The organism is Burkholderia sp. BCC0506, from assembly GCF_902833145.1.
Taxonomy (GTDB): Bacteria; Pseudomonadota; Gammaproteobacteria; order Burkholderiales; family Burkholderiaceae; genus Burkholderia.
Window position 1 is genome coordinate 1 of the sequence record NZ_CADFEN010000015.1, and the last position, 56,682, is coordinate 56,682.

The following is a 56,682-nucleotide window of genomic DNA, read 5'->3' on the forward strand; positions in this document are numbered from 1 at the left end:
CATCGAGGCCTGGCGCACTGACTACAACTCGGTGCGCCCGCATAGCGCCTTGGGGCAGTTGGCGCCGGACCAATTCCGGCAATTGCATCAACCGAAAACCGGCGAGCCCACTAACTTACGAATGGTGTACTCGGCGGGGTAAGGTCAGAAGCACGATGGTGCGGTCAGCTTTCCGCCTGCCGCAACCGTCACCTACTGCACTCCATCTCCAGACGAATCATCCAAAATCGCTGCGAAATGAACGCTTTATTCAGCGCGTCCACGTAAAATTTGCGAACCCCCCATCTCTGCATTCAAAACGATGAACGCCGTCACCCAGGTAGCCCGGGCCGTTTGCCCACATGATTGTCCGGACACGTGCGCAATGCGTGTGACCGTCGAGGACGGCAAGGCGATCAAGGTCACGGGTGATCCTGACCATCCTCCGACGCAGGGCGTGTTGTGCACGAAAGTCAGCCGGTACGCGGATCGCGTTCACCATCCTGATCGCCTTACTGTCCCGCTCAAGCGAGTCGGCGCGAAGGGAGAAGGGCGCTTCGCGCCGATCAGCTGGAGCGAGGCATTCGACGAGATCGGACGCCGCCTTGGTGAAATCGCCGCGCGCGCGCCGGAAGCAATCGTGCCGTACAGCTATGCGGGAACGATGGGGCTCGTGCAGGGCGAGGGCATCGCCCAACGCTTCTTCCACAAGCTCGGCGCCTCGCGGCTGGAGCGCACGATATGCGCGGCAGCCGGCGCGGCGGGGCTGCGATACACGTACGGCGGTAGTGTCGGCATGCACCTCGAGTACTTCGAGGAAAGCGAGCTGATTCTGATATGGGGCGCGAATCCGATTGCATCGAGCCTGCATTTCTGGACCCGCGCGCAGGAAGCGAAGCGCCGTGGCGCGCGTCTTGTCGCGATCGACCCGTATCGTTCGCTGACCGCGGAGAAATGCCATCAGCACATCGCACTGAAACCCGGTACCGATGGTGCGTTCGCGCTCGGCATGATGCATGTGTTGATTACCGAAAACCTGCTCGATCACGATTACATCGCCGACCATACGCTCGGCTTTGACGCGCTCAAGGCGCGCGCGATGTCCTATCCGCCCGACCGCGTCGCGCAGATCTGCGGCATCGACGCGTCGGAGCTGGTCGATCTTGCACGTCGCTACGGCGCCACGCGCAAGGCGTCGATTCGCCTCAACTACGGGATGCAGCGCGTTCGCGGCGGCGGCAACGCCGTGCGTGCGATCGCCAGCCTGCCGGCGCTGACGGGGGCGTGGCGCGATCGGGCGGGCGGTCTGCTGCTCTCGTCGTCGGAATCTGCGCCGGTAGACCAGGCGGCGCTGCTGCGTCCGGATCTGATGCCGGGCTGGCCGCACAAGTTGCCGCGGATCATCAACATGAACGCGATCGGCGACGCGCTGCTGCATCCGGGCGACGCGACGTTCGGGCCGAAGATCGAAGCGGTGATCGTGTACAACTCGAATCCGGTGGCGGTCGCGCCCGATTCGTCGAAGGTGGCCGCGGGCTTCGCACGCGACGATTTGTTCACGGTCGTTCTCGAGCACTTCAAGACGGATACGGTCGATTTCGCCGACATCGTATTGCCGGCGACCACGCAGCTTGAACATCTGGACGTCCACAAGTCGTACGGCCATACCTACGTGATGGCGAACCTGCCGGCGATTCCGCCGGTGGGCGACGCGCGGCCGAACACGGAGATCTTTCGCGGGATCGCGCGCAGCATGGGGCTCGACGAACCCGCGCTCCATCACAGCGACGAAGAGGTCGCGCGCGCGGCGCTTCGCTGGGACGACCCGGCGCTCGACAGCGACTGGGACACGCTGAAGCGGGCCGGGTGGCTGAAGCTCAAGCTGCCGGAGGCGCCATTCGCGAATGGCGGTTTCCGCACGCCGTCCGGCAAGTGCGAGTTCTACAGCCCGCGGCTCGAGCAGATGGGCTTGGACCCGGTCCCCGACTACCTGCCGCCGTTCGAGTCGGCCGAAGCCGCGCCCGAGCTCGCCGCACGCTATCCGCTGGCGATGATTTCGCCGCCGGCCCGCCACTTCCTGAACAGCACGTTCGTGAACGTCGACAGCCTGCGTTCGACCGAAGGCGAGCCGCACCTCGACATGCACCCGTCCGATGCCGACGCGCGCGGCATCGCCGAGGGCGACGTCGTCCGCGTCTTCAACGACCGCGGCTCGATGCAGGCGCGCGCGCGAATCACCGATCGCGCGCGTGCCGGGCTCGTCGTCGGATTGTCGATCTGGTGGAAGAAGCTGTCGCCGGACGGCAGGAACGCGAACGAAGTGACGAGCCAGGCGCTGACCGATTTAGGGAATTCGGCGACGTTTTACGATTGTCTTGTGGAAGTTGAGCGGATTTGATCGAATATCGACGTATGATCAGACGAAATTGACATGGAAGTTCGAAGTGGACATCTAACCCTGTTGTCTCGGGGCGAGGGAGTCGTTACGATGCGTTTTAGCACGACCATTCGAAAATCTGTGAGGAGACGCGCGGTATGGACAAAATTTGGCTGAAATCGTACCCACCCGGCGTTCCAGCCGAAATTGACGCGTCTCCTTACCCGTCCGTCCCGGACCTGCTCGACGAGAGTTTTCGGCAGTATCGCGACCGTACCGCGTTCGTCTGCATGGGCAAGGGCATCACGTACGGCGAACTCGACAAGCTGTCGCGCCAGTTCGGCGCATGGCTGCAATCCCGTGGCCTGGCGCGCGGAGCGCGCGTCGCGATCATGATGCCGAACGTGCTGCAGTATCCGGTGACGATCGCCGCGGTCCTGCGCGCCGGCTACACCGTCGTCAACGTCAACCCGCTCTATACGCCCCGCGAGCTCGAGCATCAGCTGAAGGACAGCGGTGCGGAGGCGATCGTCATCCTGGAGAATTTCGCGTCGACGCTGCAGGCCGTCATCGGCAATACGGCCGTCAAGCACGTGGTCGTCGCATCGATGGGCGACCTGCTGGGCTTCAAAGGGTGGCTCGTCAATTACGTCGTGCGCAACGTGAAGAAGATGGTGCCTGCGTGGCAGTTGCCGTCGTTCACGCGCTTCAAGGCTGCGCTGTCGGACGGGGCGCGACAGGCGTTCAAGCCGCAGAAGATCGGCCCGGACGACGTTGCGTTCCTGCAGTACACGGGCGGCACGACCGGCGTCGCGAAGGGCGCGACGCTGCTGCACCGGAACATCGTGTCGAACGTGCTGCAGGCCGGCGCCTGGCACCAGCCCGCTCACGAGAAATACCCGGACGTGGAGCAGTTCGTGACGGTGGTCGCGCTGCCGCTGTATCACGTGTTCGCGCTGACCGTCTGCGGTTTCCTGACGATGCGCACGGGCGGCATGGGCATCCTGATTCCGAACCCGCGCGACATCGCCGGCATGATCAAGGAGCTGAAGGGCTACCAGATCTCGACGATTCCGGCCGTCAACACGCTGTACAACGCGTTGCTGAACCATCCCGAATTCGGTCAGCTCGACCTGTCGAAGCTCGTGATCGCCAACGGCGGCGGCATGGCGATCCAGGAAGGCGTCGCGAAGCGGTGGTATGAAAAGACCCATACCGCGATCATCGAAGGATACGGGCTGTCCGAAACGTCGCCGGTGGCGACCTGCAATCCCGTGACGGCCACCGAGTACAGCGGCACGATCGGCCTGCCGCTGCCGTCGACCGAAGTCGCGATCCGCGACGATGCCGGCAACGACGTCGCGCTCGGCGAGCCCGGCGAGATCTGCATCCGCGGGCCGCAGGTGATGGCCGGCTACTGGAACCGGCCCGACGAGACCGCGAAGGTCATGTTCGCGGACGGCTTCTTCAAGACGGGCGACGTCGGCGTGATGGATGCGCGCGGCTACGTGAAGATCGTCGATCGGAAGAAGGACATGATTCTCGTGTCCGGCTTCAACGTATATCCGAACGAAGTCGAGGACGTGGTGGCGTCGCACCCGGGCGTGTTCGAGGTGGCGGCGGTCGGTGTGCCGGACGAGCATTCCGGCGAAGCCGTGAAGCTGTTCATCGTGAAAAAGGATCCGGCGCTGACCGACAAGGACATCCTTGCCTACTGCAAGGAGCGGCTCACCGGATACAAGCGGCCGAAGCTGGTCGAATTCCGGACGGAGCTGCCGAAGACGAACGTCGGCAAGATCCTGCGGCGCGAACTGCGCGACGGACGCGCGTGACGTCACGATGCGCTTGAATGAAAAAAGCCCGGCCTGTGCCGGGTTTTTTATTTGCGGCTGCGGGTGGGCGATCGGAAGCGTGCGGGAAGCGGCGAGCTTGCGTCTCGACGTGGCGGCAGGGGACGGCGCCGCGCCCGCCGCCGCACCGGAAAAGAAAAAGGCGCCCGAAGGCGCCTTCAATATGCAGCGGCTTGTCAGGCAAGCTGATTAGAACTTGTGACGGATACCGACGCGTGCCGCAACCTGGTTGCTGGTGCTCGACCCGGCCAGACCGTTGATCGCCGCCGTAGCCTTCAGGATGTTGCCGTTCGAATCGAGCACGTTGCCCGATGCGTGCTGGTACACGCCGATCACGTAGACGTCGGTGCGCTTCGACAGGAAGTAGTCGACGCCCAGCGAGCCCTGGTGGTACTTGGCTGCCGAGTTGCCGTCGATCTTGCTGCCTTGCGTGTAGTCGTACGCCGCGCCGAGGATCAACGCCGGGGTCAACTGGTACTTGAAGTTGATTTCGCCGTTGTTGAACGTCGCGGTCTGGTTCACGAACGGGCCTGCGGAGAAGCCCTTGAACTTCGTGTTCGAGTACGTCGCGCCGATCGTCGCTGCGCCGAACGTGTACGCGCCGCCTGCACCGATGACCTGGTACGTGTTCGCGTTGTTCGCGTACGCGCCGTAGATCGGCGACGAGACCGACGACGACGCGGAGCCGTTGTTGAACATGCCGCCGAACTGGTTCGGCGTGCGCGCGTTCAAGTAACCGACGCCGAGGACCAGCGGGCCGTTGTTGTAGCCTGCGCCGAGCGACCAGACCTGGTTCTTCGAGAACTGGCCTGCCTGGCCGCCGAAGCTGTACAGGCCGCCGAACGTGAGGCCGCCGTAGCTCTGGCTCGTGAACTTGACCGCGTTGGTCACGCGATATGCGTTGTTGAAGTTGTCGAGGTCGCCCGGGTGAGCGGCGATGTAGCCGCCCCACTGGTCGCCTGCCTCGAGCGGGCCGACGAAGTCGACGACGGAGTCGTACTGACGACCCAGCGTGACCGTACCGTACGGGCTCGACAGGCCGACGTAAGCCTGACGGCCGAACATCAGGCCGCCCTGGCCGAGCCTGCCGCTGTTCACGTCGAAACCGTTTTCGAGGGTGAAGATCGCCTTCAGGCCGCCGCCGAGGTCTTCGGTGCCGCGCAGGCCGAAGCGGCTGCCTTGCATCACGCCGCTGGACAGACCGTACAGGTGCTTGCCGCCTGCGTTGTTGTTGAAGATGAAGCCTTCATCGATGATGCCGTAAAGCGTCACGCTGCTTTGCGCATGGGCAGCGCCAGCGAACGCGCCCAGCGCGACGAGCGCGAGAAGCGACTTTTTCATTAACGGATCTCCAAGAATCACTGAATTTTTTTGGCGGGGCGGATAGTTATGTTCTGTCGATGGGCCCCATCAACTTCGCAAGAAGTCGCACGTAATGTAGCAAAGCCGTTTTTTGCCACAAAGCGAAATGCTGCAGCTCAACGCCGCCATGTTTCCTTTATGCAACAATGGTTAAAATCACGGGTTAACCGCAATTTCCGCTGAATAATCAAGTCGGTTACGCAGCGGACTCGTGCCCTTGCCGCGTGCAGCGGCACCTGCAGCCAGGAGAACAGGATGGTGTTGGATGAACTGATCAGCGAATTCGATCGCGGCCTGCGGTCGCTGACCGGCATCAGCCGGATGAGCCGGCCCGTGCCCGCGCCGGCCGATGCGCCGGAGGTCGAGCTGACGCCCGCCGAGCGCACGCATGCGGCCGGCCTGATGCGTGTGAATCACGTCGGCGAGGTCTGTGCGCAGGCGCTCTACCAGGCGCAGAAGCTCACCGCGCGCTCGGCGTCGGCGAAGGCGATGTTCGAGGAGGCCGCGCGCGAGGAGGAGGATCACCTCGCGTGGACCGCGCATCGCCTGAAGGAACTCGACTCGCGCCCGAGCCTGCTGAATCCGCTGTGGTATGCGGGCGCGCTCGCGATCGGCGTGGCGGCCGGCACGCTCGGCGACAAGGTCAGCCTCGGCTTCATGGCCGAGACGGAACGGCAGGTCGAAAACCATCTCGAAGGCCATATGTCCGAACTGCCGGCGACCGACACCGCGTCGCGCGCGATCGTCGACCAGATGCGGATCGACGAGGTGAAGCACGGCAAGGCCGCGACCGACGCCGGCGGAATCGAGCTGCCGCTGCCCGCGCGGATGCTGATGCGCGCCGCATCGAAAGTCATGACGAGCACTGCGTACTATCTCTGAGATTTGCGCCGGAGCGGCGTGGGACGCACGCTCCGGTTCGCTGCCCCGATACCGCCGCTTACCCCTCGTTTTCCCGCCCCCGAAAGCCCCGTCCGCACGCCCGTCTGGCCCGTCTTTCTCACGTATCACCTTCACAAGTTGCACTAGCTCATTCATTTATAACGGTTTTTGGAATGAGGGGTCGCATGAGCATGTGCGCGTAAGTCCTTGTTCTAACTAACAAAATTCGTCAAAAAAGCGGGCCGCTCCCTTGACCGTGCCACACCCTTCCTCTAAAGTGGGAGACAGTGTGAGAAAGTGTATTTTTGTGTGATTTAGCAGGCCGTTCCGGCTAAATTCTCAGCATTGAGCGGGTGCTTCGGTGCCCTGAACGGGAGAGCGGAAAGTGTTCCAAGGGGCGTCGGCGCTGACGCTCGATGCGAAAGGGCGGATGTCGGTGCCGGCTCGCTATCGGGAAGCGCTGCAAGGACAGGCAGAAGGACGGGTGACTGTGACCAAGCACCCGGACGGCTGCCTGTTGCTGTTTCCGCGCCCCGAATGGGAAGTGTTCCGCGCCAAGATCGCCGCGCTGCCGATGGACGCGCACTGGTGGCGGCGGATTTTTCTCGGCAATGCGATGGACGTCGATCTCGACAGCGCGGGCCGGATTCTCGTATCGCCCGAGCTGCGCATGGCAGCCGGACTGGAAAAGGAAGTCATGTTGTTGGGAATGGGTAGTCACTTCGAGCTGTGGGATTCGCAGACCTACAACGCGAAGGAGCAGGCAGCGATGGCGCAGGGTATGCCCGACGCGCTGAAGAATTTCACGTTCTGATTGCGGTGACGGAGACGCCCGCGATGGGAAACGAACTGCGGCATCGGACGGTGCTGTTGGATGAGGCGGTCGAGTCGCTCGTGACGCGGCCGGACGGCGTGTACGTCGACGGCACGTTCGGGCGCGGCGGCCACAGCCGCGCGGTGCTCGCGCGGCTGGGGTCGGCCGGGCGGCTGATCGCGTTCGACAAGGATCCGAGGGCGATCGAGACGGCGCAGGGCATCGAGGATGCGCGCTTCTCGATCGTGCATGACAGCTTTGCATCGATGCGCGACGCGCTTGCGGCGCGCGGCGTCGAGAAGGTGTCGGGGGTGTTGCTGGACCTGGGCGTGTCCTCGCCGCAGGTGGACGATCCGGCGCGCGGCTTCAGCTTCCGCGCCGATGGTCCGCTGGACATGCGAATGGATCCGACGCGCGGCGAGTCGGCGGCCGAATGGCTCGCGCGGGCTTCGGTGCAGGAATTGACGGAGGTGATACGGGATTATGGGGAAGAACGGTTTGCTTTTCAGATTGCAAAGGCGCTTGTTGCTCGCCGGGCAGAGTCCGACCGTCTTGGGCCTCTCGACACCACGGGCGAGCTTGCCCAAATCGTGGGTCACGTCGTCAAAACCCGTGAGAAGGGCAAGGATCCGGCAACCCGCACCTTTCAGGCTATACGGATTCACGTCAATCAAGAGCTTGCGGACCTGCAAGTCGTACTAGACGCGGCATTGTCGTTGCTGGAGCAAGGGGGGCGGCTGGTGGTCATCAGCTTTCATTCACTCGAGGACCGGATCGTCAAGCGATTCATGCAGGCGCACGCGAGTGCGCCTGCGGTCGATCGTCGCCTGCCGATCCGCGCCGTCGACCTCCCGAGCCCGCCGCTCAAGATCGTCAGCCGCCAGTTTCCGAGCGAAGCGGAAGTCGCCGCGAATCCGCGCGCCCGCTCGGCCGTGATGCGCATTGCGGAGCGCGTCACGCCATGAGCCGTCTCAATATCTTCCTGCTGATCATCGTGATGGGTTGCGCGCTGTCGGTCGTCAACTCGACGAACCAGCAGCGCCAGATCTTCATCCAGCTGCAGCGCGCGCAGTCGCAGGAGCGTCAGCTCCAGCAGGACTACGCGCAGCTTCAATATCAGCAGAGCGCGCTGTCGAAGACGTCGCGCATCGAGCAGCTCGCGAACGATTCGCTGAAAATGCAGCCGATTTCGACCGGCCGCACGCAATACCTGACGCTGCCGCCGGGTGCCGCGAAGGCGGTCGACGCGCCGATTCCGGCGTCGGCCGACGCGGCCGGCAAGGGCAAGGGAGGCGCGCGATGAAGCCGTCCCCGAAGCGCCAGAACGTGAAGTTCTCGTCGAGCCCCGTGCTGGGCGTGCATCTGCCGATGTGGCGCTCGAAGCTCGTCGTGTTCCTGCTGTTCATGGCGTTCGTCGCGCTGGCCGCGCGGGCGTTCTGGATTCAGGGGCCCGGCAACGCGTTCTACCAGAAGCAGGGCGAAAGCCGCTACCAGCGCACGATCGAACTGCCCGCGACGCGCGGCAAGATCCTCGACCGTAACGGGCTCGTGCTCGCGACGAGCCTGCCCGTGCGCGCGATCTGGGCGATTCCCGACGCGGTGCCGGACGATCTCGACGCGGACAAGATCAACCAGCTCGGCAAGCTCCTCGGCATGACGTCGAAGGAACTGCGCGTGAAGCTGTCGGAAGACAAGGGCTTCGTCTACGTGAAGCGCCAGGTGCCGATCGACGTCGCGGACAAGGTCGCCGCGCTCGACATTCCCGGCATCTATCAGCGCAACGAATACAAGCGCTTCTACCCGGAAGGCGAGATCACCGCTCACCTGATCGGCTTCACGAACGTCGAGGACGAAGGGCAGGAAGGCGTCGAACTGGGCGACCAGAAGATGTTGTCCGGCACGTCGGGCATGCGTCGCGTGATCAAGGACCGGATGGGGCACATCGTCGAGGATGTCGCCGAGCAGATCCCGCCGCACAACGGCACCGACGTCGACCTGTCGATCGACAGCAAGATCCAGTACATCGCGTACGCGAACCTGAAGGCCGCCGTCGAGAAGTTCAAGGCGAAGGCCGGCGCGGCGATGGTCGTCGACGTGCGTACCGGCGAAGTGCTCGCCCTCGTCAACTACCCGACGTACAACCCGAACGACCGCTCGCGCATGACGGGCGAGCAATTGCGCAACCGGATCATGACCGACGTGTTCGAGCCGGGCTCGATCATGAAGCCGTTTACGGTCTCGCTCGCGCTCGACCTGCACCGCGTGACGCCGAACACGCTCGTCGAGACGGGCAACGGGCATTTCGTGCTCGACGGCGCGCCGATCACCGACGACGCAGGGTTCGGCACGCTGACGGTCGGCGGCGTGATCCAGAAGTCGAGCAACATCGGCGCGACGAAGATCGCGATGACGATGCGGCCCGAGGAAATGTGGAATATGTATACGAGCATCGGCCTCGGCCAGGCGCCGAAGGTCGGCTTCCCGGGCGCGGTGGCCGGCCGCCTGCGTCCGTGGAAGAGCTGGCGCCGCATCGAGCAGGCGACGATGTCGTACGGCTACGGCCTGTCGGTGTCGCTGTTCCAGCTCGCGCGGGCGTATACGGCCATCGCGCACGACGGCGAGCTGATGCCCGTGACCATTTTCAAGACCGACCCCAATCAGCCGATCGCCGGCACGCAGGTGTTCAACCCGACCACCGCGCGCGAAGTCCGCGCGATGCTCGAGACGGTGGTCGCGCCGGGCGGCACGTCGCCGGATGCGGCCGTGCCGGGCTATCGCGTCGGCGGCAAGAGCGGTACCGCGTACAAGCATGAAGGTCACGGCTACACGCGCAAGTACCGCGCATCGTTCGTCGGGATGGCGCCGATGCCGAATCCGCGCGTCGTGATCGCGGTGTCGGTCGACGAGCCGACGGCGGGCAGTCACTTCGGCGGCCAGGTGTCGGGCCCCGTATTCTCGGCGATCGCCGGCGACACGATGCGTGCGCTGAACGTCCCGCCGAACATGCCGATCAAGCAGCTCGTCGTGTCCGACGATTCGCCGGAATCGCCTGCCGCAAAGGGCCCGCAAAAGCTGGCTACGGGTAGCGGCGCGAAGCATATGATCGTATCCAGCACGACCCGTAATTCACCAGGAGTTGTTCGATGAGCGCCGCCCGCAGTTCCCATCCGGCGCATCAGCAGATCGCAGCCGCGCTTGCGTGGCTGCGTCAGCATGTGGCCCCCACGGCGCAACTGCATGCCGACACGCGCAGCCTCGAGGCTGGCGACGTGTTCGTCGCGTATGCGGTCGACGGGGCGGATAACCGCGCTTTCATGGCCGACGCCGTTGCACGTGGCGCGGCCGCCGTGCTGTATCAGCCGGAAGGGCTGGCCCACGCGCCGGTCGTACCTGTCGCGCTCGCGGTGCCGACGCTCGACCAGCTTGCCGGCGAGATCGCCAGCGGCTGGTACGGCGATCCGAGCGACGGCCTGCTCGCGATCGGTGTCACGGGCACGAACGGCAAGACGTCGTGCACGCAGTGGATCGCTGCCGCGCTGACGGCGCTGCACCAGCCGTGCGCGGTGATCGGCACGCTCGGCACCGGGATGCCGGGCCAGCTCGTGCCGACCGGCTTCACGACGCCCGACGCGCCGCAACTGCAGCGCAGCCTCGCGCAATTGCGCGACGCGGGCGCGCAGGCCGTGGCGATGGAAGTGTCGTCGCATGCGCTGCACCAGGGGCGCGTGAACGGGACGGCGTTCGACATCGCGGTGTTTACGAACCTCACGCAGGATCACCTCGACTATCACGGCACGTTCGACGCGTACGAGGCCGCGAAGGCGAAGCTGTTCGCGTGGCGCGGCCTGCGCGCGGCGGTGATCAACCGCGACGACGCGGCAGGCCGCCGCCTGCTCGAGAAACTGGCCGGCCGCGTACGCACGATCGCGTACGGGATCGGCGATGCGCCGGCGCCCGACGCCGATCGCGAGCTGGTCGCGCTCGACGTGCGCGCCACCGCGACGGGTACCGCATTCCACCTGCGTTCGTCGTGGGGCGACGCGGACGTCGAGGTCGGCACGCTCGGCACGTTCAACGTCAGCAATCTGCTCGCCGTGCTCGGCTCGCTGCTCGCGGCCGACGTGCCGTTCGACGCAGCCCTCGCCGAGATCGGGCGGCTCGAGTCGGTCAACGGCCGGATGCAGCGGCTCGGCGGCCGGCTGCAGAACGACGAACCGCTCGTCGTGATCGACTACGCGCATACGCCCGACGCGCTCGAGAAGACGCTCGACGCGCTGCGCCCGATCGCCGCGGCGCGCGGCGGCCGGCTGATCTGCATGTTCGGCTGCGGCGGCGATCGCGATGCGACGAAGCGCCCGCTGATGGGCGCGATCGCGGAGCGGCTCGCCGACGAAGTCGTCGTCACCAGCGACAACCCGCGCAGCGAGGATCCGCAGCACATCATCGACCAGGTCGTCGCGGGCATGACCGCCCCCGATCGCGCACGCCGTATCGAGGATCGCGCGAGCGCAATCCTGCAGGCCGTGCGCGGCGCCGCGCGCGAGGACGTCGTCGTGCTGGCCGGCAAGGGCCATGAGGCCACGCAGGAAATCATGGGCAAGAAACGCGCGTTCTCCGACCAGGATCACGCGCGGCTTGCGCTCGCCGCGCGCGCGACGCAGGGCAAGGGAGGTGCCGAATGACGATGCTCAGCCTCGGCGAAGCCGCCCGCCTGATTCCCGGCGCCACGGTCCACGGCGACGCGGGCGTCACGTTCGACCGCGTGTCGACCGACAGCCGCACGGTCGGCCGGGGCGACCTGTTCGTCGCGCTGAAGGGCGAGCGCTTCGACGCGCACGACTTCCTGGGCGACGTCGCCGCGCGCGGAGCGGCCGCCGCGCTCGTCGCGCACGCGCCGGCGGGCGTCGCGATGCCGATGATCGAAGGCGGCGAAACGCGTGCCGCGCTCGGCGCGCTCGCGCACGGCTGGCGGATGCGATTCCCGCTGCCGGTCGTCGCGGTGACGGGCAGCAACGGCAAGACGACCGTCAAGGAAATGATCGCGTCGATCTTCGCGGCGGCGGTCGGTGCCGACGCGCGGCTCGCGACGGCCGGCAACCTGAACAACGATGTCGGCCTGCCGCTGACGCTGCTGCGCCTGTCGGCCGCGCATCGTCTCGCGGTGATCGAGATCGGCATGAATCATCCGGGCGAGACCGAAGTCCTCGCGCGCCTCGCCGCGCCGACGGTCGCGCTCGTCAACAACGCGCAGCGCGAGCACCAGGAATTCATGGCGACGGTCGAAGCGGTCGCGCTCGAACACGCGGCCGTGATTCACGCGCTGCCGCCGGACGGCGTCGCGGTGTTCCCGGCCGACGACGCGTACGCAAGCATCTGGCGCGTCGCGGCGACCGGCAACCGGATCCTCGATTTCGCGCTGCACGACGCCGAACGGCAGAACGACGCGCAGGTCGTCGGTCACCTGCACGGCGGCGAGCTCGCGATCGACACGCCGGTCGGCGCCGTCACGGTGCGGCTGCGCGCGCTCGGCGAGCACAATGCGCGCAACGCGCTGGCCGCGACGGCCGCCGCGCTCGGCGCCGGCGTCGCGCTGTCGGCGATCCGGCAGGGTCTCGAATCGTTCGAGCCGGTCAAGGGCAGGCTGCAGGTGAAGCAGGCGAGCGTCGGCAGCCTCGCGGGCGCAACGGTCGTCGACGATACGTACAACGCGAACCCCGATTCGATGCGTGCCGCGATCGACGTGCTCGCCGCGCATCCGGCGCCGCGCGTGCTGGTGATCGGCGACATGGGCGAAGTCGGCGACGAAGGGCCGGCGTTCCACCGCGAGATCGGCGCGTATGCGCGCGAACGCGGAATCGACGCGCTGTTCGCGCTCGGCGATGCATCGCGCGACGCGTGCGCCGCATACGGCGATACGGCTCGCCATTTCGGCGACGTGGGCGCGCTCGTAGAGACGCTGCTCGCGGCCGGTTACGGCGCGCAGGCGACGGTGCTCGTGAAGGGCTCGCGGTACATGAAGATGGAGCGCGTGGTCGACGCGCTGACGAACCAACCCGCGGCGGGCACCGTGCCCGCCGCACACTGAGTAGAAGGAAGGAAGCATGCTGCTGGCGCTGGCGCAATGGCTGCAAGGAGACGCAAGCTTTTTGCGCTTGTTCACGTACCTCACGTTCCGTGCGGTGATGGCTACCATCACCGCGCTCGGGATCGGGCTCGTGTGCGGACCGTGGGTGATCCGCAAGCTGACGCAAATGAAGGTCGGGCAGGCCGTGCGCAAGGACGGCCCGCAGACCCACCTCGTCAAGTCCGGCACGCCGACGATGGGCGGCGTGCTGATCCTGATCGGCATCGCGGTCGCGACGCTGCTGTGGGGCGACCTGACGAACCGTTTCATCTGGATCGTGATGCTCGTCACGTTCGGTTTCGGCGTGATCGGCTGGGTCGACGACTACCGCAAGGTCGTCCACAAGGACCCGCGCGGGATGTCGTCGCGCGAGAAGTATTTCTGGCAATCGGTGATCGGGCTGTTCGCGGCCGTCTACCTCGCGTTCAGCGTGTCCGAGGCGAACAACGTGCGCGTGTTCGACCTGTTCATGGCATGGGTGCGGAGCGGCCTGTCGATGGGGCTGCCGGCGCGCGCCGACCTGATGCTGCCGTTCCTGAAGTCGATCAGCTATCCGCTCGGCGTGTGGGGCTTCATCGTGCTGACCTACTTCGTGATCGTCGGCGCGAGCAACGCGGTGAACCTGACCGACGGGCTCGACGGCCTCGTGATCATGCCGGTCGTGCTGGTCGGCGCGTCGCTCGGCGTGTTCGCGTACGTGATGGGCAGCGCGGTCTATTCGAAATACCTGCTGTTCCCGCACATCCCGGGCGCGGGCGAGCTGCTGATCTTCTGTTCCGCGATGGGCGGCGCCGGGCTCGCGTTCCTCTGGTACAACACGCACCCCGCGCAGGTGTTCATGGGCGACGTCGGCGCGCTGGCGCTGGGCGGCGCGCTCGGCACGGTCGCGGTGATCGTGCGCCAGGAAATCGTGCTGTTCATCATGGGCGGCATCTTCGTCGCGGAAACGCTGTCGGTGATGCTGCAGGTGTCGTGGTTCAAGTACACGAAGAAGCGTTACGGCGAAGGGCGGCGCCTGCTGAAGATGGCGCCGCTGCATCACCATTTCGAATTGTCCGGCTGGAAGGAAACGCAGGTGGTCGTGCGTTTCTGGATCATCACGCTGATGCTGTGCCTGTTCGGTCTGACCACCCTCAAGCTGCGGTAAAGGAAAGGTAACAAGGATGTCTGGCGAGATGTTTGGAGATCGGCAACGGCCGATGGTGCTCGTACTGGGGCTCGGGGAATCGGGTCTCGCGATCGCGCGATGGTGCGCGAGGCACGGGTGCCGGCTGCGCATTGCCGATACCCGCGAGGCGCCGCCGAACCTTGCCGCGCTGCAGGCCGAAGGCATCGATGCGGAATTCGTCGGCGGGGCGTTCACGCCCGCGCTGCTCGACGGCGGCGTCGAGATCGTCGGGCTGAGCCCCGGCCTGTCGCCGCTCGAACCGGCACTCGCCGCGCTGCTCGCGGCCGCGAACGAGCGCGGGGTCGCGGTGTGGGGCGAGCTGGAATTCTTCGCGCAGGCGCTGCGCGCGCTCGGCACGAGCGGCTACCAGCCGAAGGTGCTCGCGATTACCGGCACCAACGGCAAGACCACGACGACGAGCCTCACGGGCCTGCTGTGCCAGCGCGCGGGCAAGAAGGTCGCCGTCGCGGGCAACATCAGCCCGGCGATGCTCGACCGGCTCGCGAGCGCGATCGACGACACCGCGCTGCCCGACGTATGGGTGCTCGAACTGTCGAGCTTCCAGCTCGAGACCGCGCGCACGTTTGCACCCGATGCGGCCGCGATCCTCAACATCACGCAGGACCACCTCGACTGGCACGGCAGCTTCGACGCGTACGCGCAGGCAAAGGGCCGGATCTTCGGCGCGACGACGACGCGCGTGCTGAACCGCGACGACGCGGCCGTGATGAAGTTCGCGCCGGCAGCGGGCGCAGCCGACGCGCCGCGTACGGTCACGTTCGGCCTGAACGAACCGACGCAGGACGGCGACTACGGGCTGTCGCGCGACAACGGCATCGCGTGGCTGGTGGAAGCGGTCGATCGCGACGCGCCGGATGAAGGGGCGACGATGACGCGCCGGCGCAAGCGCGACGCCGCGCATACGCCCGACATCGCGCAGAAGCGCCTGATGCCGGCCGACGCGCTGCGCATCCGCGGGCTGCACAACGCGGCGAACGCGCTGGCCGCGTTCGCGCTCGCCCGCGCGATCGACTTGGCCGCCGCGCCGCTGCTGCACGCACTGCGCGAATATCGCGGCGAAGCGCACCGCGTCGAGGTGATCGCGACGATCGACGACGTCGACTATGTGGACGACAGCAAGGGCACGAACGTCGGCGCGACGGTGGCCGCGCTCGACGGGCTCGCGCAGAAGATCGTGCTGATCGCGGGCGGCGACGGCAAGGGGCAGGATTTCGCGCCGCTGGTCGCGCCGGTCGCGCGTTGGTGCCGCGCGGTGATGCTGATCGGCCGCGACGCGCCGGTGATCCGCGACACGCTCGCCGAAACGGGCGTGCCGCTCGCCGACCACACGACGCTCGAAGGCGCGGTGCGCGCGGCGGCCGAGCTGGCCGAGCCGGGTGACGCGGTGCTGCTGTCGCCCGCGTGCGCGAGCCTCGACATGTTCAGAAATTACGCCCATCGCGCGGAGGTGTTCCGCGCGGCGGTCGACGCAATCGCCCTCGGCAAAGGAGCGACGCCATGAGCTGGTCCGATCGCCTCGTCTCCCGTTTCAACGACCGGCGCGACACCGGCGGCAATGCCGCGGGCGGCCGCGTCGCGTCGGCCACGCGCGCCGCGACGGGCGGCCTCGCGAGCGTCGTCAACGGCGTGCGCCCGAGCCGTTCGCGGATGCTCGATTTCGACTATTCGCTGCTGTGGGTCGCGATCGCGCTGCTCGGGCTCGGCGTCGTGATGGTGTATTCGGCGTCGATCGCGATGCCCGATTCGCCGAAATACGCGTCGTATCACGACTACGCGTTCCTGATGCGCCACTGCGTGTCGCTCGCCGTCGCGTTCGTCGCGGCGGTGATCGCGTTCCGCGTGCCGGTGTCGACCTGGGACAAGTACGCGCCGCATCTTTTCCTGATCGCGCTCGTCGGCCTCGTGATCGTGCTGATCCCGCACGTCGGCAAGGGCGTGAACGGTGCGCGCCGCTGGATTCCGCTCGGCATCACCAACATGCAGCCGTCGGAAATCATGAAGCTCGCGGTGACGATCTACGCGGCGAACTACACGGTGCGCAAGCAGGAATACATGCAGAGCTTCGCGAAGGGCTTCCTGCCGATGGCGTTCGCGGTCGGCCTGGTCGGCGCGCTGCTGTTGCTCGAGCCCGACATGGGCGCGTTCATGGTGGTCGCCGCGATCGCGATGGGCGTGCTGTTCCTCGGCGGCGTGAACGGCAAGCTGTTCGGCGGCCTCGTCGCGACGGCGGTCGGCACCTTCACGATGCTCGTGTGGCTGTCGCCGTGGCGTCGCGAGCGGATCTTCGCGTATCTCGATCCGTGGGACGAGCGTTACGCGCAGGGCAAAGCCTACCAGCTCACGCACTCGCTGATCGCGTTCGGCCGCGGCGAGTGGTTCGGCGTCGGCCTCGGCGGCAGCGTCGAGAAGCTGAACTACCTGCCCGAAGCGCATACCGACTTCATCCTCGCGGTGATCGGCGAGGAGCTCGGCTTCGTTGGCGTGCTGGTCGTGATCCTGCTGTTCTACTGGATCGTGCGTCGTGCGTTCGAGATCGGCCGCCAGGCGCTCGCGCTCGATCGCACGTTCGCGGGCCTGATGGCGAAAGGCATCGGCATCTGGTTCGGGGCGCAGACGTTCATCAACATGGGCGTGAACCTCGGCCTCTTGCCGACCAAGGGCCTGACGCTGCCGCTCGTGAGCTACGGCGGGTCCGGCATCCTGCTGAACTGCGTCGCGCTCGCGGTGCTGCTGCGGGTCGACTACGAGAACCGGGTGCTGATGCGCGGGGGGAAGGTATGACCGCGTCGCAACGCACGCTGATGGTGATGGCAGGCGGCACCGGGGGCCACGTGTTCCCGGGGCTCGCGGTCGCGCACCGGATGGAAGCGGCGGGCTGGCGCGTCGTATGGCTCGGCAATCCGGCCGGGATGGAAGCGACGCTCGTGCCGAAGCACGGCATTCCGATGGAGTACGTGCGCTTCGGCGGGCTGCGCGGCAAGGGCCTGAAGGCCAAGCTGACCCTGCCGGTCAACCTGCTGCGCGCATGCTGGCAGAGCCTCGGCGCGCTGCGCCGCGTGCGGCCGGACGTCGTGCTCGGGATGGGCGGCTACATCACGTTCCCGGCGGGCGTGATGACCGCGCTGTCGGGGCGTCCGCTCGTGCTGCACGAGCAGAATTCGATCGCGGGCTTGACGAACAAGGTGCTCGCGAAACTCGCGAAGCGCGTGCTCGTCGCGTTCCCCGGCGCGCTGCCGCATGCGCAATGGACGGGTAATCCGATTCGCGCGGAACTCGCGCACACCGAACCGCCCCACGCACGCTACGCGTCGCGCAGCGGCCCGCTGAACGTGCTGGTCGTCGGCGGCAGCCTCGGGGCGGCCGCGCTGAACGAGGTCGTGCCGCGCGCGCTGGCGCTGCTGGCGCCGGGCGAGCGCCCGCGCGTCGTGCACCAGGCCGGCGTGAAGCACATCGATGCACTGAAGGCGAATTACGAAGCGGCCGGTTTCGCGGCCGGCGAAGACGTGCGGCTCGTGCCGTTCATCGACGACATGGCGGCCGCGTATGCGGCGGCCGATCTGGTGATCTGCCGGTCGGGCGCGATGACGGTGTCGGAGATCGCGGCGGTGGGCGTGGCGGCGCTGTTCGTGCCGTTCCCGTACGCGGTCGACGATCACCAGACGACCAACGCCGCGTTCCTCGCCGACGCGGGCGCGGCCGTGCTGGTGCAACAACGCGACCTGTCGGCGGAACTGCTCGCCGACTGGCTGCGCGGCCAGTCGCGGGCATCGCTCGCGGACATGGCGGAACGTTCGCGCGCGCTCGCGAAGCCCGAGGCCACCGACGAAGTCGCGCGCGTCTGCGCGAAGGCGGCCGGCGCGAACCTGGAAATACTGCAATGAAACACATCGTCAAACACATTCATTTCGTCGGGATCGGCGGCGCGGGCATGAGCGGCATCGCCGAAGTGCTCGTCAACCTCGGCTACGCGGTCAGCGGCTCGGACCTGTCGCGCAACGCGGTGACCGATCGCCTCGAGGCGCTGGGCGCGCGGGTCGCGATCGGCCACGACGCGGCGAACATCGAGGGCGCGAACGCGGTCGTCGTGTCGACGGCCGTGCGCTCGGACAACCCGGAAGTACTGGCCGCGCGCGCAAAGCGCGTGCCGATCGTGCAGCGCGCGGTGATGCTGGCCGAACTGATGCGCCTGAAGCAGGGCATCGCGATCGCCGGCACGCACGGCAAGACCACGACGACGAGCCTCGTCGCGAGCGTGCTCGCGGCGGGCGGGCTGGATCCGACCTTCGTGATCGGCGGCCGGCTGATCAGCGCCGGCGCGAACGCACGGCTCGGCACGGGCGACTTCATCGTCGCCGAGGCCGACGAGTCGGATGCGTCGTTCCTGAACCTGTATCCGGTGATCGAGGTCATCACGAACATCGACGCCGACCACATGGACACCTACGGCCACGATTTCGCGCGGCTCAAGCAGGCGTTCATCGAATTCACGCAGCGCCTGCCGTTCTACGGCAGCGCGGTCGTGTGCGTCGACGATCCGAACGTGCGGCAGATCATCCCGTTCATTTCGAAGCCGGTGGTGCGCTACGGCCTGTCGCCGGACGCGCAGGTGCGCGCGGAAGACATCGACGCGCGCGACGGCCGGATGCATTTCACGGTGATCCGCGAAGGTCGCGCGCCGCTCGCGGTGGTGCTGAACCTGCCGGGCCTGCACAACGTGCAGAACGCGCTCGCGGCGATCGCGATCGCGACCGATCTCGGCGTGTCGGACGACGCGATCCAGCAGGCGCTGGCGGAATTCAACGGCGTCGGCCGGCGTTTCCAGCGTTACGGCGAAGTGCCGAGCGCGGACGGCGGCCAGTACACGCTGATCGACGACTACGGTCATCACCCGGTCGAGATGGCGGCGACGATCGCGGCCGCGCGCGGCGCATTCCCGGGCCGCCGGCTCGTGCTGGCGTTCCAGCCGCACCGCTACACGCGCACGCGCGACTGCTTCGACGATTTCGTCAACGTGCTGTCGACGGTCGATGCGCTGGTGCTGACGGAAGTCTACGCGGCCGGCGAGGCCGCGATCCCGACGGCCAGCGGCGACGCGTTGTCGCGCGCGCTGCGCGCGGCGGGGAAGGTCGACCCGGTGTTCGTCGCGACGGTCGACGACGTGCCGGACGCATTGGCGAAGGTCGCGCAGAACGGCGACGTGGTGATCACGATGGGTGCGGGTTCGATCGGCGGCGTGCCGGCGAAGCTCGTGCAACACATTCAACAGAAGGCATGACATGAGCGGGATCGATCCGAAACGTTTCGGCAAGGTGGCAGTGTTGTTCGGCGGCGAATCGGCCGAGCGCGAGGTGTCGCTCACCTCGGGCCGCCTCGTGCTGCAGGGCCTGCGTGACGCAGGCGTCGACGCGCATCCGTTCGACCCGGCCGAGCGGCCGTTGTCGGCGCTGAAGGACGAAGGCTTCGTGCGCGCATTCAACGCGCTGCACGGCGGCTACGGCGAGAACGGCCAGATCCAGGGCGCGCTCGATTTCTACGGCATTCGCTATACGGGCAGCGGCGTGCTCGGGTCGGCGCTCGGCCTCGACAAGTTCCGCACGAAGCTCGTGTGGCAGCAGACGGGCGTGCCGACGCCGCCGTTCGAAACGGTGATGCGCGGCGACGACTACGCGGCGCGTGCGACGGACATCGTCGCGAAGCTCGGTCTGCCGTTGTTCGTGAAGCCGGCGAGCGAAGGCTCGAGCGTCGCGGTGCTGAAGGTGAAGACGGCCGACGCGTTGCCCGCCGCACTGTCGGAAGCCGCGACGCACGACAAGATCGTGATCGTCGAGAAGAGCATCGAAGGCGGCGGCGAATACACCGCGTGCATCGCCGGCGATCTCGACCTGCCGCTGATCAAGATCGTGCCGGCGGGCGAGTTCTACGACTACCACGCGAAGTACGTCGCCGACGATACGCAGTACCTGATCCCGTGCGGCCTGCCGGCGGAACAGGAAGCGGAACTGAAGCGCATCGCGCGCCGCGCGTTCGACGTGCTCGGCTGCACCGACTGGGGCCGCGCGGATTTCATGCTCGACGCGGCAGGCAATGCGTATTTCCTGGAAGTGAACACGGCCCCCGGAATGACCGACCACTCGCTGCCGCCGAAGGCGGCGCGCGCGGTCGGCATCGGCTATTCGGAGCTGGTCGTGAAGGTGCTGTCGCTCACGCTCAACGACTGACGCAGGAACGGAACGACGTATGTGGAACAACGTTCGCCAACTCAACCTTGCCGCCAGCGCGCTGTACGCGCTGCTGCTGCTCGTGTTGGCGGCGGCCGGCTGCTACTGGCTGATCCAGCGCCCGACGTTCGCGCTGCGGGAAATCCGGATCGACGGCGACACCGAGCACATCAATTCGCCGACGGTGCGCGCCGGCGTGGTCGGCCGGCTGAAGGGCAATTTCTTCACGGTCGATCTCGATGCGGCGCGCGCCGCGTTCGAGCAGATGCCGTGGGTGCGTCACGCGAGCGTGCGCCGCGTGTGGCCGAATGCGCTGGCTGTCACGCTCGAGGAGTACAAACCGCTCGGGACCTGGGGCAGCGATCAGCTGGTGAGCGTCGACGGCGAGCTGTTCACCGCGAACCAGGGCGAGCTGGAGCAGGAACTGCCGGCGTTCGACGGCCCGGAAGGCAGTGCGAAGGAAGTCGTCATGCGGTATCGCGACTTCGGGAAATGGTTTGCGCCGCTGAAGGCGGCGCCGGAAGAAGTGACGCTGTCGGCGCGGTACGCGTGGACGGTGAAGCTGTCGAACGGCATGCAGGTGGAGCTGGGCAAGGAGCGCAACAGCGACACGCTGCATGACCGGAGCCAGCGCCTGGTGGCCGCGTGGCCGGCCGTCACGGAGCGTTGGGGCAACGACATCGAGTACGCGGATCTGCGTTATCCGAACGGATTCGCGATTCGCGCGGCGGGCATGCGGTTCCTGACCGATACCGACAAGCGCAAGAAGTAACGAGAGATCACACGCAAGAGCACTTTATGAGCAAAGACTACAAGGATCTGCTGGTTTCCCTCGACATCGGCACGTCGAAGGTGGTGGCCATCGTCGCCGAGCTGAAGGGCGAGGGCCACTACGAGGTGATCGGTCTCGGCCAGAGCGAGTCGAAGGGTCTGAAGAAAGGTGTGGTGGTCAACATCGAGGCCACCGTGCAGTCGATCCAGCGCGCGCTCGAGGAAGCCGAGCTGATGGCCGACTGCAAGATCACCAACGTGTTCACGGGGATCGCGGGCAGCCACATCCGCAGCTTCAACTCGAGCGGGATGGTCGCGATCAAGGACAAGGAAGTCACGCAGACGGACGTCGCGCGCGTGATCGAGACCGCGAAGGCGATCAACATCCCGACCGACCAGCAGGTGCTGCACATCCTCACGCAGGAATTCATCATCGACGGCCAGGAAGACGTGCGCGAGCCGATCGGGATGAGCGGCATCCGGCTGGAAGTGAAGGTGCACATCGTGACGGGCGCGGTGAGCGCCGCGCAGAACATCGTCAAGTGCGTGCGCCGCTGCGGGCTGGAAGTGAACGACCTGATCCTGCAGCCGCTCGCGTCGTCGCTGGCGGTGCTGACGGAAGACGAGAAGGATCTCGGCGTGGTGCTGGTCGACATCGGCGGCGGCACGACGGACATCGCGATCTTCGCCGAAGGCGCGATCCGCCACACGGCGGTGATTCCGATCGCCGGCGACCAGATCACGAGCGACATCGCGATGGCGCTGCGCACGCCGACGCCGGATGCGGAAGACATCAAGGTCGGCTACGGGATCGCGAAGCAGGCGCTCGCCGATCCGGACGAAATGGTGGAAGTGCCGGGCCTCGGCGAACGCGGCCCGCGCACGCTGTCGCGCCAGGCGCTCGCGGCCGTGATCGAGCCGCGCGTCGAGGAACTGTTCTCGCTCGTGCAACAGGTCGTGCGCGAGTCGGGTTACGAAGAACTCCTGAGCTCCGGCGTGGTCATTACCGGCGGCGCGTCGATGATGCCGGGCATGGTCGAGCTCGGCGAAGACATTTTCCTGAAACCGGTGCGCATCGGCGCGCCGGAATATGCAGGCGGCCTCTCCGACGTCGTGCGCAATCCGCGCTACTCGACGGCGATGGGGCTGCTCGTCGAAGGCAGTGCGCAGCGCATGCGCGGCCGCAAGGTCGCCGTGCAGTCCGGCAACGCGGGGCAGGTGTTCTCGCGGATGAAGGAATGGTTCCTGAGCAACTTCTGACGAATCGCATCGAATCGAAATTCGCGCTGGTGCCGGCGGCTGGCGCGCGACAGGGGGTTGCCCGATCTCCTGCCGAATAACGGCCGAGTAGCAGTCATTCTCTTGACGGAGGCAACAATGGAATTCGAAATGCTGGAAACCGAAACCAACGGCACCATCATCAAGGTGGTCGGCGTTGGCGGCGCTGGCGGCAATGCCGTCCAGCACATGATCAACCGCGGCGTGCAGGGCGTCGACTTCATCGTGATGAACACGGACGCCCAGGCGCTGTCGCGTTCGCGTGCATCGTCGGTGATCCAGCTCGGCAACACGGGTCTTGGCGCCGGTGCGAAGCCGGAAATGGGCCGTGCGGCAGCGGAAGAGGCGCGTGAGCGCATCGCCGACGCACTGCGCGGCGCGCACATGGTGTTCATCACGGCCGGCATGGGCGGCGGTACGGGCACGGGCGCGGCACCGGTGGTCGCGCAGATCGCGAAGGAGATGGGCATTCTGACGGTCGGTGTCGTCAGCAAGCCGTTCGAGTTCGAAGGCGGCAAGCGCATGCGCGTCGCCGAAGCAGGCTCGCAGCAACTGGAGGATCACGTCGACTCGCTGATCGTCGTCCTGAACGACAAGCTGTTCGACGTGATGGGCGATGACGCCGAGATGGACAAGTGCTTCCAGTGCGCGGACGACGTGTTGAACAACGCGGTGGCGGGTATCGCGGAAATCATCAACGTCGATGGCCTCGTGAACGTCGACTTCGAGGACGTGAAGACGGTGATGGGCGAGCAGGGCAAGGCGATGATGGGCACGGCGACGGTGGCCGGCGTCGATCGCGCACGCCTCGCGGCGGAACAGGCCGTGGCGAGCCCGCTGCTCGAAGGCGTCGATCTGTCGGGCGCGCGCGGCGTGCTGGTCAACATCACGTCGAGCCGTTCGCTGCGCCTGTCGGAAACGCGCGAAGTGATGAACACGATCAAGAGCTACGCGGCGGAAGATGCGACGGTGATCTTCGGTGCGGTGTACGACGACGCGATGGGCGATGCACTGCGCGTGACGGTCGTGGCGACGGGTCTGGGCCGTGCGGCGAAGAAGCAGCAGTCGGCACCGATGACGCTGCTGCGCACGGGTACGGACAACCAGCCGGTCAGCGCGGTGTCGCACGGCTATGCGCCGGCGCATCACGTCAGCACGGCCGACTACGGCGCGCTCGATACGCCGGCGGTGTGGCGCAATTCGCGCGAAACCGCGGCATCGCACGTGCAGGCGCTGCAGGAGAAGGGTGTCGACACGTACGACATCCCGGCTTTCCTGCGCAAGCAGGCAGACTGACGCAAACACAGGCGAAGCCGCGGCGAAACTGCCGCGGTATCGCCGGCGTGACGGATGCTACGGACCACGACAGGCCGCGTCGGATGCGACGCCGGGCCGGGAAAGGTGCCCTCTTCGCGCAAGCGGAGCGGGATGGGCCGTGCTGTCCGCGACACGCTGAAAAACCGTATCGCTATGAGGGACCAGCCATGATTCAAGTGGGCGACGCGCTGCCCGACGCGCAATTGTTCGAGTTCGTCGACGACGCGCGCGAAGGGTGCACGCTGGGGCCGAATGCCTTCAGCGTGCGCGACCAGGTTGCGGGAAAGCGGGTGGTGATCTTCGGATTGCCGGGCGCGTTCACGCCGACCTGTTCGGCGCAGCATGTGCCGGGCTATGTCGAGCACGCCGAGCAACTGCGCGCGGCGGGGATCGACGAGATCTGGTGCGTGTCCGTCAACGACGCATTCGTGATGGGCGCATGGGGACGTGATCTGCACACCGCGGGCAAGGTGCGCATGATGGCGGACGGCAGCGCGGCTTTCACTCATGCGCTGGGGCTGACGCAGGATTTGTCCGCGCGTGGCATGGGAATTCGTTCCCTGCGCTACGCGATGGTGATTGACGGCGGTGTGGTCAAGACGCTGGCCGTCGAGGCGCCGGGCAAATTCGAAGTGAGCGATGCGGCGAGTGTTCTCGCGACGTTGACGTCCTGATCGTGCGGTGCGCCGTTGCCTTCCGGCAACGCTGCTCACCGGCCTCAGGGCAGTTGTAACACGGGCTGATGACCGGAAACGCCTCCGTTCCGGGCATCGGCCCGTCCCGTATCGGCACGGGTAAACAGTCGAAACAGATTGATACGCAGTTTCAGACAGCGCTGAATGGGGAATTACGCTATAATCCCGCCTATCGAATATAACTCCTGATTGATATCTTCAATCAAGACGAAGAAGACCATGTTGAAGCAGCGCACCATCAAATCCATCGTGAAGACCGTGGGTATCGGTGTCCACTCGGGCCGCAAGATCGAGTTGACGCTCCGTCCCGCCGCGCCCGGTACGGGCATCGTCTTTTCACGCGTCGACCTGCCCACGCCGGTCGACATTCCCGCATCGGCGATGTCGATCGGCGACACGCGGCTCGCGTCGGTGTTGCAGAAGGATGGCGTGCGCGTGTCGACGGTCGAGCATCTGATGTCCGCGTGCGCGGGTCTCGGCATCGACAACCTGTATGTCGACGTGACGGCCGAGGAAATCCCGATCATGGACGGCAGTGCGGCCACGTTCGTGTTCCTGATCCAGTCCGCCGGCATCGAGGAGCAGAACGCGCCGAAGCGCTTCATCAAGGTGAAGAAGCCGGTCGAAATCCGCGACGGCGACAAGTTCGCGCGTCTCGACCCGTATTTCGGCTTCAAGCTGAAGTTCTCGATCGACTTCCGCCATCCGGCCGTCGACAAGACGGGGCAGGAGCTCGAGGTCGATTTCGCGACCACGTCGTATGTGCGCGAGATCGCGCGTGCGCGCACGTTCGGTTTCGCGCACGAGGCCGAGATGCTGCGCGAGATCGGCCTGGCGCGCGGCGGCAGCATGGACAACGCGATCGTGCTCGACGAGTACCGGATCCTGAACAACGATGGGCTGCGCTACGACGACGAGTTCGTGAAGCACAAGATGCTCGACGCGATCGGCGACCTGTACGTGATCGGTCACCCGCTGCTGGCGTCGTACACCGCGTACAAGTCGGGCCATGGCCTGAACAACGCGTTGCTGCGCGAGCTGCTCGCACACGAAGACGCGTACGAGATCGTGACGTTCGACGATCCGCAAGCCGCGCCGAAAGGCTTCGCGTTCGACGCGCAGACGGCCTTCGCGTGACCGGCGTTCAGCGCAGGCGATAAAAAAGCGACCCTCGGGTCGCTTTTTTGTTGGCCGGCCGCCGGCGGCGGCGCGTGCGTCAACGCGGCTTCGCGCCGTGCCGTGCCGCCATCCGTGCGAGCGCGGCCTGCAGCGGCGACGGCTCGAGGTGATCGGCGAGGTCGCGCAGCGCGGCGGCGCCGGCCGACGTCATCCTTGCCTGCTTTACGTGCGGCGGCTCCGGTGCGTCTTTCGGGCGCACGCGCACGCGCAGCGTCGTCACGGGCCAGCCGCGTTTCTGGAGATCGCCGAGCAGCCGCACTTCGACCTGCCGCAGTCGCGCGGCCAGCGCATTGTGCGCGGCAAAGAGGGTCAGGGTGCCGTCCTTGATGAAGCCGGGCTCGACGTGATTGGCCAGATAGTCGGGCAGGCACGCACCCAGGTCGCGCTGCAGCGACGCGATCTGCTCGACGCCGGCGCGCAGCGCCGCGAATGCGTCGGTACGGCCGAGCACTTCGGACACGGGTTGCGGGCGATAGGCGGCGAGCGGGCCGAAACGCTTGGAAAATCGGTTCATCGAGGCTTTCTTCGAGCGCGCACGCGCGCGGACGTTGCAGCCGATTGTACCCGCGCGGGCCCGCGCACGGGCGGCTTTCGTCCCTGTCCGCCCGGCCCCGGCGCGCCATGCCCGTGCGGCCGCGACGCAAGCGTACGCGTCCCCGCGTGCTAAAATTCGACGTTTGAGTCCACTAATTCGCTAAGCCGCCGAGGCTCGGGCGCCGGGGCGCGCAAGACGCGCCGGGCGCCGGTGCTGCGACGCAGGATCCGATCCGATGACAACCGGTTTTCTCCAGAAAATTTTTGGCAGCCGCAACCAGCGGCTCGTCAAGCAATACCAAAAGACCGTCGCGACGATCAATGCGCTCGAAACGCAGATCGAGAAGCTGACGGACGACCAGTTGCGCGGCAAGACGGACGAATTCCGCCAGCGGATCGCGGCCGGCGAGTCGCTCGACAAGCTGCTGCCCGAGGCATTCGCGGTCTGTCGCGAAGCGAGCCGCCGCGTGCTGAAGATGCGGCACTTCGACGTCCAGATGATCGGCGGCATGGTGCTCCACTACGGCAAGATCGCGGAAATGCGCACCGGCGAGGGCAAGACGCTCGTCGCGACGCTGCCCGTGTACCTGAATGCGCTGGCCGGCCGCGGCGTGCACGTCGTGACCGTCAACGACTACCTCGCGCAGCGCGACGCCGAATGGATGGCGCGTCTCTACAACTTCCTCGGTCTGTCGGTCGGCATCAACCTGTCCGGCATGGAGCACGAGCAGAAGCAGCAGGCGTACGCGGCGGACATCACGTACGGCACGAACAACGAGTTCGGCTTCGACTACCTGCGCGACAACATGGTCTACGAGACCGACGCGCGCGTGCAGCGGGCCCTGAATTTTGCCGTCGTCGACGAAGTGGACTCGATCCTGATCGACGAAGCGCGTACGCCGCTGATCATTTCGGGCCAGGCCGAGGATCACACCGAGCTGTACGTGCGGATGAACGCACTGCCGCCGCTGCTCGAGCGCCAGATCGGCGAAGAGAAGGCAGACGGCACGGGCGTCGAGAAGCCGGGCGACTACACGCTCGACGAGAAGGCGCGCCAGGTGTTCCTGACGGAATCGGGCCACGAGAAGGCCGAGCGCCTGCTCGCCGAATGGGGCCTGATCGGCGAGGGCGAGAGCCTGTACGCGCCGCAGAACATCACGCTGATGCACCACGTGTACGCGGCGCTGCGCGCCCACACGCTGTTCCACAAGGATCAGCACTACGTCGTGCAGAACGGCGAAGTGGTCATCGTCGACGAATTCACGGGCCGCCTGATGGCCGGCCGCCGCTGGTCCGACGGCCTGCACCAGGCGGTCGAGGCGAAGGAGCACGTGAAGATTCAGAGCGAGAACCAGACGCTCGCGTCGATCACGTTCCAGAACTACTTCCGGATGTACGCGAAGCTGGCCGGCATGACCGGTACCGCCGACACCGAAGCGTACGAATTCAACGAGATCTACGGCCTCGAGACGGTCGTGATCCCGACCAACCGCCCGCCGAAGCGGATCGACAAGCAGGACCAGATCTACAAGACGGCCAAGGAGCGCTACGACGCGGTGATCCGCGACATCCGCGACTGCTACGAGCGCGGCCAGCCGGTGCTGGTCGGCACGACGTCGATCGAGAACTCCGAGCTGCTGTCGCACCTGCTGAAGCAGGCCGGGCTGCCGCACGAAGTGCTGAACGCGAAGCAGCACGAGCGCGAAGCGGCGATCGTCGCGGAAGCCGGCCGTCCGAAGCGCATCACGATCGCGACCAACATGGCCGGCCGCGGGACCGACATCGTGCTCGGCGGCAACGCGGAGAAGCAGGCCGCGTTCATCGAGGCCGACGATTCGATTCCGGCCGACGAGAAGGCACGCCGCATCCAGAAGCTGCACGACGAGTGGGAAACGCTGCACGAGGAGGTGAAGGCCGCGGGCGGCCTGCACATCATCGGCACCGAGCGCCACGAATCGCGCCGGATCGACAACCAGCTGCGCGGCCGTGCGGGCCGTCAGGGCGATCCGGGTTCGTCGCGCTTCTACCTGTCGCTCGACGATCCGCTGCTGCGCATCTTCGCGGGCGACCGCGTGCGCTCGATCATGGATCGCCTGAAGATGCCGGAAGGCGAGGCGATCGAGGCGGGCATCGTCACGCGGTCGATCGAATCGGCGCAGCGCAAGGTCGAAGCGCGCAACTTCGACATCCGCAAGCAGCTGCTCGAATACGACGACGTGTCGAACGACCAGCGCAAGGTGATCTACCAGCAGCGCAACGAACTGCTCGAAGCGCACGACATCACCGAGACGATCACCGCGATGCGTCACGGCGTGATCGCCGAAGTCGTCCGCCAGTTCGTGCCGGAAGGCAGCATCGAGGAGCAGTGGGACGTGCCCGAGCTCGAGGAAGCGCTGCGCAACGACTGGCAGCTCGACCTCGCGATCCAGGAAATGGTGAACGAGTCGTCGTCGATCACCGCTGAAGAGATCCTCGACGCCGTGACGACGGCCGCGGACGAGCAGTACGAGGCGAAGGTCGCGATGGTCGGCCGCGAATCGTTCAGCGCGTTCGAGCGTTCGGTGATGCTGCAGACGGTCGACCGCCTGTGGCGCGAACACCTCGCGGCGCTCGACCACCTGCGCCAGGGCATCCACCTGCGCGGCTATGCGCAGAAGAATCCGAAGCAGGAATACAAGCGCGAGGCGTTCGAGCTGTTCGCCGCGATGCTCGACGCGATCAAGCAGGAAGTCACGCGCATCGTGATGAACGTGCAGATCCAGTCGCCGGAGCAGCTCGAGGAGGCGGCCGAGCAAATCGAGGAGCGCGGCGGTCATCTCGAGAACGTCGAATACCAGCACGCCGACTACGCGGACGCCGGCGCGCCGGTGGCGAACGTCACGACTGCCGCCGCGGCGGCCACGGCGACGGCCGACATGGTCGGCAGCGCGATGACGCACAGCGGCCCCGGCGGCGAAATGCCGAAGGTCGGCCGCAACGACCCGTGCCCGTGCGGCAGCGGCAAGAAGTACAAGCAATGTCACGGGAAGCTGTCATGATCGGCGGCGGCGCGCGTCACGCGTGCCGCATCGTTCGCAGCTTCGAGTCAGTGATGTGAGTTGTGGCGGCCCGCGCGTGCGGCCGCCGGTTCTTCCAATCGATGCCGGCACATGCCGGCATTTTCCATCCGGCAGGTGTGCCCCATGGCTGTCAATTTTCCGTCGATCGATCCCGCCCAACTGCATCCCGTCGCCGGCGTCACGCTCGGCTGGGCGGAAGCGAACATCCGCAAGCCGAATCGCAAGGACGTGCTGGTCATCTCCGTCGACGAAGGTGCGACGGTCGCGGGCGTGTTCACCGAAAACCGTTTCTGCGCCGCGCCGGTCACCGTCTGCCGCGAGCACCTGGCGAAGGTGCGTGCAGGCGGCGCGGCCATTCGCGCGCTGGTCGTGAATACCGGCAATGCGAACGCGGGCACCGGCGAGCCGGGCCTCGTGAATGCCCGCGAGACCTGCGCGGAACTCGCGCGTCTCGCGGGCATCGAGCCGGCGCAGGTGCTGCCGTTCTCGACCGGCGTGATCCTCGAGCCGCTGCCGATCGACCGCCTGAAGGCCGGCCTGCCGGCCGCGCTCGCGAACCGCAAGGCCGCGAACTGGTTCGACGCCGCGCAGGCGATCATGACGACCGACACGCTGCCGAAAGCGACGTCGCGCCAGGTGACGATCGACGGTCACACGGTCACGCTGACAGGCATCAGCAAGGGCGCGGGCATGATCAAGCCGAACATGGCGACGATGCTCGGCTTCCTCGCGTTCGATGCCAACGTCGCGCAGCCGGTGCTCGACACGCTCGTGAAGGAAGTCGCCGACCGTTCGTTCAACTGCATCACGATCGACGGCGACACGTCGACGAACGACTCGTTCATCCTGATCGCATCGGGCAAGAGCACGCTGCCCGCGATCACGTCGACCGATTCGCCCGCCTATGCGGCGCTGCGCGACGCGGTGACGGAAGTCGCGCAGATGCTGTCGCAACTGATCGTGCGCGATGGCGAAGGCGCGACGAAATTCATGACGGTGCAGGTCGAGGGCGGCAAGAGCGTCGCCGAATGCCGCCAGATTGCCTACGCGATCGGCCATTCGCCGCTCGTGAAGACGGCCTTCTACGCATCCGACCCCAACCTCGGCCGTATTCTCGCGGCGATCGGCTATGCGGGCGTCGCCGATCTCGACGTCGGCAAGATCGACCTTTATCTCGACGACGTGCTCGTCGCGAAGGCCGGCGGCCGCAATCCGGCCTACCGGGAAGAGGACGGCCAGCGCGTGATGAAGCAGAGCGAGATCACGATCCGCGTGCTGCTCGGGCGCGGCGACGCGCAGGCCACCGTCTGGACGTGCGACCTGTCGCACGATTACGTGAGCATCAACGCGGATTACCGCTCCTGATCGGGAGCGCTCGAACGACATGGACAAGCTTGAACAGTTTCTGACGCGCGCCGAAGCGCTGCTCGGCCGTCTCGAAGGGATGCTGCCGCCCGCGCCGGCGGCCATCGACTGGAACGCGGCCCACGCGTTCCGCTGGCGCAAGCGCCAGGGGCGCGGTTACCTGCAACCGGTACCGGCCGTGTCGTCGATCACGCTCGGCGACCTGCACAACATCGATCGCCAGAAAGCGCTGATCGACCAGAACACGCGGCAGTTCGTGCAGCGCAAGCCAGCCAACAACGTGCTGCTGACCGGCGCACGCGGTACCGGCAAGTCGTCGCTGATCAAGGCGTGCCTGAATGCGTACGCGAACGACGGGCTGCGCCTGATCGAAGTCGACAAGGACGACCTGCACGATCTCGGCGACATCGTCGACCTGATCTCGCAGCGTCCGGAGCGGTTCATCGTGTTTTGCGACGACCTGTCGTTCGAGGACGGCGAATCGGGCTACAAGGCGCTGAAAGTCGCGCTCGACGGCTCGATCGCCGCGCAATCGGACAACGTGCTGATCTACGCGACGTCGAACCGCCGGCACCTGCTGCCCGAGTACATGAGCGACAACGAGTCGTACAAGCATCTGCCGGACGGCGAGATTCACCCCGGCGAAGTCGTCGAGGAGAAGATCTCGCTGTCGGAGCGCTTCGGCCTGTGGGTCAGCTTCTACCCGTTCAAGCAGGACGACTATCTCGACATCGTCGCGCACTGGCTGCGTCACTTCGGCTGCCCGGATGCGGAGATCGAGACCGCGCGCGGCGACGCGCTCGTATGGGCGCTCGAGCGCGGTTCGCGCTCGGGCCGCGTCGCGTGGCAGTTCGCGCGCGACTGGTCGGGCCGCAAGGAGCAGGCATGAGCGCGGATCCGGCACAGGGCGCCGCGCGGGCGCCGGACGGCCGCAAGGTGACGGAAGTCGCGGTCGGCGTGATGGTGCAGCCGGACGGACGGTACCTGCTCGCGCAGCGTCTGCAGGGCAAGCCGTACGAAGGTTACTGGGAGTTTCCGGGCGGCAAGCTGGAGGCGGGCGAAAGCGTCGAGGATGCGCTGGCGCGCGAGCTGCACGAGGAACTGGGGATCGAAGTCACGGCCAGCCATCGCTGGCACACGCTCGAGCACGATTATCCGCACGCATACGTGCGGCTTTATTTCTGCAAGGTGACGGGCTGGACGGGCGAGCCGCACAGCAAGGAAGGGCAGGCGTTCGTGTGGCAACGACTGCCGGTCGAAGTCGCGCCGCTGCTGCCGGCGGCGCTGCCGGTGCTCGAATTGCTCGAAAAGGAAGCGGCGTCGCAATGATGCCGTCGCGGCCTGCCTGAAACGCGGGCCATATCGGCGGACGGGCGGCGCCGCGCGCCGCTCAGCTGTCGCGGCGGTTGTCCGTGCCGTCTTCTTCCGACGACGGGCCCTCGTCGGCGGCGCCGCCGATCCGGTACTTTTCCGCGGCCCATGCGCCGAGGTCGAGCTGCTTGCAGCGGGCCGAACAGAACGGGCGGAACTTGTTTTCAGGCGTCCAGCGCACTTCTGCGCCGCACGACGGACATTTCACAACGGTAGTCATACGAAAGCATCGATCCGGCACGCGGCCGTTACAGATTGCACAGTGTCAGATGGAACGGCACGTCGATGTCCACCGCGCGCGGCCGTACATCGCCATCCTGCATGGTGAACCGTACCCACAGCATGTATTTGTTGGCGCTCGCTTCGGGAATGACGCGCAGCTCCGGCGGCACGCGCACCTGCATCAGCTGGTAGGTGCGGCCGGACAGCATCTGCTGGTAGCTGCCCTGCATCGCCATGACCTTCGACGCCTGACCCGATTCGCGCGCGAGCCGCAGCACGATCGCCGCGGCGTCGCGCAACGGCAGCATCGGCAGGATCCACTTCGCGATGTCCTGGCGCCGCTGCTCGGCGGGCCATTGTTGCCACGCGTAGTACGACGGCAGGTCGAACTTGCACGTACCGCCGGGAATCACCGCGCGGCTGCGGATGCTCGCGAGCCACTCGTTGTCGACGAGGTGCTGGCCGGTCTTGCCCTGCATCTGCGCGAGATTCGCGAGCGTCTGCTCGATTTCGCCGAGCACGGCTTCGAGCGCGTTCTGCTCGATGCCCGGATTGCCGCGAAAGGGGGCGAGCGTCTGGCGTTGACGTTCGAGCTCCTTCATCAGATCCGATTTCAGGTCCGCGCGGCCCGTTACCTCGGCGATTTCGAACAGCGTCGTCAGCGCGACGTGGTGTTCACGCGGGTCCTCCTGAGCCAAAAAGAACGCGAAGCGCTCGAACAGATCTTCGAGACGCAACAGCGTGCGAATTCGCTCGTTGAACGGATACTCGTAAAGAATCAAGCGCGCTCGCCTCTTGGGTAGGGATTGAAACAATGAAGGACATTCTAATGCCCCCTCTCTACCCTAGCAACGCGCCAATTTCGTACACCATCACGATGGCGCGCGATGTTCAGTGCGCGGCCGCCGCGAATCCGACATAGCGTTGGTGCAGTGCATCGACCTGCGCGGCGAGCGCGTCGGGCGTGAGCGCGTCGTTGACGATCACGTCGTCGGCCGCCGCCAGGCGGGCTTCGCGCGTCGCCTGTCGTGCGATGATCGCTTCGACCTGTTCACGCGTGAACCCGTTGCGCCGCATCACGCGCGCGATCTGCGTTTCGACCGGGCAGTCGACGACGAGCACGCGATCGCAGCGCGCCTTCCAGGTGCCCGACTCGACAAGCAATGGCACGACGAAGATCACGTACGGGCCCCGTGCCTCGCGCGCCTCGCGATCGGTCTCCGCGCGAATCAGCGGATGCGTGATCGCTTCGAGGCGCCGGCGCGCGTCGTCGTCGCCGAAGATCAGCGTGCGCATCTTCGCGCGATCGAGCGAGCCGTCGGCGGCCACGAAGCCGCGACCGAACGCGTGCTCGATCGCCGGCATCGCGAGACCGCCCGGCGCGGTGATGCGGTGGGCAATCAGGTCGGTATCGACGAGCGATGCGCCACGGGCGCCGAACAGGTCGGCAACGGTCGTCTTGCCGCTGCCGATGCCGCCCGTGAGTCCTACTGAAAACATGTCAGCCTCCGAGCGCCGCATAGAAAGGGGTGCCGAAAAAGAGCGTGGCGACGCCGCCGGCCGCGAGGAACGGACCGAACGGAATCGGCTCCTCGAAGCGCATGCGCCCGCGCCAAGTCGCGACGAGCCCGACGAGCGCGCCGCTTACCGCCGCGAACAGCACGACCTGCGGCAGTGCGGCCCAGCCCATCCATGCGCCGAGCGCGGCGAGCAGCTTCAGGTCGCCGAACCCGATGCCCTCGATGCCGCGCAGCCATTTGAACAGCCAGTAGATCGACCACAGGAACAGGTAGCCGGCCATCGCGCCGATCACGGCCGAGCGCAGCGACGTGAAGGTGCCGCCGAGGTTCAGCACGAGCCCGGCCCACAGCAGCGGCAGCGTCATCGAGTCGGGCAGGTAGCCGGTCCGGATATCGATCGCGCTCATCGCGAGCAGCGCCGCGCACAGCGCGAACGCGGCAAGCGCGGCGACGGTCGGGCCGAACGCCGCGAGCGAGCCGGCCGCGAGCAATGCGCACGCGAGCTCGACGAGCGGGTAGCGGACGCCGATCGCATGGCCGCAGCGCCGGCAGCGCCCACGGAGCATCAGGTAGCTGACGAGCGGGATGTTTTCCCAGGCGCGCAACACGTGACCGCAGTGCGGACAGGCGCTGCGCGGGCGCCACAGATCGTAGCGCGGCGGATAGCCGTCGTCGGGCGGGGCGCTCGCGGCGCCGGTCGCTTCGGCGATCTCGGCCTGCCATGCCCGCTGCATCATCACGGGCAGCCGGTGCACGACCACGTTCACGAAGCTGCCGATGCAAAGGCCGACGACGATCGCGAACGCATACTGCAGCGCGGGCGGCAGCATCGCCAGCGCGAGCAGCGTGCTCTCGGGCGAATCGGAAACGGCGGACAGGGGCGCTGGCGTCATGAGGCTCAAGGTCGGACTAAAAGGCGACAGAATCGGTTGCGATGCTACACCACGTTGCCGAGCTGAAGGATCGGCAGATACATCGCGATCACGAGGCCGCCCACGAGCGCGCCCAGGACGATCACGATCAACGGCTCGCCGAGTGCCGCGAGCGCATCGAGACGCGCGTCGAGCTGGCGTTCGCACAACGCGGCGATGTCGGCGAGCATCGTGTCGAGCGCACCGCTTTCCTCGGCGACGGCGATCGGTTGCACGACGTCGTCCGGAAAGCAGCCGGCCGAATGCATCGCATCGGCCAGACGCGCGCCGCGCAGCACGCGTGCGGCGATGTGCGCGGTGGCGTGCGCGAACACCGGATGGCCGGCCGTGCGCTCGAGCGTGGCGAACGCATCGGCGAGCGGCACGCCGGCGCCGAGCAGCGTCGCCAGCGAGCGGCACCAGCGCGCGGCCGCAAACCGTTCCAGCGCGGGGCCCGCAATCGGAGCGCGCAGCAGGCGCCGCGCGAGCGCGTGGCGCAGCGCGGCCGAACGTCGAAGCGCGTGCCGTGCGGCGAGCCCCGCGGCGGCCGCACCGGCCAGGAGCACGCCGCCCCACGCCGACAGCGCGGAGGACAACGCGAGCAGTGCGCGGGTCGGCGCGGGCAGGGCGGCGCCGAAGCCGTCGAAGATCTGCCGGAAGGTCGGCACGACCCACACCATCAACGCCGCCGAGATCGCGAGCGCGAACAGGATGACGGCAGCCGGATACGCGAGCGCGGCACGCAGCTTGCGCCATTGCGCATCGGCGCGCTCGCGGTGTTCCGCGACCCGGGTCAGCACGATGCCGAGCGAACCGGACGCCTCGCCGACTTCGACCAACTGGCGATACAGCGTGCCGAACTGCGATGGATAGCGTGCGATCGCATCGGCGAAGCGCCGGCCGCCGACGATCTCGCGGGCGAGCCCCGCGGCGATGCGTGGCATGCCGTCGCGCGTGCGGGTGCGCGCGAGCATCTCGAGCGACGGCGCAAGCGGCAGGCCGGCTTGCAGCAGGCTGGCGAGCTGGCGCGTGAAGCGCGTGATGTCGCGTGCGCCGGCCGAGGGCGGACGGGCCGGCCCGCGGACGTCGAGCGACAGTACCGCGATGCCGTCGCGCGCGAGCGTGGCGCGCGCGGCCGCGGCGTCGAACGCGATGACGGTCCCGCGGCGCGGCGAGCCGTCGCGGTGGCGGCCGCGCCATGCAAAGCGGGTTTCGCGCGGCGGCGTGCGCATGCTCACGCCGCGGGAGTGGCGGCGACGGCTTCCGCGATGCTCGTCGTGCCGTCCATGACGCGCGCGAATGCCGCGTCGCGCAGCGTGCGCACGCCCTCGGCCGCCACGCATCGCGCGAGTTCGCCGACGCTTGCCCGCGCGACGATGCGCTCGGCCAGCCCGGGCGATACCGGCATCGTCTGATGCAGGCCGATGCGCCCGCGATAGCCGATCCCGTGACAGGCGGGACAGCCGCGCGCGACGAACGGCCGCCAACCGGCGGCCAGCGCCGCCGGGTCGCAGCCGGCTTCCCGCAGCGCGTGCGCCGATGCGTCCGAATGCACGCGACAGGCGACGCACAGGCGCCGGACGAGACGCTGCGCGGTGACGAGGTGCAGCGCGGCCGCGAGGTTGTACGGCGCGACGCCGATGTCGAGCAGCCGCGCGACGGCGGCGGGCGCGTCGTTCGTATGCAGCGTCGACAGCACGAGGTGGCCCGTCTGCGCGGCCTTGATCGCGACATCGGCCGTTTCCGCATCGCGAATCTCGCCGACCATGATGACGTCCGGATCCTGCCGCAACAGCGCGCGCAGCGCGGTCGCGAACGTGAGCCCCGTCTTGTCGGCGACCCCGACCTGGTTGATTCCGTCGAGCTGGATCTCGGCCGGGTCCTCGACCGTGCAGACGTTGTGCGCGTCGCGATCGAGCATCTGCAGCGCGCAGTAGAGCGACAGCGTCTTGCCGCTGCCGGTCGGGCCCGTGACGAGCACGAGGCCATGCGGCGCGCGGATCGCGGCCTCCATCGCGGCGGCCTGCCGCGCGTCGAAGCCGAGATTGGCCAGCGTGAGATCGGGCGGCAGCGTTTCGAGCCGCCGCAGCACGAGCTTTTCGCCGAACAGCGTGGGCAGCGAACTGACGCGGTAGTCGCCGCGCGTGCCGCCGTCGATCGCGATGCGCAGCCGGCCGTCCTGCGGAAGCCGCCGCTCGGCGATGTCCATGCGCGAGAGCACCTTGATCCGCGTGACGAGCGCATCGCGCAGGTGCAGCGGCGGTCGCGCATGTTCATGCAGTACGCCGTCGATGCGCAGACGGATGCGCCAGCCGGCTTCGAACGGCTCGACGTGGATGTCCGACGCATCGCGCACGCGCGCCGCATGCAGTGTGTCCGTCAGCAGCCGGACGGCGGGGGCATCGTCGAGCTGGGCCGCATCGAGTGCAGGGGGCGCGGCGGCGGGGCGCGCGTCGGCATGCGCGGGCGACGACTGCGTGTGCAGCGACGCCCCGGAGGAAGGGAAGTGCATGTGAGCCGGCACGCGGGCCGCCTGTTGACCGTGATGCGCAGATGATCGCGCGTCGCGGGCGGCGCCGGCAGTCGGCCGTTCGGCTAGCGCGCGGCGATGCGCCCGGCGCGCGTGCCGCGCGGCTTGAAGAGCTTGACGGTGCGGACTGCCTGATCGTCGCTGCGCATCACCTCGAGCATCACGTCGCCGATTTTCAGGCACACGTCGTCTTCCGGAATTTCCTCGAGGATCTCGAGTACCAGTCCGTTCAGCGTCTTCGGCCCGTCGGTCGGCAGTTTCAGGTGCAGCCAGCGGTTCAGTTCACGCAGCGGCATGCTGGCCGAGACGATGCATTCGCCGTTCTCGTCCCAGCCGCCCGCGCGTTCGCTGCGCGGCATCGACGTCGTGAATTCGCCGATCAGCTCCTCGATGATGTCCTCGGGCGTGACGAGCCCTTCGAGTTCGCCGTACTCGTTGACGACGAGGGCGGTGCGCTGCCGGGTTTCCTGGAAGAACTGGAGCTGCTGGACCACCGGCGTGCCCGACGGCACGTAGTACGGCTCGGCGAGCAGCGAGCGCAACGTTTCGCGATCGAAGTCCTGGTTGTGCAGCGCGGTGAGCGTCTTGCGCACGTGCAGCACACCGAGCACCTTGTCGATGTCGCCTTCGTAGACGACCAGCCGGTTGTGGTAGCAGGTTTCGAGCTGATGCAGGATGTCGTCGAGCGGCGCGTAGAAGTTGAGCGACTCGATCTGGCGGCGCGGCACCATCACGTCGTCGACCGTGATGTTCTCGAGGTCGAACAGGTTGAGCAGGATGCTGCGGTGCTTGGTCGGCATGAAGCTGCTGGATTCGAGCACGATGGCGCGCAGCTCGTCGGCCGACATTCGCTGGTCGCGGCCCTTCTTCGTATTGATGCGCAGCACCCACAGCACGCCGTTCGCGAGCGCATTGACGAACCACACGACCGGCTTGAACACGCGCATCAGCGGCGCGATCACGAGGCTCGCCGGCAGCGCGATGCGCTCGGGGAACGTCGCGCCGACGATCTTCGGCGCGATTTCCGCGAACACGATGATCAGGAACGCGACGACGCCGGTCGCGATCGACAGCGCGAGGTTGTTGCGGCCGAACGTATGGAGCGCGAGCGACGTCGTGAGGACCGGGATGATCGTGTTGAACAGGTTGTTGCCGATCAGGATCACGCTGAGCAGCAGGTCAGTGCGCGTGAGCAGCCCCTGCGTGGTTTTCGCGCCGAGCGCGCCCTGGCCGGCGAGATGCTTCAGCCGATGGCGATTGAGCGCCATCATCGCGGTCTCGGAAATGGAAAAGAAGCTGGAACAGAGGAGAAGCAGGAAGACGGCGCCGATTTGCGCCCATAAGGGAATTTGGTCCACGCGTTGGAAAGGGCAGTGAAGGACAGGGATGGGGGAAATATAGCAGAGGCCGGAGACCGCGATGTGTCGTGCGCGACACGGGGGCCCGCGGCGGCACGGACGAAAAAAAACCGTGCACACGGTGCACGGTTTTTTCAAATCTGGTCGGGGTGAGAGGATTCGAACCTCCGGCCTCTACGTCCCGAACGTAGCGCTCTACCAGGCTAAGCTACACCCCGATTTTTGCTCTTCGGACTTCGCCGTCTTCGTGAAGATCGCTGCGTCGTCTCAAGCAAGAACGTAACTATAACGATGTTTTTTCTAAAAGGGAATACTTTGATGAAGAAATTTTTCGAGACAAGGCATCGCTTCCCGTTCGCCGCGGGCTCACGACTGCCGCGACGTCGAGTATGAGCACAACCCGAGCAGGCTTTCCTTGTAGATCGAATCGGGGAACGCGGCAATCGCCGCTGCCGCCGCCTGCGCTTCCTGGCGCGCGCATTCGAGCGTGTGATCGAGCGCGCCGGAGCGCGTGATCGCGTCGAAAATCGTGTCGAAGCGATCGGTGCCGCCCTGTTCGATCGCCTCGCGCGCGAGCGCCGACTGTTCGGGCGTGCCGCGTTCGATCAGATAGATGAGCGGCAGCGTCGGCTTGCCTTCGCGCAGGTCGTCGCCAGCATTCTTGCCCATCGCCTCGGCGGTGCCGGCATAGTCGAGCCAGTCGTCCATGATCTGGAACGCGGTGCCGATCCGGCGGCCGTATTCGGCGGCCGCGGCCTCGGTCGGCGCATCGGCGCCCGCGAGCACCGCGCCCAGCCGGGCCGACGCCTCGAACAGCTTGGCCGTCTTGTAGCGGATCACCTGCATGTAGCGCGTTTCGTCGACGTCCGCGTCGTGCATGTTGAGGAGCTGCAACACCTCGCCTTCCGAGATGATCGTCGTCGCTTCGGACAGGATCTCCATCACGCGCATCTTGCCGACGCCGACCATCATCTCGAACGAGCGCGAGTAGAGGTAATCGCCTACCAGCACGCTCGCCGCGTTGCCGAACAGCGCGTTGGCGGTCTGGCGGCCGCGGCGCAGCTCGGATTCGTCGACGACGTCGTCATGCAGCAGCGTCGCCGTGTGGATGAATTCGACGACGGCGGCCAGCACGTGCCGCTGGTGCGACGTTTCGCCGAGCGCGCCGGCGACGAGCAGCAGCAACGCCGGACGCAGCCGCTTGCCGCCCGCGCCGATGATGTACTCGGCGATCTGGTTGATCAGCAGCACGTCGGACGCGAGGCTTTGCCGGATAACGCGATTCACCTGCTCCATGTCGCTGGTGATCGGGGCGAGCAGGTGGGCGGCGCTGAGGGTGGGGGAGGCGGTGGACGACGACATGATGATGGAATTGGGTGATGCGGCGGATTATAAGTCGAATCCGCGATATGCCGGTCTGTCGGACGTACCCGCAACGCGATTTTGGCCGTCCGGCCGAGGCCCGCGCGCGGTAATCGTCGATCGGTTTTGACTTCGGTGCTAACCCCATGTATAATCACGTGTTTTCCGCGCGTGGTGTGCGGAAAAATTGGATCCAGAGTGAGGTTCTCAATGTACGCGGTCATAAAAACCGGCGGCAAGCAGTACAAGGTTGCCGTTGGCGAAAAACTCAAAGTAGAACAGATACCGGCTGACATTGACGCTGAAATCACGCTCGACCAGGTTCTCGCAGTGGGCGAAGGCGAATCGATTAAGTTCGGTACGCCGCTGGTCAGTGGGGCTTCCGTCAAGGCCACCGTTGTGTCGCACGGTCGTCATGCCAAGGTCACCATCTTCAAGATGCGTCGCCGGAAGCACTACCAAAAGCACGGCGGCCACCGCCAGAACTACACTGAGCTGCGCATCGACGCGATCAACGCGTAAGCGCCTCGGTAAAGGAGCAATCAGATGGCACACAAAAAGGCAGGCGGCTCTTCCCGGAACGGCCGCGACTCCGAGTCGAAACGTCTCGGCGTGAAAGTGTACGGCGGCCAGGCGATCAATGCCGGCGGCATCATCGTGCGTCAGCGCGGCACGCGCATGCACGCAGGCGAGAACGTCGGCATGGGCAAGGATCACACCCTGTTCGCGCTGGTCGACGGTCACGTCAAGTTCGCGACCAAGGGCGCGGACAAGAAGCATCTGGTCATCGTCGTCCCGGCGGCTGCCTAAGTCAGGCACCCACGGGCTTCGTTGCCGAAAGGCCCCGCAGTCTTCGCGGGGCCTTTTTTTATTGGGTCGCCGGGCGCAAGTGCGGGCCGGCGACCCTCGCGCGACCGGCATGCGATCGGCCGAACGGCAGATTGTTCAAGCGTGCCGGCGCGCGGCACAATAGCGGAAATACTGGGCGGAGTGACGAATGAAGTTCATTGACGAAGCACGAATCGAAGTCATCGCCGGCGACGGAGGCGATGGCAGCGCGTCGATGCGCCGCGAGAAATTCGTCCCGTTCGGCGGGCCGGACGGTGGCGACGGCGGCCGGGGCGGTAGCGTCTACGCGATCGCCGACCGCAACATCAATACGCTGATCGACTACCGCTACGCGAAGAAGCACCTCGCGCGCAACGGCGAAAACGGTCGTGGCTCGGATTGCTACGGCAAGGGCGGCGACGATGTCACGCTGCGCATGCCGGTCGGCACGATCATCAGCGACATGGACACGGGCGAGCTGATCGCCGATCTGACCGAGCACGACCAGCGCGTGATGCTCGCGCAGGGCGGCGCCGGCGGCCTCGGCAACCTGCATTTCAAGTCGAGCACGAACCGCGCGCCGCGCCAGAAGACGGACGGCAAGCCGGGCGAGCGCCGCATGCTGAAGCTCGAGCTGAAGGTGCTCGCCGACGTCGGCCTGCTCGGCATGCCGAACGCGGGCAAGTCGACCTTCATCTCGTCGGTGTCGAACGCGAAGCCGAAGATCGCCGACTACCCGTTCACGACGCTCGCGCCGAATCTCGGCGTGGTGCGCGTCGGCCCGAGCAAGAGCTTCGTGATCGCCGATATCCCGGGGCTGATCGAAGGAGCGGCCGAAGGCGCGGGCCTCGGGCATCAATTCCTGCGCCACCTGCAGCGTACCGGCGTGCTGCTGCATCTGGTCGATCTCGCGCCGTTCGACGAAAGCGTCGATCCGGTCGCGGAGGCGACGGCGATCGTCGGCGAACTGCGCAAGTACGACGAGGCGCTCTACGAGAAGCCGCGCTGGCTCGTGCTCAACAAGCTGGACATGGTGCCGGAAGACGAGCGCGAGGCGCGCGTGGCGGATTTCCTCGACCGCTTCGGCTGGGACGGCCCCGTGTTCGAGATCTCGGCGCTGACGGGCCAGGGCTGCGAAGCACTGTGCTACGCGATCTACGACTACCTCTCCGAACATTCGGACGCGCATCGTGCGGCGGCGGAGGAGGATCTCGCGGCGGACGTGCGTTTTCGCGATGCGCCGCCGGCGACGGGCGGTGCGGCGCCGGCCGACGACGCCTGAACGGTTCGCCGACGCGCCGGGCGTGCCGCCCGGCGTTCGCGTTCAATCGCGCCCCGGCCAGGCGGGCATCAGATACAGGAGACAGTGCAGGATGCGTTCGATCATCGCGGATTCGAAGCGATTGGTGGTGAAGGTGGGCTCCAGCCTCGTGACCAACGACGGCAAGGGGCTCGATCATGCTGCGATCGGCCGCTGGGCAGCCCAGATTGCTGCGTTGCGGGCGCAGGGCAAGGAAGTCGTGCTCGTCAGTTCGGGCGCGATTGCCGAAGGCATGCAGCGGCTCGGCTGGAGCAAGCGGCCGCGGGAAATCGACGAGCTGCAGGCCGCCGCCGCGGTCGGCCAGATGGGGCTCGCGCAAGTCTACGAGAGCCGCTTCACCGAGCACGGCATCCGCACCGCGCAGATCCTGCTTACGCACGCCGATCTGGCCGATCGCGAGCGCTACCTGAATGCGCGTTCGACGCTGCTCACGCTGCTGCGGCTCGGCGTCGTGCCGATCATCAACGAGAACGACACGGTCGTTACCGACGAAATCAAGTTCGGCGACAACGACACGCTCGGCGCGCTCGTCGCGAACCTGATCGAAGGCGATGCGCTGATCATCCTCACCGACCAGTCGGGGCTGTTCACGGCCGATCCGCGCAAGGATCCGAACGCGACGCTCGTCGGTGAGGCCAGTGCGGGCGCACCGGAGCTCGAGGCGATGGCTGGCGGGGCCGGCTCGAGTCTCGGCCGCGGCGGAATGCTGACGAAGATCCTCGCGGCGAAGCGGGCGGCGCACAGCGGCGCGAATACCGTGATCGCGAGCGGCCGGGAGTCCGACGTGCTCGTGCGTCTGGCGGCCGGCGAGGCGATCGGCACGCAACTGATCGCACGCACCGCGCGGATGGCGGCACGCAAGCAATGGATGGCCGATCATCTGCAGGTGCGCGGCCATGTCGTGATCGATGCGGGGGCGGTCGAGAAACTGACGGCCGGCGGCAAGAGCCTGCTGCCGATCGGCGTGACCGACGTGCAGGGCGCGTTCGCGCGCGGCGAGGTGATCGCATGTGTCGGCCCGGACGGGCGCGAGGTGGCGCGCGGGCTCACGAACTACAGCAGCGCGGAAACGAAGCTGATTCATCGCAAGCCGAGCGGCGAAATCGAGGCCGTGCTCGGCTACATGCTGGAGCCCGAACTGATTCATCGCGACAACCTCGTGCTGGTGTGAGCACGGGCCCGGTTGCGTCGTTCGAATGAAAAAGCCCGCATCGCGCGGGCTTTTTCGTGCGGCGGGACGATGCGGGCGGCCCGCATCGCGTGCCGTCAGCGCAACTGCGTCATCGCGGTGCGGTGGAACCGGATGTTTTCGAGGATCTGCCGGGGCGAGCCCTGCGGCATCTTGTTCGCGCAGAAGTAGTCCTGGTAGAGCGCGGAGTGGTAGGCGTTCAGCTCGCCGTTCTCGATGCGCCGCCAGTCGTTCTCGACCGTGCGATCCCAGCCGTTGTGGTCCGAGTTCAGGCCGGCGTACTGGCGCCATTCGTAGGTGTCGCAGCGGATGCCTTCGTAGTTCACGTTGCGCGCACCGGCCGGGCTCGTGATGACGACTGCGTAGCGCACGACGCCGTCGGTGCCGACATCGAGCGATTTCGCATCGACGAAGAACTTGAGCGGGGTGTTCTGCGACACGTTGAACGGCAGCAGATCGCCGGTTTGCGGCAGCGGCGGCAGCGTGTCGACGGCATTTTCCTTCCAGGATCCCTGGCGATCGAGCAGGTACACGAACTCGCTGTCATCCTTGTTGGACGGCGCTTTCGAGTTCGCGCAGCCGGCCAGGGCAGCCATCGCGGCGATCGATGCGAGCGCGAGAGCAATCGCTTTCAATATGCATTCCTCGTAAAAAAAGGGCGCGACACCAAGGTCGCGCCCGGTCATGCAGTCCGACTCGTCATTTGCCGACGATCACGGGGGGCGGCATCTCGTCGAGCGTGCTCGCCTCCGCTTCGATCTCCGAACAGACTACCGATGTGTCGACAATCGTCAGCGTCTGGGCCGGTGCGCCAATGACGCGCGGATAGCGCGACACACGCGGCCCGCGCGGCTTCTCGGCTCGCTGCGCCGGGCGGCGCAGGAAGCGCGACAGTTCCGTCAGCGCCAACTGATAGACATCCCGCTTGAACTCGATCACCGCATCGAGCGGCACCCAGTACTCGTTCCAGCGCCACGCATCGAACTCCGGGTGGTCGGTCGCGCGCAAGCAAATGTCGCAATCGCGTCCAACCATCCGCAGCAGGAACCAGATCTGCTTCTGGCCGCGGTAATGACCGCGTACTTCGCGTTTGATGAACTTGTCAGGCACCTCGTAACGCAACCAGTCGCGAGTGCGGCCGATTATCTTGACGTGTTCCGGATGCAGGCCCGTTTCCTCGTGCAGTTCCCGGTACATCGCCTGCATGGGGGTCTCGCCGTACTTGATCCCACCTTGAGGAAACTGCCAGGAATGCTCGCGGAGCCGCTTGCCCCAAAACACCTCGTTGCGCGCGTTCAAGAGGATGATGCCGACGTTCGGGCGAAAGCCTTCACGATCCAGCATACAACCACCTTCGAATCCTTTAAAATTGCTTTGATTATAAACAGATAACGGGCGCTGCGCACCGTGACGGAGCGAATCCGCGCGGGGTACGCCGGCTGAATTGTCCCTGATTAGTCTGCTACGTCGTCTGCGCCATCGTCGTCCCTCGTTGTTCGCCGCGCGCAGCTTTTTCACCTTGAAACTTTTTCGGGCGCCCCGCCTGGGGGCGCCGTATTTGGAACCGTCCGCATGAAAGCTTCCCGTTTCTTTATCGGCACCCTGAAAGAGGCACCGGCCGACGCAGAGATCGTCAGCCACAAGCTGATGGTCCGCGCCGGCATGATCCGTCGCGTCGCCGGCGGCATCTACAACTACCTGCCGGTCGGCCTGCGTTCGATTCGCAAGGTCGAGGCGATCGTGCGCGAGGAAATGAACCGGGCGGGCGCCATCGAGCTGCTGATGCCGGCCGTGCAGCCGGCCGAGCTGTGGCAGGAATCGGGTCGCTGGGAGCAGTACGGCCCCGAGCTGCTGCGTTTCAAGGACCGCAAGGACAACGATTTCGTGATCGGGCCGACGCACGAGGAAGTCATCACCGACATCGCGCGCAACCAGATCAAGAGCTACCGGCAGATGCCGGTGAACTTCTACCAGATCCAGACGAAGTTCCGCGACGAGATCCGTCCGCGCTTCGGCGTGATGCGCGGCCGCGAATTCATCATGAAGGACGCGTATTCGTTCGACAAGGATGCGGCGGGGCTGAACGAGTCGTACCGCAAGATGTACGACGCGTACGTGCGCATCTTCACGCGCCTCGGCCTCGAGTTCCGCGCGGTCGCGGCCGACAGCGGCTCGATCGGCGGCAACTTCTCGCACGAGTTCCACGTGATTGCCGATACCGGCGAGGACGCGATCGCCTACTGCCCGACGTCCGAATTCGCGGCGAACGTCGAGGCGGCCGAAGCGCTGCCGCTGACGCCTGAGCGCGCGGCGCCCGCCCAAGCGATGGAAAAGGTCGCGACGCCCGGCAAGGCGAAGTGCGAGGCCGTCGCCGAGTTGTTGTCGATTCCGCTCGAGCGCACGATCAAGTCGATCGTGCTCGCGACCGACAACGAAGGCGCCGAGCCGACCATCTGGCTCGTGATGCTGCGCGGCGACCACGACCTGAACGAAATCAAGGTGTCGAAGCTGCCGGGCCTGAAGAACCACCGCTTCGCGACCGAGCAGGAAATCGTCGAGTGGTTCGGCACGCCGCCGGGCTACCTGGGCCCGGTCGGCACGAAGAAGCCCGTGAAGGTGATCGCCGACCGCACGGTCGCGAACATGAGCGACTTCGTCGTCGGCGCGAACGAGGTCGACTATCACATCGCGGGCGTGAACTGGGGCCGCGATTTGCCGGAGCCGGAAGTCGCCGACGTGCGCAATGTGAAGAAGGGCGACCCGTCGCCGGACGGCAAGGGCGTGATCGACATCTGCCGCGGCATCGAAGTCGGCCACGTGTTCCAGCTCGGCACGAAATATTCGGAAGCGATGGGCGCGACGTTCCTCGACGAGTCGGGCAAGCCGCAGCCGATGCTGATGGGCTGCTACGGCGTCGGCGTCACGCGCATTCTCGGCGCGGCGATCGAACAGAATTTCGACGACCGCGGCATCATCTGGCCCGAGTCGATCGCGCCGTTCGAGGTCGTGCTGTGCCCGATGGGCTATGACCGCAGCGACATGGTGCGCGAGACGGCCGACAAGCTGTATGCGGAACTCGTCGCGGCCGGCATCGACGTGATCCTCGACGATCGCGGCGAGCGCCCGGGCGTGATGTTCGCCGACTGGGAGCTGATCGGCGTGCCGCATCGTCTCGTGATCGGCGAGCGCGGCCTGAAGGAAGGCAAGATCGAGTATCAGGGCCGTCGCGATACCGAAGCGACGCTGCTGCCGGCCGACGCGGCCGCGGCGACGGTCGCCGAGAAGATCCGCGCCGCGCTCGCGCACTAAGCGCGGCGCCCGGAGGACACGATGGAATACACGTTCCTGTCGGCCACCGTGCTCCTCGTGCTGATCACGGATCCGCTGGGCAACATCCCGCTGTTCATTTCGGCGATGCGGGATGTGCCGCGCGAGCGGCGCGTGAAGCTGATCCTGCGTGAAGTGGGGATCGCGTTCGTGATCCTGCTGTTCTTCATGCTGGTGGGCGATCGCTTTCTGCGGATGATGAGCCTCACCGACCTGTCGCTGCGGCTCGGCGGCGGGATCGTGCTGTTCCTGATCGCGCTGCGGATGATCTTCCCGCATCCGGACGGCGCGCTCGGCAGCGACCCGCGCGCGGGCGGCGAGCCGTTCATCGTGCCGCTCGCGATTCCGGCGCTGGCCGGGCCGTCCGCGCTCGCGACGGTGATGCTGATGACGTCGCAGGCGCCCGGCAAGATGCTCGAGTGGGTCGGCGCGCTGACGGTCACGATGATCGTCTGCGCGATCACGCTGGTGCTGGCCGAGCGAATCCAGCAGTGGCTCGGCGAGCGGACGGTCGCGGCGTTCGAGCGGCTGATGGGCCTGGTGCTCGTCGCGATTTCGGTCGAGATGCTGCTGGCCGGCATTCGCGCGTTCGTACGCCAGTTGTAAGGCGGCGGCGCGCGAAAAAAAGCGGCGCTCCGGGAAACCGGAGCGCCGCTTTCTATTTATATAGCGGGCAGCGCGGCGATCAGACGTTCGCGGTCAGCGCGCGGATCGTCGGCAGGTTGCGCCAGTAGCCTTTCGCGTCCATCCCGCAGCCGAACACGTAGCGGTCCGGCACCGAGAAGCCGCAGAAGTCGGGGTGCAGCGGTTTCGCCTTCGCGAGCGTCTTCTCGCACAGCACGGCCGACATGAAGCGCTTCGCGCCCATGTCGAGGATGCGGTCGCGGATCGCGGCCATCGTCTCGCCTTCGTCGAGGATGTCGTCGAGTACGAGCACGATGCGGTCCTTCACCGATTCGCGCGGCGCGACGCGCCAGTGCATCTCCGGGCTGCCCTGCGTCGTGTTGCGGTAGCGGGTCAGGTGGATGTAGTCGAATTCGAGCGGGAAATCGAGATGCGGCAGCAGCATCCCGGTAAACACCGCGGCGCCGCCCATCACCGAGAGAACGAGCGGGAACGCATCGCCGATCTCGGCGCGGATCGCGTCGGCCATCTTCGAGATCGACGCGTTGACGGCGTCGGCCGAGACGATCTCTTCGGAGTGGTCGAAAATGTGGAGGGCTTCTTCGCGGTTCATGTGTTCTGGCGGGCAGTCGGTATACAAACAAGAATGAAGCAGAACGGCCGGTGCGCGCTACGGCAAAAACCCGCGCGCCGGCCGACGGGCGAAATCAGCGCATGCCGGGCATCATGCCCTTCAGGCCGCGCATCATCTTCTGCATGTTGCCGCCCTTCAGCTTCTTCATCATCGTACGCATCTGGTCGTACTGGTTCAGCATCCGGTTGACTTCCTGCACCGGCACGCCCGCGCCGGCTGCAATGCGGCGCTTGCGCGTCGCCTTGATGATTTCGGGCTTCGCGCGCTCGGCGGGCGTCATCGAGCAGATGATGCCTTCCATCCGGCGGATCGACTTCTCGGCCTGGCCCATGTCGGCGCCGGCCGCCGCCTGCTGGAACTGCGCGGGGAGTTTATCCATCAGCGACGACAGCCCGCCCATGTTCTTCATCTGCGAGATCTGCGCGCGGAAATCGTTCAGGTCGAAATCGCCGCCTTTCTTGACCTTGTCGGCGAGCTTCTGCGCGGCCTGGACATCGACGCCGCGCTGCGCCTCCTCGACGAGCGCGAGAATGTCGCCCATGCCGAGGATCCGGTTGGCCATCCGGTCGGGGTGGAACACCTCGAGGCCGTCGAGCTTCTCGGCGACGCCGACGAACTTGATCGGCTTGCCGGTGACGTGACGCACCGACAGCGCGGCGCCGCCGCGCGAGTCGCCGTCGAGCTTGGTCAGCACGACGCCGGTGAGCGGCAGCGTGTCGTTGAACGCCTTCGCGGTGTTGACCGCGTCCTGGCCGAGCATCGCGTCGACGACGAACAGCGTTTCGGCCGGCTTCAGCGTGCCGTGCAGCGCGGCGATTTCCTGCATCATCGCCTCGTCGATGCCGAGGCGGCCGGCCGTGTCGACGATCAGCACGTCATGGTAGTGGCGCTTCGCCCAGTCGACGGCCGCGAGCGCGATGTCGACGGGCTTCTGGTCCGGCGTGGACGGGAAGAAATCGGCGCCGACCTGTTCGCTCACCGTTTTCAGCTGCATGATCGCGGCCGGGCGATACACGTCGCACGACACGGTCAGCACCTTCTTCTTGTACTTCTCGCGCAGCAGCTTCGCGAGCTTGCCGGCGGTCGTGGTCTTGCCCGCGCCCTGCAGGCCGGCCATCAGGATCACGGCGGGCGGCGTGACCGCGAGGTTCAGCTCGGCGGCCTTGCCTTCGTAGTCGCCGCCGATCACGGCGGTCAGTTCCTTCTGGACCACGCCGACGAGCGCCTGGCCCGGCGACAGGCTGCTGATCACTTCTTCGCCGAGCGCCTTTTCCTTGACCTTGGCGATGAATTCGCGGACGACCGGCAGCGACACGTCGGCTTCCAGCAGCGCGAGACGCACCTCGCGGAGCATCTCCTGCGTGTTCGCCTCGGTGAGCCGGGCCTCGCCGCGCAGCGTCTTGACGACGCGCGCCATCCGTTGAGTGAGATTGTCGAGCATGGGGAGCGATGGACAGTGGGGCCCGAAGGCGCGGCGGGACCGAATAAAGGGAGCCGTCGCGGGGAGGGGGCCTAGTGTAAACTTCGAACATGGATATTGTACTGTATGCCCTCACCGCATTCCTGTACGGCGGCCTCGCCGTCGCAGGCTGGCGCGCGCACCGCCAGGGCGCGACGCCGCTCGTCGCGAGCGTGCCGGCCGTGCCGGTCCCCGCGTCCGCCGCGTCCGGGATGAGCGGGGCCGGCCGCGCGCTGCTGTTCGCCGCGCTGGTCGCGCACGGCGTGCTGCTCCACATGACGATCTTTCCGAACGACGCGATGGTGTTCGGCTTCGCGTTCGCGCTGTCCGCGATGTTCTGGCTCGGTGCCGGCATCTACTGGATCGAGAGCTTCTTCTTCCCGCTCGACAGCCTGCGCCTGCTGGTGCTGCCGCTCGCGTGCGGCGCGTCGCTGCTGCCGCTCGTGTTCGGCGGCGTGCGGGTGCTGCCTTATGCCGCAGCGCCGCTGTTCAAGCTGCATTTCCTGATCGCGAACATCGCGTACGGCCTGTTCGCGATCGCCGCGCTGCATGCGATCCTGATGCTGATGGTCGAGCGGCGCCTGCAGTCGCTGAGGAGCGGCGGGCGCGACGGTTCGACGGGCTGGATCGCGAGCTGGCTCGAAACGCTGCCGCCGCTGCTCACGCTCGAGAAGCTGCTGTTCCGCCTGATCGGCGCCGGCTTCGTGCTGCTGACGCTCACGCTCGCGTCGGGCATCCTGTTCAGCGAGCAGGTCGACGCGCGCGCGCTGCGGCTCGACCACAAGACGGTATTCGCGATCCTGTCGTGGCTGATGTTCGGCGGCCTGCTGGTGGCCCGCAAGACGTCGGGCTGGCGCGGCCGCGGCGCCGCGCGCTGGGTGCTCGTGTCGTTCGCCGCGCTGCTGCTCGCGTATGTCGGCAGCCGGTTCGTTTTCGAGGTGCTGCTGCACCGCTCCGTGGTTTGACCGCAGGTTTCCGATGCGACAGATTCTTCTCCTGATCCTTCTCTTCTTCGCGGGTTCGTGGCTCGCGCGCAAGCTGCGTCACGCGCAGGAACAGGCGCAGGCGCGCGCGGGTCGCGGCGCCGGTTACGACGCTGCGCCCGGCGCCGGCGCGGGTGCCGCGCGCCCGAACGGCGACGCGCGCTCGCTCCCCGAACCGATGGTGCGCTGCGCCGAGTGCGGCGTGCATGCGCCGAAGGGCGACGCCATTGCCGCGAGCGGCGAATACTTCTGCAGCGCGGAGCATGCGCAACGCCATGCCGCGCGCGTGAACGGTCGCGACGCGCGATGAGCGACGCGCCGGTGTTGTCGGTCGACGCGAACGGCTGGGTGCGCGAAGCGCGCCATGCGCCGTCGCCGAACTTCGAGAGGCGGCCCGCGGGTGCGGTGCCGACGCTCGTGATCGTCCACAACATCAGCCTGCCGCCCGGCGAATTCAGCGGCGACGCGATCGAGGCGCTGTTCCTGAATCGCCTCGACTGCGATGCGCACCCCTATTACCAGAGCCATCTGCGCGGCGTGCGCGTCTCCGCCCATTTCCTGATCCGCCGCGGCGGCGAACTCGTGCAGTTCGTATCGTGCGACGAGCGCGCGTGGCACGCGGGCGCGTCCGAGTTCTTCGGCCGCACGCGCTGCAACGACTTCTCGATCGGCATCGAGCTCGAAGGCGCGGACGACGTGCCGTTCGACGATGCGCAATACGCGGTGCTCGCCGCGCTCTCCCGTGCGCTCGCCGCGCGCTACCCGGTCGACGCGTTCGCGGGGCACTCGGACGTCGCGCCGGGCCGCAAGACCGACCCGGGCCCGCATTTCGATTGGCAACGCTTCGCGAGCGATGCCGGTTTTTCCGCCGAATACTTTCCTTTCCGTCAGCACTGATCGCGGGGTTTTTTGATCGGAAAAAGTTTTTTCTCCGACCAATGCCTTGCCGTGTCTGCGCGTGAACGATGTCAAGTCCTCTATCGCAAATTCTCCGTTTGGACGTCCTCCGAATGTCCACTATACTTGGTGCCAGTTGAGCAGTTCTGTACTAGATATAGTGTATGTCGCAGGGGAAAACCCGAGCGGCACCGGCCGGCGGGCAACGCCGGCGGACAGGGTTCTCAAGGCGGCGCACCAGGCCGGGCGGTCCGGGCGTCGCGACCAGCGCAGCGAACATCGACGGGGCAGGGTATACATGACGAAGCACACGACCGGCCGGGTTGTCGCGCATCGACCGAACCGGCTTCCCCGGCGCATCGCTCGCCTCTTACCGCTCGCGCACCGCATTGCGCAGCGTTCGTTTTAATCCGCGGTTCTCTCCGCACCATCCAACACCAGGAGCTTTGCACATGCAAACCACCGACAACGCGACGTCCCAGTACGAGAGCGCCTCGAGCCGTCCGCTCGGCGGGACCGAACAGGGCGCGAAGGCGCTCGCGCCGCAGGCCACGTTCGCCGACTACAAGGTGATCCGCCGCAACGGCAGCGTGGTGTCGTTCGAACCTTCGAAGATCGCGATCGCGGTGACCAAGGCTTTCCTGGCCGTCAATGGCGGGCAGGGCGCGGCATCGGCGCGCGTGCGCGAGCAGGTCGAACAACTGACGCACAACGTCGTTCGCGCGCTCGTGCGCAGCCGCCCGAACGGCGGTACGTTCCATATCGAAGACATCCAGGACCAGGTCGAACTCGCGCTGATGCGCGGCGGCGAACACAACGTCGCGCGGGCGTACGTGCTGTATCGCGAGAAGCGCCACCTCGAGCGCCAGCATGCGGGCGAGGAAGCGGCGGCAGCGGGCGGCGAGTCGAGCACCGGCATCAACGTCGTCGACAACGGCGTCACGCGCCCGCTCGACCTGAACGCGCTGCGCGCGCTGATCGTGTCGGCGTGCGACGGCCTCGGCACCGCGGTTAACCCTGACCCGATCGTCGCGGAGACGGTGAAGAACCTGTACGACGGCGTGCCGATGAGCCAGGTCTACGACTCGGCGATCCTCGCGGCCCGCACGATGATCGAAAAGGATCCGGCATACAGCCAGGTCACGGCCCGCATCCTGCTGCACACGATCCGTCGCGAGATCCTCGGCGAGGAAGTCGTGCAGGCCGAGATGTCGACCCGCTACGCCGAATACTTCCCGCAGTTCCTGAAGCGCGGCGTCGACGCCGGCCTGCTCGACGACAAGCTGCTGCAGTTCGACCTGAAGCGCCTCGGCGAAGCGCTCGACGCGAACCGCGACCTGCAGTTCGGCTACCTCGGCCTGCAGACGCTGTACGACCGCTACTTCCTGCACGTCGAAGGCACCCGCATCGAAATGCCGCAGGCATTCTTCATGCGCGTCGCGATGGGCCTCTCGCTGAACGAGATCGACCGCGAAACGCGCGCGATCGAGTTCTACAACGTGCTGTCGAGCTTCGACTTCATGAGTTCGACGCCGACGCTGTTCAACTCGGGCACGCACCGCTCGCAGCTGTCGTCGTGCTACCTGACGACGGTCGCGGACGATCTCGACGGCATCTATGAAGCGCTGAAGGAAAACGCGCTGCTGTCGAAGTTCGCCGGCGGCCTCGGCAACGACTGGACGCGCGTGCGCGCACTCGGCTCGCATATCAAGGGCACGAACGGCAAGTCGCAGGGCGTGGTCCCGTTCCTGAAGGTCGTGAACGACACGGCCGTCGCGGTGAACCAGGGCGGCAAGCGCAAGGGCGCGGTGTGCGCGTACCTGGAATCGTGGCACCTCGACATCGAGGAGTTCCTGGAGCTGCGCAAGAACACCGGTGACGACCGTCGCCGTACGCACGACATGAACACGGCGAACTGGATTCCCGACCTGTTCATGAAGCGCGTGATGGAAGGCGCCGACTGGACGCTGTTCTCGCCGTCGACCTGCCCGGACCTGCACGACAAGTTCGGCGCGGAATTCGAGGCGGCTTACACGGCTTACGAAGACAAGGTCGCGCGCGGCGAGATCAAGCTGTTCAAGAAGATCCCGGCGCAGCAGCTCTGGCGCAAGATGCTCGGCATGCTGTTCGAGACGGGCCACCCGTGGATCACGTTCAAGGATCCGTGCAACGTGCGCTCGCCGCAGCAGCACGTCGGCGTCGTCCACTCGTCGAACCTGTGCACGGAAATCACGCTGAACACGAGCGACACCGAAATCGCGGTGTGCAACCTGGGCTCGGTGAACCTCGTCGCCCACCTGGTGAAGCAGGCCGACGGCAGCTACGCGCTCGACCACGACAAGCTCAAGCGCACGATCAGCGTCGCGATGCGCATGCTCGACAACGTGATCGACATCAATTACTACGCGGTGCCGAAGGCGCGTAACTCGAACCTGAAGCACCGCCCGGTCGGCCTGGGCATCATGGGCTTCCAGGACTGCCTGCACCTGCTGCGCACGCCGTACGCGTCGCCGGCGGCGGTCGAGTTCGCCGACCGTTCGATGGAAGCCGTCTGCTACTACGCGTACTACGCGTCGACCGAGCTGGCCGAGGAACGCGGCCGCTACTCGAGCTACCGCGGCTCGCTGTGGGATCGCGGCATCCTCCCGCAGGACACGCTGAAGCTGCTGACCGAAGCGCGCGGCGGCTACGTCGAGGTCGACACGTCGGAATCGCTCGACTGGACGACGCTGCGCGCGCGGATCGCCGCGCACGGCATGCGCAACTCGAACTGCGTCGCGATCGCGCCGACGGCGACGATCTCGAACATCATCGGCGTGTCGGCCTGTATCGAGCCGACCTTCCAGAACCTGTACGTGAAGTCGAACCTGTCGGGCGAATTCACGGTGGTGAACGAGTACCTCGTCCGCGACCTGAAGGAGCGCGGCCTGTGGGACGAAGTGATGGTCGCCGACCTGAAGTACTTCGACGGCATGCTGTCGCGCATCGACCGCATCCCGGCCGACCTGCGCGCGATCTACGCGACCGCGTTCGAAGTCGACCCGACGTGGCTGGTCGAAGCGGCATCGCGTCGCCAGAAGTGGATCGACCAGGCGCAGTCGCTGAACATCTACATGGGCGGCGCGTCGGGCAAGAAGCTCGACGAGGTCTACAAGCTCGCCTGGCTGCGCGGCCTGAAGACGACCTACTACCTCCGCACGATGGCGGCGACGCACGTCGAGAAGTCGACGGTCGCGCACGGCGCGCTGAACGCCGTGCCGACGGGCGGTGCGGGCAGCGGCGGCGCGCAAGGCGCGGCGGGCGGCTTCGGGGCGGCGGGCGGCGATGTGTCGTCGGGCGCGGTCAGCGCAGCGTCGGCGCTCGCGCCGGTCGAAGCGGACGGTCCGGTGTGCACGATGCGCCCGGGCGACCCCGGCTTCGACGAATGCGAAGCGTGCCAGTAACGCAGTGCGCCTGACCTGAGAAGCAGGCCCGGGCGGCGCACACGACGACCGATCGAGGTTGAAGTGTGCGTCGCTCTCTACTAAAAAAATGATAAGGAATCTGTAACGCGACACCTGCGTTGCAGGCAGCGACAAGCGATCGAAACAGCCCCGACGGCGTCGCGTTTCGATCAGCGTTCGATGCGTCGAGCGCACCTCGAGAACCACGCGCGACTCACATCGCGCGCTGCATGAACGACGATGCGTTGCTCAAAGTGTTGTATCGAGGTCGCAACGCGAATCGAAAAAAGGATTTTTCGTGAGCGAACCCTTTTATCGCTCAGGAAAAGATGGTACAAACCGTTCTAAATTGATGGTGAGAATTTATGCTCAACTGGGATGACGAGAAGACTGCCGTAACCCCCGCGAGCGGAGCGCAGCAAAACGCGATGCGCACCTCCGCCGGGATGGCTGTCGGAATGCAGGCTGCAACGCCTGCCGCCCATCAGGTCCGTGACATTTTCGAAGGCGATCTTGCGGTGCCGCCGCAAGCATCGGCTGTTCCCGCCGGCGGTTCGGAAGCGCGGGTCAATGTCGCCGACAAGCGCATCATCAACGGCCAGACTGACGTCAATCAGCTGGTGCCGTTCAAGTACAAGTGGGCGTGGGAAAAGTATCTGGCCGGTTGCGCGAACCACTGGATGCCGCAGGAAATCAACATGTCCCGCGACATCGCGCTGTGGAAGGACCCGAACGGTCTGACCGAGGACGAGCGCCGCATCGTGAAGCGCAACCTCGGCTTCTTCGTGACGGCCGATTCGCTCGCGGCGAACAACATCGTGCTCGGCACGTACCGCCACATCACGGCGCCCGAGTGCCGGCAGTTCCTGCTGCGCCAGGCGTTCGAAGAAGCGATCCACACGCACGCGTACCAATATATTGTCGAATCGCTCGGCCTCGACGAAGGCGAGATCTTCAACGCGTACCACGAGGTACCGTCGATCCGTGCGAAGGACGAATTCCTGATCCCGTTCATCCATACGCTGACGGACCCGGCCTTCAAGACCGGCACGCTCGAAGCGGATCAGAAGCTGCTGAAGTCGCTGATCGTGTTCGCCTGCATCATGGAAGGCCTGTTCTTCTATGTCGGCTTCACGCAGATCCTCGCACTCGGCCGCCAGAACAAGATGACGGGTGCTGCGGAGCAATACCAGTACATCCTGCGCGACGAGTCGATGCACTGCAACTTCGGCATCGACCTGATCAACCAGATCAAGCTCGAGAACCCGCATCTCTGGACCGCGGAGTTCCGCGCCGAGATCCGCGAGCTGTTCAAGCAGGCTGTCGAACTCGAATACCGCTACGCCGAAGACACGATGCCGCGCGGCGTGCTGGGTTTGAACGCGTCGATGTTCAAGAGCTATCTGCGCTTCATCAGCAACCGCCGTTGCCAGCAGATCGGCCTCGACCCGCTGTTCCCGAACGAGGAAAACCCGTTCCCGTGGATGAGCGAGATGATCGACCTGAAGAAGGAGCGCAACTTCTTCGAGACGCGTGTGATCGAGTATCAGACGGGGGGCGCGCTGTCCTGGGAATAACCCGCAGCAGCGAACCCGTTACACGATGGAGCAGCCGGTGGCCTCTCGGCCCCGGCCCAAGGTTTAGGAGCAAGAACGCCTGATGCAAAGCATGCCCGGTGCCTTAACGGCCCAACGATACGACAGGCACTTT

General features: G+C 66.3%; 51 protein-coding genes and 1 tRNA gene (1 of these 52 only partly in view). 37 read left to right on the forward strand and 15 right to left on the reverse strand.

Annotated elements, in window-relative coordinates:
- The first annotated feature begins 301 nt into the window (after nt 1–301).
- From HWX62_RS28470 to HWX62_RS28480, 3 genes are all read left to right on the forward strand, one after another.
- The gene (locus HWX62_RS28470; protein ID WP_175985297.1) at nt 302–2,377 is read left to right on the forward strand and encodes a molybdopterin oxidoreductase family protein; all 2,076 of its coding nucleotides are present in this window, start codon (nt 302–304) and stop codon (nt 2,375–2,377) included.
- A gap of 137 nt (nt 2,378–2,514) precedes the next feature.
- The gene (locus HWX62_RS28475) at nt 2,515–4,188 is read left to right on the forward strand and encodes a long-chain fatty acid--CoA ligase (RefSeq protein WP_175933336.1); all 1,674 of its coding nucleotides are present in this window, start codon (nt 2,515–2,517) and stop codon (nt 4,186–4,188) included.
- 7 nt (nt 4,189–4,195) lie between these two features.
- Nucleotides 4,196–4,399, forward strand: coding sequence for a hypothetical protein (locus tag HWX62_RS28480; protein ID WP_175933335.1), 204 nt, complete (start codon nt 4,196–4,198; stop codon nt 4,397–4,399).
- Here the strand turns inward: HWX62_RS28480 and HWX62_RS28485 are convergent.
- Nucleotides 4,396–5,547 carry a porin gene (locus tag HWX62_RS28485; RefSeq protein ID WP_175933334.1) on the reverse strand — a complete coding sequence of 384 codons (1,152 nt, stop codon included), beginning with the start codon at nt 5,545–5,547 and terminating at the stop codon, nt 4,396–4,398. The two genes, HWX62_RS28480 and HWX62_RS28485, sit on opposite strands and share 4 nt — an antisense overlap.
- Nucleotides 5,548–5,823: 276 nt before the next feature.
- Here HWX62_RS28485 and coq7 point away from each other — a divergent pair, with 276 nt between their 5' ends.
- The 18 genes from coq7 (at nt 5,824) to lpxC (ending at nt 25,993) form a co-directional block, all read left to right on the forward strand.
- Entirely contained in the window at nt 5,824–6,450 is a 627-nt protein-coding gene (coq7, locus tag HWX62_RS28490) for a 2-polyprenyl-3-methyl-6-methoxy-1,4-benzoquinone monooxygenase (protein WP_175933333.1), read from the forward strand.
- Nucleotides 6,451–6,835: 385 nt separating this feature from the next.
- Nucleotides 6,836–7,264, forward strand: a complete 429-nt coding sequence (gene mraZ / locus HWX62_RS28495) for a division/cell wall cluster transcriptional repressor MraZ (protein ID WP_006487094.1) — start codon at nt 6,836–6,838, stop codon at nt 7,262–7,264.
- Between the two features lie 23 nt (nt 7,265–7,287).
- A complete protein-coding gene (gene rsmH / locus HWX62_RS28500) occupies nt 7,288–8,229 on the forward strand; it encodes a 16S rRNA (cytosine(1402)-N(4))-methyltransferase RsmH (protein WP_175927556.1) in 942 nt (313 codons plus the stop codon).
- Nucleotides 8,226–8,567, forward strand: coding sequence for a cell division protein FtsL (ftsL, locus tag HWX62_RS28505; RefSeq protein ID WP_175927557.1), 342 nt, complete (start codon nt 8,226–8,228; stop codon nt 8,565–8,567). The genes rsmH and ftsL overlap by 4 nt, the downstream gene beginning before the upstream one ends.
- The gene (locus HWX62_RS28510) at nt 8,564–10,411 is read left to right on the forward strand and encodes a penicillin-binding protein 2 (protein WP_175927558.1); all 1,848 of its coding nucleotides are present in this window, start codon (nt 8,564–8,566) and stop codon (nt 10,409–10,411) included. Before ftsL ends, HWX62_RS28510 begins: the two co-directional genes overlap by 4 nt.
- Nucleotides 10,408–11,946 (forward strand): UDP-N-acetylmuramoyl-L-alanyl-D-glutamate--2,6-diaminopimelate ligase, encoded by a 1,539-nt coding sequence (locus HWX62_RS28515; protein WP_175927559.1) that lies wholly within the window; start codon nt 10,408–10,410, stop codon nt 11,944–11,946. Before HWX62_RS28510 ends, HWX62_RS28515 begins: the two co-directional genes overlap by 4 nt.
- Complete coding sequence (gene murF / locus HWX62_RS28520) at nt 11,943–13,349, forward strand: UDP-N-acetylmuramoyl-tripeptide--D-alanyl-D-alanine ligase (protein WP_175927560.1); 1,407 nt, start codon at nt 11,943–11,945, stop codon at nt 13,347–13,349. Before HWX62_RS28515 ends, murF begins: the two co-directional genes overlap by 4 nt.
- A gap of 16 nt (nt 13,350–13,365) precedes the next feature.
- Nucleotides 13,366–14,535, forward strand: a complete 1,170-nt coding sequence (gene mraY, locus HWX62_RS28525) for a phospho-N-acetylmuramoyl-pentapeptide-transferase (protein ID WP_006477019.1) — start codon at nt 13,366–13,368, stop codon at nt 14,533–14,535.
- Between the two features lie 28 nt (nt 14,536–14,563).
- Nucleotides 14,564–16,078, forward strand: a complete 1,515-nt coding sequence (gene murD, locus HWX62_RS28530; protein ID WP_175927561.1) for a UDP-N-acetylmuramoyl-L-alanine--D-glutamate ligase — start codon at nt 14,564–14,566, stop codon at nt 16,076–16,078.
- A complete protein-coding gene (gene ftsW, locus HWX62_RS28535) occupies nt 16,075–17,358 on the forward strand; it encodes a putative lipid II flippase FtsW (RefSeq protein ID WP_059500900.1) in 1,284 nt (427 codons plus the stop codon). The genes murD and ftsW overlap by 4 nt, the downstream gene beginning before the upstream one ends.
- Entirely contained in the window at nt 17,355–18,458 is a 1,104-nt protein-coding gene (murG, locus tag HWX62_RS28540; RefSeq protein ID WP_175927562.1) for an undecaprenyldiphospho-muramoylpentapeptide beta-N-acetylglucosaminyltransferase, read from the forward strand. Before ftsW ends, murG begins: the two co-directional genes overlap by 4 nt.
- Nucleotides 18,455–19,852: a UDP-N-acetylmuramate--L-alanine ligase gene (gene murC, locus HWX62_RS28545; RefSeq protein WP_175927563.1), complete on the forward strand. Its 1,398-nt coding sequence runs from the start codon at nt 18,455–18,457 to the stop codon at nt 19,850–19,852. Before murG ends, murC begins: the two co-directional genes overlap by 4 nt.
- A gap of 1 nt (nt 19,853) precedes the next feature.
- Nucleotides 19,854–20,795 carry a D-alanine--D-alanine ligase gene (locus HWX62_RS28550; protein WP_175927564.1) on the forward strand — a complete coding sequence of 314 codons (942 nt, stop codon included), beginning with the start codon at nt 19,854–19,856 and terminating at the stop codon, nt 20,793–20,795.
- A gap of 19 nt (nt 20,796–20,814) precedes the next feature.
- Nucleotides 20,815–21,567 (forward strand): cell division protein FtsQ/DivIB, encoded by a 753-nt coding sequence (locus tag HWX62_RS28555; protein WP_175927565.1) that lies wholly within the window; start codon nt 20,815–20,817, stop codon nt 21,565–21,567.
- 26 nt (nt 21,568–21,593) lie between these two features.
- Nucleotides 21,594–22,826: a cell division protein FtsA gene (gene ftsA / locus HWX62_RS28560; RefSeq protein ID WP_006487138.1), complete on the forward strand. Its 1,233-nt coding sequence runs from the start codon at nt 21,594–21,596 to the stop codon at nt 22,824–22,826.
- 117 nt (nt 22,827–22,943) lie between these two features.
- On the forward strand, nt 22,944–24,140 hold the full coding sequence (gene ftsZ / locus HWX62_RS28565) for a cell division protein FtsZ (RefSeq protein ID WP_021159911.1): 1,197 nt from the start codon (nt 22,944–22,946) through the stop codon (nt 24,138–24,140).
- A 188-nt stretch (nt 24,141–24,328) separates the two neighbouring features.
- Nucleotides 24,329–24,835 (forward strand): peroxiredoxin, encoded by a 507-nt coding sequence (locus tag HWX62_RS28570; protein WP_059580848.1) that lies wholly within the window; start codon nt 24,329–24,331, stop codon nt 24,833–24,835.
- 240 nt (nt 24,836–25,075) lie between these two features.
- Nucleotides 25,076–25,993, forward strand: a complete 918-nt coding sequence (lpxC, locus tag HWX62_RS28575; RefSeq protein ID WP_006487145.1) for a UDP-3-O-acyl-N-acetylglucosamine deacetylase — start codon at nt 25,076–25,078, stop codon at nt 25,991–25,993.
- 79 nt (nt 25,994–26,072) lie between these two features.
- Here lpxC and HWX62_RS28580 read toward each other — a convergent pair whose 3' ends face one another.
- Nucleotides 26,073–26,549 (reverse strand): DUF721 domain-containing protein, encoded by a 477-nt coding sequence (locus tag HWX62_RS28580; RefSeq protein WP_006487136.1) that lies wholly within the window; start codon nt 26,547–26,549, stop codon nt 26,073–26,075.
- 256 nt (nt 26,550–26,805) lie between these two features.
- Between HWX62_RS28580 and secA the strand changes: the two genes are divergently transcribed.
- The 4 genes from secA to HWX62_RS28600 all read left to right on the forward strand — a co-directional run bounded on the left by secA (nt 26,806) and on the right by HWX62_RS28600 (nt 32,322).
- Entirely contained in the window at nt 26,806–29,607 is a 2,802-nt protein-coding gene (gene secA / locus HWX62_RS28585) for a preprotein translocase subunit SecA (RefSeq protein ID WP_175927566.1), read from the forward strand.
- A gap of 144 nt (nt 29,608–29,751) precedes the next feature.
- On the forward strand, nt 29,752–30,993 hold the full coding sequence (gene argJ / locus HWX62_RS28590) for a bifunctional glutamate N-acetyltransferase/amino-acid acetyltransferase ArgJ (protein WP_175927567.1): 1,242 nt from the start codon (nt 29,752–29,754) through the stop codon (nt 30,991–30,993).
- A gap of 19 nt (nt 30,994–31,012) precedes the next feature.
- The gene (locus HWX62_RS28595; protein WP_027783462.1) at nt 31,013–31,882 is read left to right on the forward strand and encodes an ATP-binding protein; all 870 of its coding nucleotides are present in this window, start codon (nt 31,013–31,015) and stop codon (nt 31,880–31,882) included.
- A complete protein-coding gene (locus HWX62_RS28600) occupies nt 31,879–32,322 on the forward strand; it encodes an NUDIX domain-containing protein (protein ID WP_175927568.1) in 444 nt (147 codons plus the stop codon). Before HWX62_RS28595 ends, HWX62_RS28600 begins: the two co-directional genes overlap by 4 nt.
- Nucleotides 32,323–32,383: 61 nt before the next feature.
- On the opposite strand, the gene HWX62_RS28605 is transcribed toward HWX62_RS28600, so the two are convergent.
- The 9 genes from HWX62_RS28605 to HWX62_RS28645 form a co-directional block, all read right to left on the reverse strand.
- The gene (locus tag HWX62_RS28605) at nt 32,384–32,584 is read right to left on the reverse strand and encodes a DNA gyrase inhibitor YacG (protein WP_175927569.1); all 201 of its coding nucleotides are present in this window, start codon (nt 32,582–32,584) and stop codon (nt 32,384–32,386) included.
- Between the two features lie 28 nt (nt 32,585–32,612).
- On the reverse strand, nt 32,613–33,368 hold the full coding sequence (gene zapD / locus HWX62_RS28610) for a cell division protein ZapD (RefSeq protein WP_027783465.1): 756 nt from the start codon (nt 33,366–33,368) through the stop codon (nt 32,613–32,615).
- A 109-nt stretch (nt 33,369–33,477) separates the two neighbouring features.
- The gene (gene coaE / locus HWX62_RS28615) at nt 33,478–34,086 is read right to left on the reverse strand and encodes a dephospho-CoA kinase (protein ID WP_175927570.1); all 609 of its coding nucleotides are present in this window, start codon (nt 34,084–34,086) and stop codon (nt 33,478–33,480) included.
- A gap of 1 nt (nt 34,087) precedes the next feature.
- A complete protein-coding gene (locus HWX62_RS28620; protein WP_175927571.1) occupies nt 34,088–34,999 on the reverse strand; it encodes an A24 family peptidase in 912 nt (303 codons plus the stop codon).
- Between the two features lie 44 nt (nt 35,000–35,043).
- Entirely contained in the window at nt 35,044–36,249 is a 1,206-nt protein-coding gene (locus tag HWX62_RS28625; RefSeq protein WP_175927572.1) for a type II secretion system F family protein, read from the reverse strand.
- A gap of 2 nt (nt 36,250–36,251) precedes the next feature.
- Entirely contained in the window at nt 36,252–37,529 is a 1,278-nt protein-coding gene (locus tag HWX62_RS28630) for an ATPase, T2SS/T4P/T4SS family (RefSeq protein WP_175927573.1), read from the reverse strand.
- Between the two features lie 83 nt (nt 37,530–37,612).
- A complete protein-coding gene (locus HWX62_RS28635) occupies nt 37,613–38,905 on the reverse strand; it encodes an HlyC/CorC family transporter (RefSeq protein WP_175927574.1) in 1,293 nt (430 codons plus the stop codon).
- 141 nt (nt 38,906–39,046) lie between these two features.
- Nucleotides 39,047–39,123 (reverse strand) — tRNA-Pro (locus tag HWX62_RS28640).
- A gap of 148 nt (nt 39,124–39,271) precedes the next feature.
- The gene (locus HWX62_RS28645) at nt 39,272–40,267 is read right to left on the reverse strand and encodes a polyprenyl synthetase family protein (RefSeq protein ID WP_175927575.1); all 996 of its coding nucleotides are present in this window, start codon (nt 40,265–40,267) and stop codon (nt 39,272–39,274) included.
- Nucleotides 40,268–40,477: 210 nt separating this feature from the next.
- On the opposite strand from HWX62_RS28645, the gene rplU reads away from it, so the two are divergent.
- From rplU to proB, 4 genes are all read left to right on the forward strand, one after another.
- Complete coding sequence (gene rplU, locus HWX62_RS28650) at nt 40,478–40,789, forward strand: 50S ribosomal protein L21 (protein ID WP_006025184.1); 312 nt, start codon at nt 40,478–40,480, stop codon at nt 40,787–40,789.
- A 24-nt stretch (nt 40,790–40,813) separates the two neighbouring features.
- Complete coding sequence (rpmA, locus tag HWX62_RS28655) at nt 40,814–41,077, forward strand: 50S ribosomal protein L27 (protein WP_006476999.1); 264 nt, start codon at nt 40,814–40,816, stop codon at nt 41,075–41,077.
- Nucleotides 41,078–41,264: 187 nt separating this feature from the next.
- The gene (gene obgE, locus HWX62_RS28660; protein WP_175927576.1) at nt 41,265–42,377 is read left to right on the forward strand and encodes a GTPase ObgE; all 1,113 of its coding nucleotides are present in this window, start codon (nt 41,265–41,267) and stop codon (nt 42,375–42,377) included.
- Between the two features lie 91 nt (nt 42,378–42,468).
- Nucleotides 42,469–43,587 (forward strand): glutamate 5-kinase, encoded by a 1,119-nt coding sequence (gene proB / locus HWX62_RS28665; protein WP_175927577.1) that lies wholly within the window; start codon nt 42,469–42,471, stop codon nt 43,585–43,587.
- A 95-nt stretch (nt 43,588–43,682) separates the two neighbouring features.
- Here the strand turns inward: proB and HWX62_RS28670 are convergent, their stop codons facing one another.
- Nucleotides 43,683–44,291 carry a CNP1-like family protein gene (locus HWX62_RS28670; protein WP_175927578.1) on the reverse strand — a complete coding sequence of 203 codons (609 nt, stop codon included), beginning with the start codon at nt 44,289–44,291 and terminating at the stop codon, nt 43,683–43,685.
- A gap of 13 nt (nt 44,292–44,304) precedes the next feature.
- On the reverse strand, nt 44,305–44,949 hold the full coding sequence (locus HWX62_RS28675; protein WP_175927579.1) for an RNA pyrophosphohydrolase: 645 nt from the start codon (nt 44,947–44,949) through the stop codon (nt 44,305–44,307).
- Between the two features lie 228 nt (nt 44,950–45,177).
- On the opposite strand from HWX62_RS28675, the gene HWX62_RS28680 reads away from it, so the two are divergent.
- Together HWX62_RS28680 and HWX62_RS28685 are read left to right on the forward strand one after the other, a co-directional pair.
- Nucleotides 45,178–46,914 carry a proline--tRNA ligase gene (locus HWX62_RS28680; RefSeq protein ID WP_175927580.1) on the forward strand — a complete coding sequence of 579 codons (1,737 nt, stop codon included), beginning with the start codon at nt 45,178–45,180 and terminating at the stop codon, nt 46,912–46,914.
- Nucleotides 46,915–46,935: 21 nt separating this feature from the next.
- A complete protein-coding gene (locus tag HWX62_RS28685; protein WP_175927581.1) occupies nt 46,936–47,538 on the forward strand; it encodes a MarC family protein in 603 nt (200 codons plus the stop codon).
- Nucleotides 47,539–47,617: 79 nt separating this feature from the next.
- Here HWX62_RS28685 and HWX62_RS28690 read toward each other — a convergent pair whose 3' ends face one another.
- Both HWX62_RS28690 and ffh read right to left on the reverse strand, forming a co-directional pair.
- Nucleotides 47,618–48,169 (reverse strand): hypoxanthine-guanine phosphoribosyltransferase, encoded by a 552-nt coding sequence (locus tag HWX62_RS28690; protein ID WP_023477519.1) that lies wholly within the window; start codon nt 48,167–48,169, stop codon nt 47,618–47,620.
- 94 nt (nt 48,170–48,263) lie between these two features.
- Complete coding sequence (gene ffh / locus HWX62_RS28695; protein ID WP_175927582.1) at nt 48,264–49,631, reverse strand: signal recognition particle protein; 1,368 nt, start codon at nt 49,629–49,631, stop codon at nt 48,264–48,266.
- An 89-nt stretch (nt 49,632–49,720) separates the two neighbouring features.
- On the opposite strand from ffh, the gene ccsA reads away from it, so the two are divergent.
- From ccsA to HWX62_RS28725, 6 genes are all read left to right on the forward strand, one after another.
- Nucleotides 49,721–50,614: a cytochrome c biogenesis protein CcsA gene (gene ccsA, locus HWX62_RS28700; protein ID WP_175927583.1), complete on the forward strand. Its 894-nt coding sequence runs from the start codon at nt 49,721–49,723 to the stop codon at nt 50,612–50,614.
- A 13-nt stretch (nt 50,615–50,627) separates the two neighbouring features.
- Nucleotides 50,628–50,942 (forward strand): PP0621 family protein, encoded by a 315-nt coding sequence (locus HWX62_RS28705; protein ID WP_175927584.1) that lies wholly within the window; start codon nt 50,628–50,630, stop codon nt 50,940–50,942.
- Nucleotides 50,939–51,529, forward strand: coding sequence for a 1,6-anhydro-N-acetylmuramyl-L-alanine amidase AmpD (gene ampD, locus HWX62_RS28710; RefSeq protein WP_175927585.1), 591 nt, complete (start codon nt 50,939–50,941; stop codon nt 51,527–51,529). The genes HWX62_RS28705 and ampD overlap by 4 nt, the downstream gene beginning before the upstream one ends.
- A 452-nt stretch (nt 51,530–51,981) precedes the next feature.
- Nucleotides 51,982–54,972: a ribonucleoside-diphosphate reductase subunit alpha gene (locus HWX62_RS28715; protein WP_175927586.1), complete on the forward strand. Its 2,991-nt coding sequence runs from the start codon at nt 51,982–51,984 to the stop codon at nt 54,970–54,972.
- A 365-nt stretch (nt 54,973–55,337) separates the two neighbouring features.
- Complete coding sequence (locus HWX62_RS28720; RefSeq protein ID WP_059500930.1) at nt 55,338–56,549, forward strand: ribonucleotide-diphosphate reductase subunit beta; 1,212 nt, start codon at nt 55,338–55,340, stop codon at nt 56,547–56,549.
- An 82-nt stretch (nt 56,550–56,631) separates the two neighbouring features.
- Nucleotides 56,632–56,682: the start of a hypothetical protein gene (locus tag HWX62_RS28725; protein WP_084044093.1), read on the forward strand. It continues 276 nt past the right edge of the window; the window shows 51 of its 327 coding nt (coding positions 1–51); it begins with the start codon at nt 56,632–56,634; the stop codon falls past the right edge of the window.

Excerpts from the sequence above, each read along its gene's own strand:
- HWX62_RS28470 (WP_175985297.1), top strand. The coding sequence starts at position 302 with ATGAACGCCGTCACCCAGGTAGCCCGGGCCGTTTGCCCACATGATTGT.
- HWX62_RS28475 (WP_175933336.1), top strand. The coding sequence starts at position 2,515 with ATGGACAAAATTTGGCTGAAATCGTACCCACCCGGCGTTCCAGCCGAA.
- HWX62_RS28480 (WP_175933335.1), top strand. The coding sequence starts at position 4,196 with ATGCGCTTGAATGAAAAAAGCCCGGCCTGTGCCGGGTTTTTTATTTGC.
- HWX62_RS28485 (WP_175933334.1), bottom strand. The coding sequence starts at position 5,547 with ATGAAAAAGTCGCTTCTCGCGCTCGTCGCGCTGGGCGCGTTCGCTGGC.
- coq7 (WP_175933333.1), top strand. The coding sequence starts at position 5,824 with ATGGTGTTGGATGAACTGATCAGCGAATTCGATCGCGGCCTGCGGTCG.
- rsmH (WP_175927556.1), top strand. The coding sequence starts at position 7,288 with ATGGGAAACGAACTGCGGCATCGGACGGTGCTGTTGGATGAGGCGGTC.
- ftsL (WP_175927557.1), top strand. The coding sequence starts at position 8,226 with ATGAGCCGTCTCAATATCTTCCTGCTGATCATCGTGATGGGTTGCGCG.
- HWX62_RS28510 (WP_175927558.1), top strand. The coding sequence starts at position 8,564 with ATGAAGCCGTCCCCGAAGCGCCAGAACGTGAAGTTCTCGTCGAGCCCC.
- HWX62_RS28515 (WP_175927559.1), top strand. The coding sequence starts at position 10,408 with ATGAGCGCCGCCCGCAGTTCCCATCCGGCGCATCAGCAGATCGCAGCC.
- murF (WP_175927560.1), top strand. The coding sequence starts at position 11,943 with ATGACGATGCTCAGCCTCGGCGAAGCCGCCCGCCTGATTCCCGGCGCC.
- mraY (WP_006477019.1), top strand. The coding sequence starts at position 13,366 with ATGCTGCTGGCGCTGGCGCAATGGCTGCAAGGAGACGCAAGCTTTTTG.
- murD (WP_175927561.1), top strand. The coding sequence starts at position 14,564 with ATGTTTGGAGATCGGCAACGGCCGATGGTGCTCGTACTGGGGCTCGGG.
- ftsW (WP_059500900.1), top strand. The coding sequence starts at position 16,075 with ATGAGCTGGTCCGATCGCCTCGTCTCCCGTTTCAACGACCGGCGCGAC.
- murG (WP_175927562.1), top strand. The coding sequence starts at position 17,355 with ATGACCGCGTCGCAACGCACGCTGATGGTGATGGCAGGCGGCACCGGG.
- murC (WP_175927563.1), top strand. The coding sequence starts at position 18,455 with ATGAAACACATCGTCAAACACATTCATTTCGTCGGGATCGGCGGCGCG.
- HWX62_RS28550 (WP_175927564.1), top strand. The coding sequence starts at position 19,854 with ATGAGCGGGATCGATCCGAAACGTTTCGGCAAGGTGGCAGTGTTGTTC.
- HWX62_RS28555 (WP_175927565.1), top strand. The coding sequence starts at position 20,815 with ATGTGGAACAACGTTCGCCAACTCAACCTTGCCGCCAGCGCGCTGTAC.
- ftsA (WP_006487138.1), top strand. The coding sequence starts at position 21,594 with ATGAGCAAAGACTACAAGGATCTGCTGGTTTCCCTCGACATCGGCACG.
- ftsZ (WP_021159911.1), top strand. The coding sequence starts at position 22,944 with ATGGAATTCGAAATGCTGGAAACCGAAACCAACGGCACCATCATCAAG.
- HWX62_RS28570 (WP_059580848.1), top strand. The coding sequence starts at position 24,329 with ATGATTCAAGTGGGCGACGCGCTGCCCGACGCGCAATTGTTCGAGTTC.
- lpxC (WP_006487145.1), top strand. The coding sequence starts at position 25,076 with ATGTTGAAGCAGCGCACCATCAAATCCATCGTGAAGACCGTGGGTATC.
- HWX62_RS28580 (WP_006487136.1), bottom strand. The coding sequence starts at position 26,549 with ATGAACCGATTTTCCAAGCGTTTCGGCCCGCTCGCCGCCTATCGCCCG.
- secA (WP_175927566.1), top strand. The coding sequence starts at position 26,806 with ATGACAACCGGTTTTCTCCAGAAAATTTTTGGCAGCCGCAACCAGCGG.
- argJ (WP_175927567.1), top strand. The coding sequence starts at position 29,752 with ATGGCTGTCAATTTTCCGTCGATCGATCCCGCCCAACTGCATCCCGTC.
- HWX62_RS28595 (WP_027783462.1), top strand. The coding sequence starts at position 31,013 with ATGGACAAGCTTGAACAGTTTCTGACGCGCGCCGAAGCGCTGCTCGGC.
- HWX62_RS28600 (WP_175927568.1), top strand. The coding sequence starts at position 31,879 with ATGAGCGCGGATCCGGCACAGGGCGCCGCGCGGGCGCCGGACGGCCGC.
- HWX62_RS28605 (WP_175927569.1), bottom strand. The coding sequence starts at position 32,584 with ATGACTACCGTTGTGAAATGTCCGTCGTGCGGCGCAGAAGTGCGCTGG.
- coaE (WP_175927570.1), bottom strand. The coding sequence starts at position 34,086 with ATGTTTTCAGTAGGACTCACGGGCGGCATCGGCAGCGGCAAGACGACC.
- HWX62_RS28620 (WP_175927571.1), bottom strand. The coding sequence starts at position 34,999 with ATGACGCCAGCGCCCCTGTCCGCCGTTTCCGATTCGCCCGAGAGCACG.
- HWX62_RS28625 (WP_175927572.1), bottom strand. The coding sequence starts at position 36,249 with ATGCGCACGCCGCCGCGCGAAACCCGCTTTGCATGGCGCGGCCGCCAC.
- HWX62_RS28630 (WP_175927573.1), bottom strand. The coding sequence starts at position 37,529 with ATGCACTTCCCTTCCTCCGGGGCGTCGCTGCACACGCAGTCGTCGCCC.
- HWX62_RS28645 (WP_175927575.1), bottom strand. The coding sequence starts at position 40,267 with ATGTCGTCGTCCACCGCCTCCCCCACCCTCAGCGCCGCCCACCTGCTC.
- rplU (WP_006025184.1), top strand. The coding sequence starts at position 40,478 with ATGTACGCGGTCATAAAAACCGGCGGCAAGCAGTACAAGGTTGCCGTT.
- rpmA (WP_006476999.1), top strand. The coding sequence starts at position 40,814 with ATGGCACACAAAAAGGCAGGCGGCTCTTCCCGGAACGGCCGCGACTCC.
- obgE (WP_175927576.1), top strand. The coding sequence starts at position 41,265 with ATGAAGTTCATTGACGAAGCACGAATCGAAGTCATCGCCGGCGACGGA.
- proB (WP_175927577.1), top strand. The coding sequence starts at position 42,469 with ATGCGTTCGATCATCGCGGATTCGAAGCGATTGGTGGTGAAGGTGGGC.
- HWX62_RS28670 (WP_175927578.1), bottom strand. The coding sequence starts at position 44,291 with ATGACCGGGCGCGACCTTGGTGTCGCGCCCTTTTTTTACGAGGAATGC.
- HWX62_RS28675 (WP_175927579.1), bottom strand. The coding sequence starts at position 44,949 with ATGCTGGATCGTGAAGGCTTTCGCCCGAACGTCGGCATCATCCTCTTG.
- HWX62_RS28680 (WP_175927580.1), top strand. The coding sequence starts at position 45,178 with ATGAAAGCTTCCCGTTTCTTTATCGGCACCCTGAAAGAGGCACCGGCC.
- HWX62_RS28685 (WP_175927581.1), top strand. The coding sequence starts at position 46,936 with ATGGAATACACGTTCCTGTCGGCCACCGTGCTCCTCGTGCTGATCACG.
- HWX62_RS28690 (WP_023477519.1), bottom strand. The coding sequence starts at position 48,169 with ATGAACCGCGAAGAAGCCCTCCACATTTTCGACCACTCCGAAGAGATC.
- ffh (WP_175927582.1), bottom strand. The coding sequence starts at position 49,631 with ATGCTCGACAATCTCACTCAACGGATGGCGCGCGTCGTCAAGACGCTG.
- ccsA (WP_175927583.1), top strand. The coding sequence starts at position 49,721 with ATGGATATTGTACTGTATGCCCTCACCGCATTCCTGTACGGCGGCCTC.
- HWX62_RS28705 (WP_175927584.1), top strand. The coding sequence starts at position 50,628 with ATGCGACAGATTCTTCTCCTGATCCTTCTCTTCTTCGCGGGTTCGTGG.
- ampD (WP_175927585.1), top strand. The coding sequence starts at position 50,939 with ATGAGCGACGCGCCGGTGTTGTCGGTCGACGCGAACGGCTGGGTGCGC.
- HWX62_RS28715 (WP_175927586.1), top strand. The coding sequence starts at position 51,982 with ATGCAAACCACCGACAACGCGACGTCCCAGTACGAGAGCGCCTCGAGC.
- HWX62_RS28720 (WP_059500930.1), top strand. The coding sequence starts at position 55,338 with ATGCTCAACTGGGATGACGAGAAGACTGCCGTAACCCCCGCGAGCGGA.